At 62.5% G+C, this 55,368-nt stretch carries 59 protein-coding genes (2 of these 59 only partly in view); 44 read left to right on the forward strand and 15 right to left on the reverse strand.

Going from position 1 to position 55,368, the window contains the following annotated elements:
• From fliG to CXP40_RS14485, 30 genes are all read left to right on the forward strand, one after another.
• Positions 1-70, forward strand: partial view of a flagellar motor switch protein FliG gene (fliG, locus tag CXP40_RS14340; protein ID WP_106734298.1) — the 3' portion only. Its footprint begins 947 nt before the window's first position; the window shows 70 of its 1,017 coding nt (coding positions 948-1,017); its start codon lies beyond the left edge, outside the window; its stop codon occupies positions 68-70.
• Positions 71-73: 3 nt separating this feature from the next.
• Positions 74-871 (forward strand): flagellar assembly protein FliH, encoded by a 798-nt coding sequence (fliH, locus tag CXP40_RS14345; RefSeq protein WP_106734299.1) that lies wholly within the window; start codon positions 74-76, stop codon positions 869-871.
• Complete coding sequence (gene fliI / locus CXP40_RS14350; RefSeq protein ID WP_017679162.1) at positions 861-2,207, forward strand: flagellar protein export ATPase FliI; 1,347 nt, start codon at positions 861-863, stop codon at positions 2,205-2,207. The genes fliH and fliI overlap by 11 nt, the downstream gene beginning before the upstream one ends.
• Positions 2,208-2,253: 46 nt before the next feature.
• The gene (gene fliJ / locus CXP40_RS14355; protein WP_021489636.1) at positions 2,254-2,703 is read left to right on the forward strand and encodes a flagellar export protein FliJ; all 450 of its coding nucleotides are present in this window, start codon (positions 2,254-2,256) and stop codon (positions 2,701-2,703) included.
• An 85-nt stretch (positions 2,704-2,788) separates the two neighbouring features.
• A complete protein-coding gene (locus CXP40_RS14360) occupies positions 2,789-3,094 on the forward strand; it encodes an STAS domain-containing protein (RefSeq protein WP_003460737.1) in 306 nt (101 codons plus the stop codon).
• 2 nt (positions 3,095-3,096) lie between these two features.
• Positions 3,097-4,785 carry a fused response regulator/phosphatase gene (locus CXP40_RS14365; protein ID WP_106734300.1) on the forward strand — a complete coding sequence of 563 codons (1,689 nt, stop codon included), beginning with the start codon at positions 3,097-3,099 and terminating at the stop codon, positions 4,783-4,785.
• 29 nt (positions 4,786-4,814) lie between these two features.
• Positions 4,815-5,168 (forward strand): Hpt domain-containing protein, encoded by a 354-nt coding sequence (locus tag CXP40_RS14370; RefSeq protein ID WP_106734301.1) that lies wholly within the window; start codon positions 4,815-4,817, stop codon positions 5,166-5,168.
• A gap of 67 nt (positions 5,169-5,235) precedes the next feature.
• Positions 5,236-6,462, forward strand: a complete 1,227-nt coding sequence (locus CXP40_RS14375; protein ID WP_106734302.1) for a flagellar hook-length control protein FliK — start codon at positions 5,236-5,238, stop codon at positions 6,460-6,462.
• Positions 6,463-6,690: 228 nt separating this feature from the next.
• Complete coding sequence (gene fliL, locus CXP40_RS14380; protein WP_106734303.1) at positions 6,691-7,212, forward strand: flagellar basal body-associated protein FliL; 522 nt, start codon at positions 6,691-6,693, stop codon at positions 7,210-7,212.
• 12 nt (positions 7,213-7,224) lie between these two features.
• Entirely contained in the window at positions 7,225-8,196 is a 972-nt protein-coding gene (gene fliM / locus CXP40_RS14385; RefSeq protein WP_017679168.1) for a flagellar motor switch protein FliM, read from the forward strand.
• A gap of 71 nt (positions 8,197-8,267) precedes the next feature.
• Positions 8,268-8,744, forward strand: coding sequence for a flagellar motor switch protein FliN (fliN, locus tag CXP40_RS14390; RefSeq protein ID WP_106734304.1), 477 nt, complete (start codon positions 8,268-8,270; stop codon positions 8,742-8,744).
• A gap of 2 nt (positions 8,745-8,746) precedes the next feature.
• Positions 8,747-9,178, forward strand: coding sequence for a flagellar biosynthetic protein FliO (fliO, locus tag CXP40_RS14395; protein WP_106734305.1), 432 nt, complete (start codon positions 8,747-8,749; stop codon positions 9,176-9,178).
• Entirely contained in the window at positions 9,178-9,963 is a 786-nt protein-coding gene (gene fliP, locus CXP40_RS14400; protein ID WP_099523125.1) for a flagellar type III secretion system pore protein FliP, read from the forward strand. Before fliO ends, fliP begins: the two co-directional genes overlap by 1 nt.
• Before the next feature lie 11 nt (positions 9,964-9,974).
• Complete coding sequence (gene fliQ / locus CXP40_RS14405) at positions 9,975-10,244, forward strand: flagellar biosynthesis protein FliQ (protein ID WP_096826229.1); 270 nt, start codon at positions 9,975-9,977, stop codon at positions 10,242-10,244.
• 13 nt (positions 10,245-10,257) lie between these two features.
• On the forward strand, positions 10,258-11,034 hold the full coding sequence (gene fliR / locus CXP40_RS14410; protein WP_106734306.1) for a flagellar biosynthetic protein FliR: 777 nt from the start codon (positions 10,258-10,260) through the stop codon (positions 11,032-11,034).
• A gap of 2 nt (positions 11,035-11,036) precedes the next feature.
• On the forward strand, positions 11,037-12,173 hold the full coding sequence (flhB, locus tag CXP40_RS14415; RefSeq protein ID WP_106734307.1) for a flagellar biosynthesis protein FlhB: 1,137 nt from the start codon (positions 11,037-11,039) through the stop codon (positions 12,171-12,173).
• An 83-nt stretch (positions 12,174-12,256) separates the two neighbouring features.
• Complete coding sequence (gene flhA / locus CXP40_RS14420) at positions 12,257-14,404, forward strand: flagellar biosynthesis protein FlhA (protein ID WP_106734308.1); 2,148 nt, start codon at positions 12,257-12,259, stop codon at positions 14,402-14,404.
• 11 nt (positions 14,405-14,415) lie between these two features.
• Complete coding sequence (flhF, locus tag CXP40_RS14425) at positions 14,416-15,726, forward strand: flagellar biosynthesis protein FlhF (RefSeq protein WP_106734309.1); 1,311 nt, start codon at positions 14,416-14,418, stop codon at positions 15,724-15,726.
• 114 nt (positions 15,727-15,840) lie between these two features.
• Positions 15,841-16,671 (forward strand): flagellar synthesis regulator FleN, encoded by an 831-nt coding sequence (gene fleN / locus CXP40_RS14430; protein WP_162843938.1) that lies wholly within the window; start codon positions 15,841-15,843, stop codon positions 16,669-16,671.
• Positions 16,668-17,414, forward strand: a complete 747-nt coding sequence (gene fliA, locus CXP40_RS14435; RefSeq protein ID WP_166432387.1) for an RNA polymerase sigma factor FliA — start codon at positions 16,668-16,670, stop codon at positions 17,412-17,414. The genes fleN and fliA overlap by 4 nt, the downstream gene beginning before the upstream one ends.
• Positions 17,415-17,513: 99 nt before the next feature.
• Positions 17,514-17,888 (forward strand): chemotaxis response regulator CheY, encoded by a 375-nt coding sequence (locus tag CXP40_RS14440; protein WP_169968482.1) that lies wholly within the window; start codon positions 17,514-17,516, stop codon positions 17,886-17,888.
• Between the two features lie 19 nt (positions 17,889-17,907).
• A complete protein-coding gene (locus tag CXP40_RS14445) occupies positions 17,908-18,696 on the forward strand; it encodes a protein phosphatase CheZ (protein ID WP_106734310.1) in 789 nt (262 codons plus the stop codon).
• Between the two features lie 12 nt (positions 18,697-18,708).
• On the forward strand, positions 18,709-20,922 hold the full coding sequence (locus tag CXP40_RS14450) for a chemotaxis protein CheA (RefSeq protein WP_106734311.1): 2,214 nt from the start codon (positions 18,709-18,711) through the stop codon (positions 20,920-20,922).
• Between the two features lie 45 nt (positions 20,923-20,967).
• Positions 20,968-22,104 (forward strand): chemotaxis response regulator protein-glutamate methylesterase, encoded by a 1,137-nt coding sequence (locus CXP40_RS14455; RefSeq protein WP_106734312.1) that lies wholly within the window; start codon positions 20,968-20,970, stop codon positions 22,102-22,104.
• 25 nt (positions 22,105-22,129) lie between these two features.
• Positions 22,130-22,870 (forward strand): flagellar motor protein, encoded by a 741-nt coding sequence (locus CXP40_RS14460; RefSeq protein ID WP_099523116.1) that lies wholly within the window; start codon positions 22,130-22,132, stop codon positions 22,868-22,870.
• Between the two features lie 12 nt (positions 22,871-22,882).
• On the forward strand, positions 22,883-23,692 hold the full coding sequence (gene motD, locus CXP40_RS14465) for a flagellar motor protein MotD (RefSeq protein ID WP_106734313.1): 810 nt from the start codon (positions 22,883-22,885) through the stop codon (positions 23,690-23,692).
• Between the two features lie 82 nt (positions 23,693-23,774).
• Positions 23,775-24,563, forward strand: a complete 789-nt coding sequence (locus CXP40_RS14470) for a ParA family protein (RefSeq protein WP_099523114.1) — start codon at positions 23,775-23,777, stop codon at positions 24,561-24,563.
• An 86-nt stretch (positions 24,564-24,649) separates the two neighbouring features.
• On the forward strand, positions 24,650-25,453 hold the full coding sequence (locus tag CXP40_RS14475) for a CheW domain-containing protein (protein ID WP_106734314.1): 804 nt from the start codon (positions 24,650-24,652) through the stop codon (positions 25,451-25,453).
• Between the two features lie 95 nt (positions 25,454-25,548).
• On the forward strand, positions 25,549-26,028 hold the full coding sequence (locus CXP40_RS14480) for a chemotaxis protein CheW (protein ID WP_003243242.1): 480 nt from the start codon (positions 25,549-25,551) through the stop codon (positions 26,026-26,028).
• 3 nt (positions 26,029-26,031) lie between these two features.
• A complete protein-coding gene (locus tag CXP40_RS14485) occupies positions 26,032-26,445 on the forward strand; it encodes a DUF2802 domain-containing protein (protein WP_099523112.1) in 414 nt (137 codons plus the stop codon).
• Between the two features lie 58 nt (positions 26,446-26,503).
• Here CXP40_RS14485 and CXP40_RS14490 read toward each other — a convergent pair whose 3' ends face one another.
• Together CXP40_RS14490 and CXP40_RS14495 are read right to left on the reverse strand one after the other, a co-directional pair.
• The gene (locus CXP40_RS14490) at positions 26,504-26,854 is read right to left on the reverse strand and encodes an EscU/YscU/HrcU family type III secretion system export apparatus switch protein (RefSeq protein ID WP_106734315.1); all 351 of its coding nucleotides are present in this window, start codon (positions 26,852-26,854) and stop codon (positions 26,504-26,506) included.
• Positions 26,851-28,380: a flagellar hook-length control protein FliK gene (locus CXP40_RS14495; RefSeq protein WP_106734316.1), complete on the reverse strand. Its 1,530-nt coding sequence runs from the start codon at positions 28,378-28,380 to the stop codon at positions 26,851-26,853. The genes CXP40_RS14490 and CXP40_RS14495 overlap by 4 nt, the downstream gene beginning before the upstream one ends.
• A gap of 204 nt (positions 28,381-28,584) precedes the next feature.
• On the opposite strand from CXP40_RS14495, the gene ccmA reads away from it, so the two are divergent.
• From ccmA to CXP40_RS14545, 10 genes are all read left to right on the forward strand, one after another.
• Entirely contained in the window at positions 28,585-29,229 is a 645-nt protein-coding gene (ccmA, locus tag CXP40_RS14500; protein WP_106734317.1) for a cytochrome c biogenesis heme-transporting ATPase CcmA, read from the forward strand.
• Positions 29,226-29,897 carry a heme exporter protein CcmB gene (ccmB, locus tag CXP40_RS14505; protein WP_037002833.1) on the forward strand — a complete coding sequence of 224 codons (672 nt, stop codon included), beginning with the start codon at positions 29,226-29,228 and terminating at the stop codon, positions 29,895-29,897. The genes ccmA and ccmB overlap by 4 nt, the downstream gene beginning before the upstream one ends.
• Positions 29,898-29,962: 65 nt before the next feature.
• Positions 29,963-30,718: a heme ABC transporter permease gene (locus tag CXP40_RS14510; RefSeq protein WP_106734318.1), complete on the forward strand. Its 756-nt coding sequence runs from the start codon at positions 29,963-29,965 to the stop codon at positions 30,716-30,718.
• A complete protein-coding gene (gene ccmD, locus CXP40_RS14515; RefSeq protein WP_079783423.1) occupies positions 30,715-30,891 on the forward strand; it encodes a heme exporter protein CcmD in 177 nt (58 codons plus the stop codon). The genes CXP40_RS14510 and ccmD overlap by 4 nt, the downstream gene beginning before the upstream one ends.
• Positions 30,888-31,376 carry a cytochrome c maturation protein CcmE gene (ccmE, locus tag CXP40_RS14520; RefSeq protein WP_106734319.1) on the forward strand — a complete coding sequence of 163 codons (489 nt, stop codon included), beginning with the start codon at positions 30,888-30,890 and terminating at the stop codon, positions 31,374-31,376. The genes ccmD and ccmE overlap by 4 nt, the downstream gene beginning before the upstream one ends.
• Positions 31,373-33,346: a heme lyase CcmF/NrfE family subunit gene (locus CXP40_RS14525; RefSeq protein WP_106734320.1), complete on the forward strand. Its 1,974-nt coding sequence runs from the start codon at positions 31,373-31,375 to the stop codon at positions 33,344-33,346. Before ccmE ends, CXP40_RS14525 begins: the two co-directional genes overlap by 4 nt.
• On the forward strand, positions 33,343-33,882 hold the full coding sequence (locus tag CXP40_RS14530; RefSeq protein WP_106734321.1) for a DsbE family thiol:disulfide interchange protein: 540 nt from the start codon (positions 33,343-33,345) through the stop codon (positions 33,880-33,882). The genes CXP40_RS14525 and CXP40_RS14530 overlap by 4 nt, the downstream gene beginning before the upstream one ends.
• A complete protein-coding gene (locus CXP40_RS14535; protein WP_106734322.1) occupies positions 33,879-34,367 on the forward strand; it encodes a cytochrome c-type biogenesis protein in 489 nt (162 codons plus the stop codon). The genes CXP40_RS14530 and CXP40_RS14535 overlap by 4 nt, the downstream gene beginning before the upstream one ends.
• Entirely contained in the window at positions 34,364-35,575 is a 1,212-nt protein-coding gene (gene ccmI, locus CXP40_RS14540) for a c-type cytochrome biogenesis protein CcmI (protein ID WP_106734323.1), read from the forward strand. The genes CXP40_RS14535 and ccmI overlap by 4 nt, the downstream gene beginning before the upstream one ends.
• Positions 35,572-35,898, forward strand: a complete 327-nt coding sequence (locus CXP40_RS14545; RefSeq protein ID WP_106734324.1) for a hypothetical protein — start codon at positions 35,572-35,574, stop codon at positions 35,896-35,898. The genes ccmI and CXP40_RS14545 overlap by 4 nt, the downstream gene beginning before the upstream one ends.
• 84 nt (positions 35,899-35,982) lie before the next feature.
• On the opposite strand, the gene CXP40_RS14550 is transcribed toward CXP40_RS14545, so the two are convergent.
• The 10 genes from CXP40_RS14550 to gcl form a co-directional block, all read right to left on the reverse strand.
• Positions 35,983-37,440 (reverse strand): DASS family sodium-coupled anion symporter, encoded by a 1,458-nt coding sequence (locus CXP40_RS14550; protein ID WP_099523101.1) that lies wholly within the window; start codon positions 37,438-37,440, stop codon positions 35,983-35,985.
• 83 nt (positions 37,441-37,523) lie between these two features.
• Positions 37,524-38,390, reverse strand: coding sequence for an ion transporter (locus CXP40_RS14555; protein WP_106734325.1), 867 nt, complete (start codon positions 38,388-38,390; stop codon positions 37,524-37,526).
• A 64-nt stretch (positions 38,391-38,454) separates the two neighbouring features.
• Positions 38,455-38,844: a hypothetical protein gene (locus CXP40_RS14560; RefSeq protein WP_106734326.1), complete on the reverse strand. Its 390-nt coding sequence runs from the start codon at positions 38,842-38,844 to the stop codon at positions 38,455-38,457.
• Positions 38,845-38,903: 59 nt separating this feature from the next.
• A complete protein-coding gene (locus CXP40_RS14565) occupies positions 38,904-39,929 on the reverse strand; it encodes a DNA topoisomerase IB (protein ID WP_106734327.1) in 1,026 nt (341 codons plus the stop codon).
• 171 nt (positions 39,930-40,100) lie between these two features.
• Complete coding sequence (locus CXP40_RS14570) at positions 40,101-41,012, reverse strand: urea transporter (protein WP_106734328.1); 912 nt, start codon at positions 41,010-41,012, stop codon at positions 40,101-40,103.
• 263 nt (positions 41,013-41,275) lie between these two features.
• Positions 41,276-42,691 (reverse strand): pyruvate kinase, encoded by a 1,416-nt coding sequence (gene pyk / locus CXP40_RS14575; protein ID WP_106734329.1) that lies wholly within the window; start codon positions 42,689-42,691, stop codon positions 41,276-41,278.
• Positions 42,688-43,959 (reverse strand): glycerate kinase, encoded by a 1,272-nt coding sequence (locus CXP40_RS14580; protein ID WP_106734330.1) that lies wholly within the window; start codon positions 43,957-43,959, stop codon positions 42,688-42,690. The genes pyk and CXP40_RS14580 overlap by 4 nt, the downstream gene beginning before the upstream one ends.
• 411 nt (positions 43,960-44,370) lie before the next feature.
• Positions 44,371-45,261 (reverse strand): 2-hydroxy-3-oxopropionate reductase, encoded by an 891-nt coding sequence (locus tag CXP40_RS14585; RefSeq protein WP_106734331.1) that lies wholly within the window; start codon positions 45,259-45,261, stop codon positions 44,371-44,373.
• 26 nt (positions 45,262-45,287) lie between these two features.
• The gene (gene hyi, locus CXP40_RS14590) at positions 45,288-46,070 is read right to left on the reverse strand and encodes a hydroxypyruvate isomerase (RefSeq protein WP_106734332.1); all 783 of its coding nucleotides are present in this window, start codon (positions 46,068-46,070) and stop codon (positions 45,288-45,290) included.
• A gap of 95 nt (positions 46,071-46,165) precedes the next feature.
• Positions 46,166-47,941 carry a glyoxylate carboligase gene (gene gcl / locus CXP40_RS14595; RefSeq protein WP_106734333.1) on the reverse strand — a complete coding sequence of 592 codons (1,776 nt, stop codon included), beginning with the start codon at positions 47,939-47,941 and terminating at the stop codon, positions 46,166-46,168.
• Between the two features lie 109 nt (positions 47,942-48,050).
• Between gcl and CXP40_RS14600 the strand changes: the two genes are divergently transcribed.
• Complete coding sequence (locus CXP40_RS14600) at positions 48,051-48,965, forward strand: LysR family transcriptional regulator (protein WP_106734334.1); 915 nt, start codon at positions 48,051-48,053, stop codon at positions 48,963-48,965.
• Between the two features lie 174 nt (positions 48,966-49,139).
• A complete protein-coding gene (locus tag CXP40_RS14605; protein ID WP_026088791.1) occupies positions 49,140-49,574 on the forward strand; it encodes a heme-binding protein in 435 nt (144 codons plus the stop codon).
• Positions 49,575-49,853: 279 nt separating this feature from the next.
• Here the strand turns inward: CXP40_RS14605 and CXP40_RS14610 are convergent, their stop codons facing one another.
• Positions 49,854-50,498 (reverse strand): TetR/AcrR family transcriptional regulator, encoded by a 645-nt coding sequence (locus CXP40_RS14610; RefSeq protein WP_003460821.1) that lies wholly within the window; start codon positions 50,496-50,498, stop codon positions 49,854-49,856.
• Positions 50,499-50,710: 212 nt separating this feature from the next.
• Between CXP40_RS14610 and moaA the strand changes: the two genes are divergently transcribed.
• Together moaA and CXP40_RS14620 are read left to right on the forward strand one after the other, a co-directional pair.
• Entirely contained in the window at positions 50,711-51,706 is a 996-nt protein-coding gene (gene moaA / locus CXP40_RS14615) for a GTP 3',8-cyclase MoaA (protein ID WP_106734335.1), read from the forward strand.
• Between the two features lie 41 nt (positions 51,707-51,747).
• Positions 51,748-52,587, forward strand: a complete 840-nt coding sequence (locus CXP40_RS14620) for an ABC transporter substrate-binding protein (RefSeq protein WP_106734336.1) — start codon at positions 51,748-51,750, stop codon at positions 52,585-52,587.
• A gap of 4 nt (positions 52,588-52,591) precedes the next feature.
• Here the strand turns inward: CXP40_RS14620 and CXP40_RS14625 are convergent, their stop codons facing one another.
• Positions 52,592-54,058, reverse strand: coding sequence for an NCS1 family nucleobase:cation symporter-1 (locus CXP40_RS14625; RefSeq protein WP_106734337.1), 1,467 nt, complete (start codon positions 54,056-54,058; stop codon positions 52,592-52,594).
• A 525-nt stretch (positions 54,059-54,583) separates the two neighbouring features.
• Positions 54,584-55,368: the 3' portion of an outer membrane protein OmpK gene (locus CXP40_RS14630; protein WP_106734338.1), read on the reverse strand. It continues 76 nt past the right edge of the window; the window shows 785 of its 861 coding nt (coding positions 77-861); its start codon lies off the right edge, out of view — the gene reads right to left on this strand; it ends in the stop codon at positions 54,584-54,586.

Below are 55,368 nucleotides of genomic sequence, written 5' to 3' on the forward strand. Positions count from 1 at the left end.
CATCGCCCGCCGCATGGCCGAAGCCGGCGAGATCGTGCTCGGCGGCAAGGGTGGCGAGGAAATGGTTTAAACCATGGCCGCCAAGGAGCCGGAAAGCGAGCTGATTCGCGCCAAGGATCTGGGCACGTTCGACCGCTGGGCCTTGCCCAGCTTCGACGAGCCGGGCGAGGAGCAGGCCGAAATCGATCCGCTCGTCGAGGAGCAGCCGGTACCGGTTGAGGCCGAGGCGGAGGAGGCGGTTCAGGTCGAAGAGGTCGCCCTCGAAGACGTCAAACCGCTGACGCTCGATGAGCTCGAGGCCATCCGCCAGGATGCCTATAACGAAGGCTTCGCCACGGGCGAGAAGGACGGTTTTCATGCCGGCCAGATCAAGGCCAAGCAGGAAGCCGACGCGGCCCTGGCGCTGAAGGTCGGCAGCCTGGAAAAACTCATGATGCAGTTGCTCGATCCGATTGCCGAGCAGGACCAGCAGATGGAAGTGGCCATGGTGCGCCTGGTCAGCCATATGGTGCGCGAGGTGATCCAGCGCGAGCTGAACAGCGATTCCAGCCAGATTCGCCAGGTCCTGCGCGAGGCGCTCAAGCTGCTGCCGATGGGGGCGGACAACGTGCGCATCCAGGTCAACCCGCAGGATTTCGAGACGATCAAGGCCCTGCGCGAGCGCCATGAGGAAAGCTGGCGCATTCTCGAGGACGAAAGCCTGCTGCCTGGCGGTTGCCGCATCGAGTCGGAGCATAGCCAGATCGACGCCAGCGTCGAGACGCGCATGGCGCAGGCACTCAAGCAATTGTTCGAGCAGCAGCGCGCGCAGAGCACTCAGCCGCCGGAAGCGGACATCAATCTGGATCTGGACCGCGACGATGCGCGTTGATCGCGTGAGCTTCGCCCGGCGTCTGGAGGGCTACAGCGATGCGATCAGCCTGCCCAGCCAGCCCATACTCGAAGGCCGCCTGCTGCGTATGGTCGGCCTCACCCTGGAGGCCGAAGGGCTGCGCGCGGCGATAGGCAGCCGCTGCCTGGTCATCAACGAAGACAGCTACCATCCGGTTCAGGTCGAGGCGGAGGTGATGGGCTTCTCCGGGGGCAAGATCTATCTGATGCCGGCGGGCAGTCTGGCGGGTATTGCGCCTGGCGCGCGCGTGGTGCCGTTGCCCGATGCCGGGCGCTTGCCCATGGGCATGTCCATGCTTGGCCGAGTGCTCGACGGCACCGGTCGCGCCCTGGATGGCAAGGGCGGGATGAAGGCCGAGGACTGGGTGCCGGTGGATGGCCCGACCATCAACCCGCTCAATCGCGACCCCATCAGTCAGCCCCTGGATGTTGGTATTCGTTCGATCAACGGTCTGCTCACCGTTGGCCGTGGTCAGCGTCTGGGCTTGTTCGCCGGCACCGGCGTGGGCAAGTCGGTGCTGCTGGGCATGATGACGCGTTTTACCGAGGCCGAGATCATCGTGGTCGGGTTGATCGGTGAGCGCGGGCGTGAGGTCAAGGAGTTCATTGACGAGATCCTCGGCGAAGAGGGTCTCAAGCGTTCCGTGGTCGTGGCTTCGCCGGCCGATGAAGCGCCGCTGATGCGTTTACGTGCGGCGCAGTACTGCACGCGCATCGCCGAGTACTTCCGTGACAAGGGCAAGAACGTTCTGCTGCTGATGGATTCGCTGACCCGCTATGCCCAGGCCCAGCGTGAAATCGCTCTGGCTATCGGTGAGCCACCAGCGACCAAGGGTTACCCGCCATCGGTGTTCGCCAAGTTGCCCAAGCTGGTCGAGCGTGCCGGCAATGCCGAAGCCGGCGGCGGTTCGATCACCGCGTTCTACACCGTGCTGAGTGAGGGTGATGACCAGCAGGACCCCATCGCCGATGCCGCGCGTGGTGTGCTCGACGGGCACTTTGTTTTGTCACGCCGTCTGGCCGAGGAGGGGCACTATCCCGCGATCGATATCGAATCCTCGATCAGTCGGGTCATGCCGCAAGTGGTGCCGCCCGAGCAGCTCAAGCAGGCGCAGCGATTCAAACAGTTGTGGTCGCGCTATCAACAGAGTCGCGATCTGATCAGTGTCGGTGCCTATGTTCCGGGCGGCGACGCGGATACCGATCAGGCCATCGCCCGCCAGCCGGTCATGGCTCAGTACCTGCGTCAGGGGTTGGATGAAAGTGTGGGCATGCCGCAGAGCCGTGAGCAACTGGCTGCCGTGCTGGGGCAATGATGGCGTTGATCAGGGTATTTTTCGTCATCGCTGAGGTCGGACATCGATGAGTCTCAGTCGCGCAAAGCGTCTGCAGCCGGTCGTCGAGATGGCAGAAAAGGCCGAGCGCGAGGCCGCGCGCCAGCTCGGGCATTGCCAGGGACTGGTCGGCCAGGCCGAAGCCAAGTTGGGTGAGCTGGAGCGTTTCCGTGGTGACTACCAGCAGCAGTGGATCAGCGAGGGCAGCAAGGGCGTTTCCGGCCAGTGGCTGATGAACTATCAGCGCTTTCTGTCGCAGCTGGAGACGGCGGTCGGCCAACAGCAGCAAAGTCTGGAGTGGCATCGCGCCAATCTGGAAAAAGTACGGGCCGTTTGGCAGCAACGCTATGCGCGTCTCGAGGGGCTGCGCAAACTGGTGCAGCGCTACATTGACGAAGCCCGATTGGCCGAGGACAAGCGCGAACAGAAACTGCTCGACGAGCTGGCGCAACGCCTGATCGACCGTGGTGAACCCTGAATAGAGGTTGTTTCGTCGCCGACCAGATGCTACACCTTCAAACGTGAATTGCCCTATCTGGCAAAGTCTCGACAAAGGAGTAGACATGGCCATTACCTCGCAGCCCTCGGCCGACGGGCAAGAGCTGACCATTGTGATTCGAGGACGCTTCGACTTCGCCTCCCACCAGGAATTTCGTGACGCCTACGAGCGCGTCAACCTGACGCCCAAGCGTTATCAGGTCGACCTGCGCGACACCAGCTATCTGGACAGTTCGGCATTGGGCATGCTGCTGCTGTTGCGTGACCATGCTGGCGGCGATTCGGCGCAGATCAGCCTGCTCAACTGCAGCAGTGACGTGCGCAAGATCCTCGCCATCTCCAACTTCGAGCAGTTGTTCAAGATCAGCTGAGCATGTCTGAGCGACTTGCCATTCTGATCGCCGAGGACAACGCGGCCGACCGCATGCTGTTGTCCACCATCGTCAACCGTCAGGGCCATCGTGTGCTTACAGCCAGTAATGGTCTGGAGGCGGTCGCCCTGTTCGAGCAGGAGCGCCCGCACTTGGTGCTGATGGATGCGCTGATGCCGGTGATGGATGGCTTCGAGGCGGCGCGTCGAATCAAGAAACAGGCCGGTGAAGCGCTGGTGCCGATCATCTTCCTCACGTCGTTGACCGAGGGCGAGGCGCTGGTGCGTTGTCTTGAGGCAGGCGGCGACGATTTTCTCGCCAAGCCCTATAACCGGGTGATACTCGAGGCCAAGATCGGGGCGATGGATCGTCTGCGCCGTCTGCACGACACGGTATTGCAACAGCGCGACCTGATCGCCCAGCACAACGAGCATCTGCTGCACGAGCAACGTGTGGCCAAGGCAGTATTCGACAAGGTGGCGCATTCCGGCTGCCTGGATGCGCCGAACATCCGCTACATGCAGTCGCCCTACGCGCTGTTCAATGGTGATTTGCTGCTGGCGGCGTACAAACCGTCTGGCGGCATGCACGTGATGCTGGGCGATTTCACCGGTCATGGTTTGCCTGCGGCTATTGGCGCTATGCCGCTGGCCGAGGTGTTCTATGGCATGACCGCCAAAGGCCATGCGCTCGCCGAGATCCTTCGCGAGATCAACGCCAAGCTAAAGCGCATCCTGCCGGTTGGGGTTTTCTGCTGTGCCACCTTGCTCAACATCAGCAGCAAGCGTGGGCTGCTCGAAGTGTGGAATGGCGGGCTGCCAGATGGCTACCTGCTGCATGGCGATGGCCGCCCGCGCCAGCCATTGGTATCCCGTCATCTGCCGCTGGGGATTCTGGAGCCAGCTGCGTTCAGTGACCGTTGCGAGGTCTATCCGCTAGCGCCAGGGGATCGCATCTTTCTGCTTAGCGACGGTGTGCTTGAGGCCAGTGATCAGCACGGCCAGCTGTTCGGTGAGGAACGCCTGCTCCGGCTGTTGGAGGCCAATCGTCAACCGCAGGCATTGTTCGAGGAAATTCAGCTGGCGCTGGCGGCGTTCCGTGGCGAGCAACAGGATGACGTCAGCATGCTTCAGGTCGGCTTGGCCGAAGACGACGAGCATCCTCGCCCACTGGCCTTTGCCGACAGCGGTCAGGGCAGCGTGATGGACTGGTCGGCCAGTTTCGAGTTTCGAGCGCTGAGCCTGCGTCACTTCAACCCACTGCCATTTTTGCTGCAGCTGCTGCTGGACGTGCGGGCGTTGCGGCCGCGTGGTGGCGAGCTGTATACCGTGCTCGCCGAGCTCTATTCCAATGCCCTGGAGCATGGGGTAATGGGGCTGGACTCCTCGCTCAAGCAGGATGCCAGCGGCTTTGCCGAGTATTATCGGGAACGACGTCTGCGTCTGGCGTCCTTGCAGGATGGCTATGTACGATTTCATTTGCAGATGCTGCCGGAAGAAGGGGGAGGGCGACTGATCGTCCGGGTCGAGGACAGTGGTCCCGGATTCGATCCGGTCACCGTCATGGCGCTTGGTGACGAAGCCCTGTGTGGTCGCGGTCTTGCCCTGGTTCGTCAGCTCAGCGACGGTTTCCAGATTGCCCCGGTGGGCCAGGGAGTCAGCGTGGAGTTTTGCTGGTCCTCTGAGGCATAATGCGACGCTGTTGTTCAGGGAGTGACCCGGTGTCCGATATCCATCTCGACGAAGCCGTCTTGGCGGCCCTGCAGGACGTCATGGAGGACGAATACCCGATTCTGCTCGATACCTTCGTGGCCGATTCTGAGGAGCGTCTGCGTCTGCTGCATGTGGCTGCGACCGAGGGGGATGCGCAGGGCCTGCGTCTGGCTGCGCACAGCTTCAAGGGCAGTTGCAGCAACATGGGCGCGGTACTGTTGGCCAGCCTGTGCAAGGAACTCGAGGACGCCGGTCGGCGCGAGGCACTGGACCTGGCCCCGGCGCTGATCGAGCAGGTCGAGCGTGAGTTCGCCATCGTGCGCATCCTGTTCAAATCCGAGCGCCAGCGTTATCGCCTCTGATGCCTTTTCACGAGTTGGCCCGTCCTTTGCTCTGATCCCGTCACGACCCATCAGACGGAGAGCGTCCATGTCCGCGTTGCCCGACCTACGCCTGCAGGCTACGCCTGAGGTGAAGAGCAAAGCGAAGCAACCGGCCAAAGCGCCGGAACCCAGCAAGAACGGTGCTTCCAGCTTTGCCGATATGTATGCCAGGGAGCGTCAGGCCAAGCCTGGCGAGCGTACTGGCAGTACCGATAAATCCAGCCAGGAGCAGAAGCCTGCTGCTTCTTCAGGAGCGGCTGACACTGCTTCTTCTGCCGCCGAGCAGCCCTCGGTTGCCGCCCCCGGCAATTCCTTGCCGACCCAGGAGGGCGTTGAAGAAGAGCTCGACCCGTTGCTGGCGATGGCACTGGGCGGTATCCAGGTGCCAGTAGAGGATGCTGCGGTCACCCAGGACTCGCCGGAGTTGCCGGCGCTGGTGATCACCGGTGCCAATGCCAGTGCTGCGGATACTGCTGAGCCAGTGCTGGAGGAAGATGTTCTCGATCCGCTGGCGCAGCTCAAGCAGCCGGCAGAAGAAGCGGGCAAGGCGCAGTTGTCGCAAGACGCTGCGATCAAGAGCACGCGGGTGGCGACCAGCACGGACTTCGCTGCGGCCATGTCCGCTATGGGCAAGGGCGAGGAGGCGGCCGAGAGCTCTGACGAGTCGGTGCTGGACCTGCCGCTGGAAAGCCTGGCCAAGGATGCCCTGGAAAGTCTCAAGGACAGCGTTCAGCCCAATCGCCCGGATCAGTTCGTCAGCAAGCTCAATGCGCTGACGCAGGCGCTCAATCATCAGGTCGGTGCCGCCCAGCGCACGCCGCTGGTGCCTGGCCAGCCGGTGGCCATGCATCAGGGGGGCTGGAGCGAGGCGGTTGTCGATCGCGTCATGTGGTTGTCCAGTCAGAACCTCAAGTCGGCTGAAATTCAACTGGACCCGGCGGAGTTGGGGCGTCTTGAGGTGCGGGTGAACCTGTCCCAGGATCAGGCCCAGGTGACGTTCGCCAGCCCCAATGCCGGGGTGCGCGAAGCGCTGGAAGGGCAGATGCATCGCTTGCGTGAGCTGTTCGCGCAGCAAGGCATGAATCTGGCCGATGCCAATGTTTCCGATCAGTCGCTTAACCGCGGCTGGCAGGGGCAGGGCGAGGGCGGTCGTGGTGGTTCTGGCTCGCGTGATGATCTGCTAGCCAGTGACGAGCTGCAGCCGGGCGTCCATCAGGAAGTGCGCAGTGAGCGTTTGACTTCTGGCCGCGGGCTGGTCGACTACTACGCATAAGTAGGGCTCAAACGCTGAGCAATGCCCGATTATCGGTGTTCCTCCGCTAGACTTGTATTCGCCCGGGTTGCCGAAAGGTGCCCGGGCGAATGCATTTTGGGTGACAGCAAGTAGCTGGCGCTGTTAAATCCGCGCCCAGAGTTAGACAAGCCTGCTCATATGCTGGCATAACACTTGCTCTTAACCCTTTGAATGCGGAAAGAACTCCGATAGTGACGGATTATTGGCATGGCTAAGAAAGAAGCGGTACCGGCTGCCGACGGACAACCCGCCGGCAAGAGCAAGCTCAAACTCATCATCCTGATTGTGGTGGGTCTGCTGCTGGCCGTTGGCCTTTCCGCGGGCGGTACCTGGTTCATTCTCAGCAAGGGTGACAAGAGCGAGGAGGCCAAACCGGCAGAGGCCGCCGCACCAGCAGCGCCAGTGCGCCAGCCGGCCATCTACCAGGATCTGATGCCTGCCTTCGTGGTCAACTTCAATTACCAGAACCGTACCCGCTACCTGCAGGTCAGCATGGCCTTGATGAGCCGTGATACCACCGGCATGGAGAAGCTCAAGGTGCATATGCCGGTATTGCGTAACCGTCTGGTGATGTTGCTGTCCGGTCAGGATTTTGCCGCGCTGCAAACGCCGTTGGGCAAGGAAATGCTTCTGCAGCAGGCGCTGGCCAGCGTGCAGGAACTGGCGCAGAAGGAAACCGGCAGCACTGTGGTCGAGCAGGTGCTGTTCACCAATTTCGTGTTGCAGTAGCGGGAGCCGAAGATGGCCGTGCAAGACCTGCTTTCCCAGGACGAGATCGATGCGCTGTTGCATGGCGTCGATGACGGCCTGGTGGAAACCGAGGACGCAGCGGAGCCGGGGAGCGTCAAACAGTACGACCTGACCAGTCAGGATCGTATCGTCCGTGGGCGCATGCCGACGCTGGAGATGATCAACGAGCGCTTTGCCCGTTATACCCGCATCAGCATGTTCAACCTGTTGCGCCGCTCGGCTGACGTCGCCGTTGGTGGTGTGCAAGTGATGAAGTTCGGCGAATACGTGCACTCGTTGTACGTGCCTACCAGCCTTAACTTGGTGAAGATGAAGCCGCTACGCGGCACCGGTCTGTTCATCCTCGACGCCAAGCTGGTGTTCAAACTGGTGGACAACTTCTTCGGCGGCGATGGGCGCCATGCCAAGATCGAAGGCCGTGAGTTCACTCCAACCGAACTGCGTGTCGTGCGTATGGTGCTCGACCAGGCGTTCGTCGACCTGCGCGAAGCCTGGCACGCGGTCATGGATATCAACTTCGAGTACGTCAACTCCGAGGTCAACCCGGCGCTGGCCAACATCGTCAGCCCCAGCGAAGTGGTGGTGGTGTCCACCTTCCATATCGAGCTCGACGGTGGTGGTGGCGATCTGCACATCACCATGCCGTACTCGATGATCGAGCCGATCCGCGAAATGCTCGATGCCGGTTTCCAATCCGATGTCGACGATCAGGACGAGCGTTGGATCAAGGCCCTGCGCGAGGACATCCTCGATGTCAGCGTGCCGCTGGCCGCCACCGTCGCCCGTCGCCAGTTGAAGCTGCGCGACATCCTGCATATGCAGCCGGGTGATGTGATCCCCGTGGAATTGCCGGACAACGTGGTCATGCGCGCCAATGGCGTGCCGACCTTCAAGGTGAAGCTGGGAGCGCACAAGGGCAATCTGGCCCTGCAGGTGCTGGAACCAATCGAACGCCAACGCTGAGGCGTTGGTAACTCTCCAGGGCTGACAAAGCCCGACGTGAACGAATAGCAGAAGCCAGGCGAGGAATCACGATGGCAGACGAAGAAAACACCTCCCCCGAGGAACAGGCACTGGCCGATGAATGGGCCGCAGCGCTGGCCGAGGCAGGTGATGCCGATCAGGACGATATCGATGCCATGCTCGCAGGGCAGGGGGCCGCTCAGGCAGCGCAACCGGCCGCACCGCGTGCACCGATGGAAGAGTTCGGCAGCGCACCGCCTCCCGGTAATCTGCCGGTCAATCTGGATGGCCCCAATCTGGATGTGATCCTGGATATTCCAGTGTCCATCTCCATGGAAGTAGGCAACACCGATATCACTATCCGTAATCTGCTGCAGCTCAATCAGGGCTCGGTGATCGAGCTGGATCGTCTGGCTGGTGAGCCGCTCGATGTGCTGGTCAACGGCACGTTGATCGCTCATGGCGAAGTGGTGGTGGTCAACGAGAAGTTCGGCATTCGCCTGACCGACGTGATCAGCCCCAGCGAACGTATCAAGAAGCTGCGCTGACCATGGCTCGTCTTCTCGCTCTGTTTCTCAGCATGCCTCTGGCGGCCATGGCTGCCGAGCCTGCCGGCAAGGCAGCGACTCCCATGGCTGGCAGCGACATAGCCGGTCAGCTCGGCCAGTTGCTGCTCGGCTTGTTGCTGGTGATCGGTTTGATCTTCCTGCTCGCCTGGCTGTTGCGCCGTGTGCAGCAACTGAACCCGAAGGGCGGGCAGGTGATCAAGCTGTTGTCGAGCCAGGCGCTCGGCCCGCGTGATCGCCTGGTGCTGGTGCAGGTAGGCAACGAGCAGATTTTGCTGGGGCTGTCCGCTGGGCGCATTACCCCGCTGCACGTGCTCAAGGAGCCAGTGCATCTGGCCGATGCCGAGCAGGCCACGCCAGAGTTCGCCCAGCGCCTGATGGAGCTGATGGGCAAGGATCAGAAGGACAAATCCTGATGCTGCGTTTGTTGCTGGTGCTGGTGCTGAGCCTCGCCGCTTCTCTGGCGTTCGCCGAGGACCCTCCTGCAGGCAATTCGCTGATCCAGACGGGCAGCAGCCCGTTGTCGATCCCCGCCATCACCCTGTCCACCGACGCCCAGGGGCAGCAGGAATACTCGGTCAGCCTGCAGATCCTGCTGATCATGACGGCGCTGAGTTTCATCCCGGCGTTCGTCATGCTGATGACCAGCTTCACGCGGATCATCATCGTCTTCTCCATCCTGCGTCAGGCGCTGGGTCTGCAGCAGACACCGTCCAACCAGATCCTGGTCGGCCTGGCGCTGTTTCTGACGATGTTCATCATGGCGCCGATTTTCGACCGGATTAACACCGATGCGCTGCAGCCTTATCTGAACGAGGAGATCGTCGCTCAGGAGGCGCTGACACGGGCAGAGGTACCAATCCGCGACTTCATGCTGGCGCAGACTCGTGAGAGTGACCTGGCACTGTTCGTTCGTTTGTCCAAGCGTACCGATCTGGCTGGTGTCGAAGACGTGCCGTTGACCATTCTGGTGCCGGCGTTCGTCACTTCCGAGTTGAAGACCGCTTTCCAGATCGGCTTCATGATCTTCATTCCGTTTTTGATCATCGACATGGTGGTCGCCAGTATCCTCATGGCGATGGGGATGATGATGCTGTCGCCACTGATCATCTCATTGCCATTCAAGATCATGCTGTTCGTCCTGGTTGACGGCTGGGCGCTGATCATGGGCACCTTGGCCGCCAGTTTCGGCACCATATAGCGAGGCCTTTGATGACTCCCGAGGTAGCGGTTGACCTGTTTCGCGAAGCGCTCTGGCTGATCGTGCTGATCGTCGGTCTGGCGGTGGTGCCAAGCCTGATTGTCGGTCTGATGGTCGCCATGTTCCAGGCTGCCACGCAGATCAACGAACAGACGCTGAGCTTTTTGCCGCGCCTGATGGTGATGCTGATCACGCTGATATGGGCCGGCCCCTGGCTGGTGAGTCAGCTGATGGAGTACACCCAGACGCTGATCCAGAACATTCCGTACCTCATCGGTTGAGGGGCTGGGCGCGATGCTGGAGTTGAGCAACGAGCAGATCAGCGGCTGGGTAGGCCAGTTTCTGCTGCCGTTGTTTCGCATCGCGGCGATGTTGATGGTGATGCCCATCATCGGTACCCAGCTGGTGCCGAACCGCGTACGCCTCTATCTGGCGCTGGCCATCAGTGTGGTGCTGGTACCGACGCTACCACCGATGCCGCAGGTCGATGCCTTGAGCCTGCGTAGTCTGCTGCTGATCCTTGAGCAGGTGCTGATCGGCGCCATGTTCGGTTTTATTCTGCAGTTGTTCTTTCATCTGTTCGCCGTCGCTGGGCAGATCATCGCCATGCAGATGGGCCTGGGGTTCGCCTCCATGGTCGACCCTACCAATGGTGTGTCGGTGCCGGTGCTTGGCCAGTTCATGCTGATGCTGGTGACCATGCTGTTTCTGGCCATCAATGGCCATCTGGTGGTGCTGGAAATTCTGGCGGAAAGCTTCGTCACGCTGCCGTCCGGGCAAGGGTTGATGGTCAATCATTACTGGGAGCTGGCTGGCAAACTGGGCTGGGTGATCGGCGCCGGCCTGTTGTTGACGCTGCCCATGGTCACCGCGCTGCTGGTGATCAACCTGGCGTTTGGCGTGATGACGCGCGCCGCGCCGCAACTGAACATCTTTTCCATCGGCTTCCCCCTGACCCTGGCCATGGGCCTGGTGATTTTCTGGGTGGGGCTTTCCGATTTCGGCAACCTGTTCCAGGCGCTGGCCAGCGAAGCCCTGCAACAGCTGAGCGAATTCGCTCTTGTGAGGTAGCGATGGCCGAAAGCGAAAGCGGCGCCGACAAGAGCGAGGAACCCACAGGCAAGCGACTTGAAGAGTCGCGCAAGAAAGGCCAGATCGCTCGCTCCAAGGAGCTCAACACGGTGGCGGTGACGCTCACCGGCACTGTCGCCCTGATCATTTTTGGCGCCTACATGGGCAATGTGTTGATGGATGTGATGCGCGGTAATTTCAGCTTGCCGCGCGATGTGCTGATGAGCGAGCGCAGCATGGCGCTTTATCTGCTGGCTTCTGGCAAGCATGCATTGCTGGCGGTTCAACCCTTTTTCATTGCGTTATTGATTGCCTCCATTGCTGGTCCCATCGCGCTCGGGGGGTGGTTGTTCTCTGCCGAGGCGCTGCAACCCAAAGCCAGCCGGATGAACCCATTGGCGGGTCTCAAGCGCATGTTCTCGGTTCAGGCACTGGTCGAGCTGATCAAGGCGCTGGCCAAGTTTCTGGTAATCCTGGCGGTGGCGCTGGTGGTGCTTTCGGTGGACCAGGACGATCTGCTGGCCATTGCCAACGAGCCCGTCGAGCCCGCCATCCTGCACAGCCTGAAGGTTGTCGGCTGGAGTGCGTTCTGGCTGTCCTGCGGGCTTATCCTGATTGCTGCCGTGGATGTGCCGTTCCAGCTTTGGAGTCACAAGCAGAAGCTGATGATGACCAAGCAGGAGGTGCGCGACGAGTACAAGGACACTGAGGGCAAGCCCGAAGTCAAAGGACGTATTCGCCAGTTGCAGCGGGAAATGGCCGAACGGCGGATGATGCAAGCCGTGCCGCAGGCTGACGTGGTCATCACCAACCCGACGCACTTCGCTGTAGCGCTCAAGTACGACCCGGAGAAGGGGAGCGCACCGGTGTTGCTGGCAAAGGGCGGCGACTTCCTGGCGCTGAAGATTCGCGAGATCGCCCAGGAGCACAAGGTGATGGTGCTGGAGTCCCCGGCATTGGCCCGTGCGGTGTATTACTCCACCGAGCTGGACCAGGAAATTCCTGCTGGCCTGTATCTGGCCGTGGCGCAGGTGCTGGCCTACGTCTATCAGCTTCGTCAGTACCAGGCCGGCAAGGGCAAGCGCCCAGGCCCGCTGCCGGACTTCCCGATCCCGGCGGATCTACGCCGCGACTCTTAGGGCGTGTAGCGCGCTGTCGTGTCACTTTTGGAACGCTTCTTGCCATGACCTCTCTAGGACGCACTTTCGCGTCAAAAGATTGAATGGCTCGGGGTAGGGACGTGGCAGTAGATCGCGCACAGTTAATCGGTGACGTACGCAGCAACCTTGCAGGTTTGCGCCATGGCAACCTGGGCATTCCGCTGCTGCTGCTGGTCATGCTCGGCATGGTCATGTTGCCGGTGCCGCCGTTTCTGCTCGATACCCTGTTCACCTTCAGTATCGCGCTTTCCATCGTCGTGTTGCTGGTCAGTATCTACGCGCTGCGCCCGCTGGATTTCGCTGTATTCCCCACCATCCTGCTGGCCGCCACGCTGCTGCGTCTGGCGCTTAACGTGGCTTCGACCCGTGTGGTGCTGCTCAATGGTCACGAAGGGCATGGCGCGGCTGGTCAGGTGATCCAGGCATTCGGTGAGGTGGTGATCGGCGGCAACTACGTGGTTGGTATCGTGGTATTCGCCATCCTCATGATCATCAACTTCGTGGTGGTCACCAAGGGCGCTGGGCGTATCTCCGAGGTGAGCGCGCGCTTCACCCTCGACGCCATGCCTGGCAAGCAGATGGCTATCGACGCCGACCTCAACGCCGGCCTGATCGATCAGAACGAAGCCAAGAAACGCCGCAGCGAGGTGGCCCAGGAGGCAGACTTCTACGGTTCGATGGACGGTGCCAGCAAGTTCGTCCGTGGCGATGCCATCGCCGGCCTGCTGATCCTGTTCATCAACCTCATCGGTGGTATAGCCATCGGCGTGCTACAGCACAGCCTGGCCTTCGCCGACGCCGGTAAGGTCTACACCCTGCTGACCATCGGTGATGGCCTGGTCGCGCAGATTCCTTCGCTGCTGCTGTCCACCGCCGCGGCGGTGATGGTGACCCGTGTTTCCAGCTCCGAAGACATGGGCGCGCAGGTCAATCGGCAGATGTTCGCGTCGCCGCGGGCGCTGGCGGTGGCGGCGGCGATCCTCATCGCCATGGGGCTGGTGCCGGGCATGCCGCACTTTTCCTTCATCAGCCTTGGTCTGGTGGCGGCCGGTGGCGCCTACTGGATCGCGCACAAGAACCGCAAGGTCAAGGAAGAAGAGGTCAAGGAGGTGCAGCGCCAGCAGGAGCTGCTGCCGGCGCAGAAGGCTCAGGAGGTCAAGGAACTGGGCTGGGACGATGTCACTCCGGTGGACATGGTCGGCCTGGAGGTAGGCTACCGCCTGATTCCTCTGGTAGACCGCAACCAGGGGGGGCAGCTGCTTGCGCGGATCAAGGGGGTGCGCAAGAAGCTGTCGCAGGAAATGGGTTTTCTCATGCCCTCGGTGCATATCCGCGACAACCTCGACTTGGCGCCCAACGCTTATCGCCTGACGCTGATGGGTGTCAGCGTGGCCGAGGCCGAGGTGTATCCGGATCGTGAATTGGCGATCAACCCCGGTCAGGTGTTCGGTCCGCTCAACGGCATCGCCGCCAAGGATCCGGCATTCGGTCTGGAGGCCGTGTGGATCGACCCCACTCAGCGCGATCAGGCGCAGTCGCTGGGCTACACCGTGGTCGACGCCAGTACCGTGGTGGCCACTCACCTCAACCAGGTCCTGCACAAGCATGCTCATGAGCTGTTGGGCCATGAGGAAGTGCAGCAACTGATGCAGTTGCTGGCCAAGAGCTCGCCGAAGCTGGCCGAAGAGTTGGTGCCTGGGCTGGTATCGCTGTCGACCCTGCTTAAGGTGCTGCAGGCGCTGTTGCAGGAGCAGGTACCGGTGCGGGACATCCGCACCATCGCCGAGGCCATCGCCAACGTCGCGCCGAAGAGTCAAGATCCCGCCGCGATGGTCGCTGCGGTACGCGTCTCGTTGGCCCGCGCCATCGTGCAAGGCATCGTGGGACTAGAGCCGGAGCTGCCTGTGATAACCCTCGAGCCAAGGTTGGAACAGATCTTGCTCAACAGTCTGCAGAAGGCCGGTCAAGGCGGTGAGGATGGCATCCTCCTCGAACCTGGCATGGCCGAGAAGCTGCAGCGTTCCCTGGTGGAAGCGGCGCAGCGCCAGGAGATGCTCGGCAAACCGGTGATTCTGCTGGTGGCCGGACCGGTCCGGGCGATGTTGTCGCGCTTCGCGCGGCTGGCGGTACCCAGCATGCACGTGCTGGCGTACCAGGAAATTCCGGACAACAAGCAGGTCACCATAGTCGCTACGGTTGGCCAGAACTGAGGTAAAGGGTCATGCAGGTCAAACGCTTCTTCGCCGCCGATATGCGGACCGCCATGAAACTGGTGCGTGATGAATTGGGCGCCGACGCCTCGATCATCGGCAATCGCCGCGTTGCCGGTGGTGTCGAGCTGACTGCTGCGCTGGATTATCAGGCGCCGACGCCGGTACGTCCGAACCCGGCGTTGGAAGCCGAGCTGCGCAAGACCCAGGCGCGCATCGCCAGCGCCCAGGCTGAGCTGAGCACGCGTGCCGAGCAGGATGCCGGCAAGGACCGTCAATTATTCGCCAATGAATCCTTGCTGGCGCCTGAGCTGCCAGCGACTCCGGTCAAACCACAGCGCCCGGTCGAGACCGCTGCGCCTGCCACGCCGGCGGTCGACCCGCGCGCGCTGGATGCCATGCGCTTCGAGCTGCATGGCTTGCGTGAGCTGATCGAAGTACAGCTGGGCTCCATTGCCTGGGGCCAGCTGCAGAATCGTCGTCCGCAGCAAGCCAATCTGTGGCGCCGCCTGCAGCGTATGGGGTTGTCTGCCGAACTGTCGCAGGCGCTGCTGAGCAAGGTGGCCGGCGTTGCCGAACCGCGTCAGGCCTGGCGTATGCTGCTGGCACATCTGGCCCATGCGATCGCTACGCCCAAGGTCGAGCCGCTGGAAGAGGGGGGCGTGATCGCCCTGGTCGGTCCGGCCGGCATGGGCAAGACCACTACGCTGGCCAAGCTGGCAGCGCGTTATGTGCTTAAGTACGGCGCGCAGCAGGTCGCTCTGGTGAGCATGGACAGCTTCCGTATTGGCGCGCAGGAACAGCTCAAGACTCTGGGGCGCATCCTCGGTGTGTCGGTGACCCAGATCGATCCGGGCCAGTCCCTGTTGCAGGCGCTTGCACCGCTGGCCAAGAAGCGCGTGGTGCTGGTCGATACCGCTGGCCTGCCGGGTAACGATCCGGCGTTGCGTCTGCAGTTGGAAAGTCTGGCCTCGGCACGCATCAAGGCGAAGAATTATCTGGTATTGGCCGCAACAAGTCAGAGCCAAGTGCTCAAGGCGGCCTACCATAGTTACAAGCGTTGTGGCCTTTCTGGCTGCATACTGACGAAGCTGGACGAAGCGGCGAGCCTGGGCGAGGTTTTAGGCCTGGCTATAGGCCAGCAACTGCCGGTAGCCTATGTGACGGACGGGCCGCGGATTCCGGATGATCTGCAGGTGCCACGCAGTCACCAGCTGGTCAGCCGGGCGGTGGGCCTGCAGGCTGCCGAGGAACCGAGTGAAGATGCCATGGCGCAGATGTTCGCCGGTCTCTATCACAATCCGGCCAAGCGGGCCGGCTGAAGCAGCGAGAATGTTGCACCCTCTCGCCACGTGGTGCGGGAGTGAACGGCCTCAATAGGTGCTTTTCAACGACCTGTAGGGCCAAGTCGAAGTTAGACAAGGTGTAGAAAGAACATGGGTATGCATCCCGTACAGGTGATTGCGGTGACTGGCGGCAAGGGTGGCGTCGGCAAGACCAATGTATCGGTCAATCTGTCCATGGCCCTGGCCGATCTCGGCCGTCGGGTAATGCTGATGGACGCTGACCTTGGCTTGGCCAACGTCGACGTTCTGTTGGGCCTGACGCCCAAACGCACCCTGGCCGATGTCATCGCGGGTGAATGCGATCTGCGTGACGTCCTGCTGCAGGGGCCGGGCGGCGTGCGTATCGTGCCGGCTGCGTCCGGTACGCAGAGCATGGTCAGCCTCACGCCGATGCAGCACGCCGGCTTGATCCAGGCGTTCAGCGACATCAGCGAAAATCTTGACGTGCTGGTGATCGACACCGCCGCTGGCATCGGTGATGCGGTGGTCAGCTTCGTGCGTGCCGCGCAGGAGATCCTCGTGGTGGTCTGCGATGAGCCGACCTCGATTACCGACGCCTACGCGCTGATCAAGCTGCTCAACCGTGACCATGGCATCAGCCGCTTCCGCGTGCTGGCCAATATGGCCCACAGCCCGCAGGAAGGACGCAATCTCTTTGCTAAGCTGACCAAGGTGACGGATCGTTTCCTCGATGTCGCCCTGCAGTATGTCGGTGCCGTGCCCTACGACGAATGTGTGCGCAAGGCCGTGCAGAAACAGCGCGCTGTCTATGAAGCCTTCCCTCGCTCCAAGTGCGCCCTGGCGTTCAAGGCGATAGCTCAGAAGGTAGATACCTGGCCGTTACCGGCCAATCCCCGTGGTCATCTGGAGTTTTTCGTCGAGCGTCTGGTGCAACAACCGACCGCAGACTCGGCCGTATGACAGCAGCCTCTGGACTTCGTATGTACAACAAGGCTCAGGCGCAGGACTCCCAGCACCAACTGATCGAGCGCTATGCGCCGCTGGTCAAACGCATCGCCTACCACCTGTTGGCCCGTCTACCGGCCAGCGTGCAGGTCGATGATCTGATCCAGGCCGGCATGATCGGTTTGCTCGAAGCCTCGCGCAAATACGACTCCAGCAAGGGCGCCAGTTTCGAGACCTTCGCCGGTATCCGCATTCGCGGCTCCATGCTCGATGAGGTGCGCAAGGGCGATTGGGCGCCGCGTTCGGTGCACCGCAACAGCCGCATGGTCAGCGATGCCATTCGTGTGGTTGAGGCAAGAACCGGGCGTGACGCTAAAGATCACGAGGTTGCGGCCGAACTCCAATTGAGTCTGGAGGATTACTACGGCATTCTTGGCGACACTTTGGGCAGCCGCCTGTTCAGTTTCGACGACCTGTTGCAGGACGGCGAGCACGGCGGGTTGCACGAAGACGCCGGGCACAACCACCTCGAACCTTCGCGGGACCTCGAAGACGAACGCTTCCAGGCGGCTTTGGCCGATGCCATCGCCGGTTTGCCGGAGCGTGAACGTCTGGTGCTGGCGCTGTATTACGATGAAGAACTGAACTTGAAGGAAATCGGTGAAGTGCTGGGGGTTAGCGAGTCACGCGTGAGCCAGTTGCACAGCCAGTGCGCGGCGCGTTTGCGCTCGCGGCTGAGTGAATGGCGCGCAGGCTGAACGCGGCGTGCTCGCAGGCGCAAACGGTTTCACGATTAAAGGACGTAGTTGCAAGCGCAATACGTTTGGGACTGTACGGAGGTCGACTTGGACAAGAACATGAAAATCCTCATCGTTGACGATTTCTCGACGATGCGACGGATCATCAAGAACCTCTTGCGGGACTTGGGTTTCACCAATACCGCAGAAGCCGATGACGGCACCTCGGCGCTGCCGATGCTGCAAAGCGGCAGCTTCGACTTTCTGGTGACCGACTGGAACATGCCCGGAATGACTGGCATCGACCTGCTACGTGCCGTGCGTGCCGACGAGCGTCTCAAGCACCTGCCGGTGCTGATGGTGACTGCTGAAGCCAAACGCGATCAGATCATCGAGGCGGCTCAGGCCGGTGTGAATGGTTACGTGGTCAAACCCTTCACCGCTCAGGTGCTGAAGGAAAAGATCGAGAAGATCTTCGAGCGAGTCAACGGCTGATGCCAGCCGCGAGGGTGCTATGGAACACGATGACTCCACGCTGGGTGACCTCGAGTCGACCCTGAAAAACAACGCCCGCGATCTGGTCGATAGCCTTGAACAAGGTAACTTCGGCGCCGCGGTGCAACTGATCAACGAGCTCAACAAGGTCCGTGATCGCGGGCTGTATCACGAGGTCGGCAAACTGACCCGTGAACTGCATAACGCCATTGTCAATTTCCAACTCGATCCGCGTATGCCGCATGCCCAGGAGTTGTCGCAGATCGCCGACGCTACCGAGCGTCTGAACTACGTCGTGACCATGACCGAGAAGGCCGCCAACCGGACCATGGATCTGGTCGAGCAGAGCGCGCCGCTGGTCAATGATCTGAGCGATGAAGCGCAGAGCCTGAGCGTCGAATGGGGCCGCTTCATGCGCCGCGAGATCGGTGCCGACGGCTTCCGTGAGCTGGCCAAGCGGGTCGAGCTGTTCCTCGCCCGTAGCGAGCGAGATGGCGCCAAACTTTCCGGTCACCTCAATGACATTCTGCTGGCGCAGGACTATCAGGACCTTACCGGTCAGGTGATCAAGCGTGTCACCCAGCTGGTGACCGAAGTGGAAAGCAATCTGCTGAAATTGATGCTCATGGCCAGCCAGGTCGACCGTTTTGCGGGTATCCGGCACGACCACGAAGAGCTGCGTAGCGAACAAGAAAAATCAAAAGAGCCATCGCGGGGTGAAGGTCCGCAGATTCATGCCGATAAGCGTGATGACGTTGCCTCCAACCAAGACGATGTCGACGACCTGCTGTCCAGCCTAGGGTTCTAAGGAGCACACAATATGAGCTTCGGCGCCGATGAAGAGATCCTCCAGGATTTCCTGGTAGAGGCCGGCGAGATTCTCGAACAGTTGTCCGAACAATTAGTCGAGCTGGAAAGCCGACCGGACGACATGAACCTGCTCAACGCCATCTTCCGCGGTTTCCACACCGTCAAGGGCGGAGCGGGTTTCCTCCAGCTCAACGAGCTGGTGGAGTGCTGCCATATCGCCGAAAACGTCTTCGACATCCTGCGCAAGGGTGAGCGTCGCGTCGATTCGGAGCTGATGGATGTGGTGCTCGAGGCTCTTGATGCAGTAAACGGCATGTTCGGCGAGGTGCGTGAGCGCCGCGAGCCGACACCCGCGTCGCCTGAGCTTCTGGCGGCACTGTCACGCCTGGCCGAACCGGGCGGCGCCGAAGCGGCTCCTGCGCCGGTGCAGCAGGCCGAACCAGAACCCGCACCAGAGCCTCAGCCAGCTGCGCCGTCGGCCTCCGCGGGCGACATCACTGACAGCGAATTCGAGCAACTGCTCGATGCGCTGGGTGACGCGCCGGCTACAGCTCCGAGCGCCGAAGTCAGTACCAGCGATGAGATCACCGATGACGAGTTCGAGTCGCTGCTCGATCAGTTGCACGGCAAAGGGCAGTTTGCCGGCGCTGTCGAGGCGCCTGCCTCCACGGTAGTCGCTTCTGTGCCTGCTGGTGCAGCGGCAGGCGATGACATTACCGACGACGAATTCGAAGCACTGCTTGATCAACTGCATGGCAAGGGTCAGTTCTCTGCGACGACCGAAGCCGCGGCGCCAGTCGCTGCCGCTGCGCCAGCCCCGGCTGGCGACGAGATTACCGATGACGAGTTCGAGTCCTTGCTCGACCAGTTGCACGGCAAGGGCAAGTTCGTCCCGCCCAGCGAGCCTGCACCTGTAGTCGCTGAGAAACCGGCTGCTGCGCCCAAGGCCGCGGCACCAGCAGCCAAGCCAGCTGCGGCCAAGGCTGAAGCTGCCGCACCGCGTGCCGCGGCGCCGGCCCCAACCCCGGCAGCGGCGGAGAAGGCCCCTGCCAGCGAAGCCGAAACCACCGTACGGGTCGATACCGCACGCCTCGACGAGATCATGAACATGGTCGGCGAGCTGGTGCTGGTGCGTAACCGTCTGGTGCGTCTGGGCCTCAACAGCGGCGACGAGGCCATGTCCAAGGCGGTGTCGAACCTCGACGTGGTCACCGCGGATCTGCAGACCTCGGTGATGAAGACCCGCATGCAGCCGATCAAGAAGGTCTTCGGCCGCTTCCCGCGCCTGGTTCGCGACCTTGCGCGCAACCTGAAGAAAGAGATCAACCTCGAACTGGTGGGCGAGGAAACCGACCTCGACAAGAACCTGGTCGAGGCGCTGGCCGACCCGCTGGTGCACTTGGTGCGCAACGCCGTCGACCACGGCGTGGAAACCCCGGAAGAGCGCGAGAAAGCCGGCAAGGCACGCGCTGGCCGCGTGGTGCTGTCCGCTGAGCAGGAAGGTGACCACATCCTGTTGTCGATCACCGATGACGGCAAGGGTATGGACGCTGATGTGCTGCGTGCCAAGGCCGTGGAGAAAGGCCTGCTGGACAAGGACGCGGCTGATCGCCTCAACGAGTTCGAATGCTACAACCTGATCTTCGCCCCGGGCTTCTCGACCAAGACCGAGATCTCCGATGTGTCCGGCCGCGGTGTTGGCATGGACGTGGTGAAGACCAAGATTTCCCAGCTCAATGGCACGGTCAACGTGTTCTCGCAGAAGGGGCAGGGCTCGAAGATCATCATCAAGGTGCCGCTGACCCTGGCGATCATGCCGACCCTGATGGTGATGCTGGAGAACCAGGCCTTCGCCTTCCCGCTGGTCAACGTCAACGAGATCTTCCACCTCGACCTGTCGCGCACCAATGTGGTTGATGGCCAGGAAGTGGTGATCGTGCGCGACAAGGCGCTGCCGCTGTTCTATCTCAAACGTTGGCTGGTGCCGCAGGCCTTCCACGAAGGTCAGCGCGAGGGCCATGTGGTGATCCTCACCGTCGGTAGCCAGCGCATCGGCTTTGTCGTCGATCAATTGGTCGGGCAGGAGGAAGTGGTAATCAAACCGCTGGGCAAGATGCTGCAAGGCACGCCCGGGATGTCCGGCGCCACGATCACTGGCGATGGACGCATCGCGTTGATTCTCGACGTACCGAGCATGCTCAAGCGCTACGCTCGACGTTTCTGATGTTTCGCGGCGCGGGTCATGGCTTCGCGCCGTCTAGGAGTGTGTATGGCTGTTAAGGTTCTGGTGGTGGACGACTCCGGTTTCTTCCGCCGGCGCGTTTCAGAAATTCTGTCTGCTGACCCCAGTATTCAGGTTGTGGGCACGGCCACCAATGGGCGGGAAGCCATCGATCAGGCGTTGGCGCTCAAGCCCGACGTGATCACCATGGATTACGAGATGCCGATGATGGACGGCATCACTGCGGTTCGAAACATCATGCAGCGGTGCCCGACGCCAGTGTTGATGTTCTCTTCGCTGACCCACGAAGGCGCCCGCGTGACGCTCGATGCGTTGGACGCCGGTGCGGTGGATTTTCTGCCGAAGAACTTCGAAGACATCTCGCGTAACCCTGAGAAGGTCAAGCAGATGCTCTGTGAGAAGGTGCATAGCATCGCGCGCAGCAACCGTCGTTTCAGCTCGGCTGCGGTGGCTCCGGCGCCGACTGCGGCGAGTCCGAGTGCGGCGCCGATTAGTCGTCCGGCCGTTTCAACGCGGCCTGCTGTGCCGGCTCCCGCTGCTCCTGCGCGTCCCGCAGCATCGTCTGCTGGCGCAGCGCCTTCGTCATCAGCGCCCAAGCGCAAAGCTTACAAACTGGTGGCCATTGGTACCTCTACCGGTGGCCCGGTGGCGCTGCAACGTGTGTTGACCCAATTGCCAGCCAACTTCCCGGCACCGCTGGTGCTGATCCAGCACATGCCAGCGGCCTTCACCAAGGCCTTCGCCGAGCGCCTGGACAAGCTGTGTCGCATTCAGGTCAAGGAGGCTGAGGACGGCGATATTCTGCGCCCTGGCCTGGCGCTGCTGGCGCCTGGGGGCAAGCAGATGATGGTTGATGCGCGCGGCGCGATAAAGATCCTGCCGGGTGACGAGCGTCTCAACTACAAACCCTGCGTCGATATCACCTTCGGCTCGGCCGCCAAGTCCTATGGCGACAAGGTGCTGGCGGTGGTGCTGACCGGCATGGGCGCCGACGGCCGCGAGGGCGCGCGCCTGCTCAAGCAGGGCGGTAGTCAGGTGTGGGCGCAGGACGAGGCCAGTTGCGTGATCTATGGCATGCCCATGGCCGTGGTCAAGGCCAACCTGGCGGATGCTGTCTATGGCCTGGATGACATCGGCCGGCACCTGACCGAGGCTTGCCAGTGACCCAGGCTAAGTGTGGAACCTTCGCATGGATGTACTGAGCCTAATCGGCGTCATCCTGGCGTTCGTCGCCATTCTGGGCGGCAATTACCTGGAGGGGGGTAATGCCGGGGCGTTGCTCAACGGTCCGGCGGCACTGATCGTCATCGGTGGCACGCTGGGCGCGGCTTTTCTGCAGGCGCCGGTGCAGGTGTTCAAGCGTGCCATGAGCATCATGCGCTGGATATTTTTCCCGCCGCGTATCGATCTGGTCGGTGGCATCAATCGTGTGACCGGCTGGAGCATGGTGGCGCGCAAGGAAGGCCTGCTCGGCCTCGAGGCGGTGGCCGATGCTGAGCCTGACCCTTATGCGCGCAAAGGCCTGCAGTTGCTGGTCGATGGCGCCGAGCCGGAGTCCATTCGCAGCATTCTCGAGGTCGATCTCTACACTCAGGAGGCCCGTGATATCCAGGCTGCCAAGGTGTTCGAGAGCATGGGCGGCTATGCCCCGACCATTGGCATCATCGGCGCGGTAATGGGCCTTATCCATGTGATGGGCAACCTGGCTGATCCCAGCATGCTCGGCAGTGGCATTGCCGTGGCGTTCGTCGCCACCATCTACGGTGTCGGTTTTGCCAACCTGCTGCTGCTACCGATGGGCAACAAGCTCAAGTCCATCGCGCTGCGCCAGTCGCGTTACCGCGAGATGCTCCTCGAAGGCATCCTGTCCATCGCCGAGGGTGAGAACCCGCGTTCCATCGAACTGAAGCTGCAAGGCTTCATGGACTGATGGAGGTATGGCATGGCGCGCAGGCGGCATCATGAAGAGCACGAGAATCACGAGCGTTGGTTGGTCTCCTATGCCGACTTCATCACCTTGCTGTTCGCCTTTTTCGTGGTGATGTACTCGATTTCCTCGATCAACGAAGGCAAGTACAAGATTCTCTCGGAGTCACTGACGGGCGTGTTCAACCAGCCTGATCGCTCGATCAAGCCTATTCCGGTCGGCGAGGAGCGGCCGCGTACCAGCGAGCCTGATAACACCTCGATGGACGACCCCGGCTCGGATTCGACCCTGCAGAGCATTGCCTCCAGTGTGCGCGAAGCATTTGGCGAGCTGATTCAGAGCGAGCAGTTGACTGTGCGTGGCAACGAGATGTGGATCGAGATCGAGCTCAGCTCCAGTCTGTTGTTTCCCAGTGGTGATGCCATTCCGAACAATCAGGCGTTCGACATCATCGAGAAAGTCGCCAAGATTCTGGCGCCGTATCAGAATCCGGTTAAGGTGGAGGGGTTCACCGACAACCTGCCGATCCAGACCGCCCTTTACCCGACCAACTGGGAGTTGTCTTCGGCGCGTGCGGCGAGCATCGTGCGTATGCTGGCCATGGATGGCGTCAACCCTTCACGTCTGGCGGCCGTCGGTTACGGTGAATTCCAACCGGTGGCAGACAATGCCACCGCCGAGGGCAGGGGACGTAATCGCCGCGTCGTGCTGGTGATTTCGCGCAACCTCGACACGCGACGTGGCGCTGGCAGTACCGCGACTCAGCAGTCAGAGGCTGGCACGCAACCTGCACCAGCGTCTGCGTCGGGGGTTCCACAGTCGTGAGCCGTCAAATCCCAGTCGCCTGCTGTGTGCGTGCGACAGCCATTCTCGGCCTGAGCGCCTCTTGCCGGGAGGATGAGAGAAAATGAAAGTTTGGGCAGTAGCCAACCAAAAGGGCGGGGTCGGCAAGACCACCACCTCCATCGCCCTGGCAGGCCTGTTGGCCGATGCCGGCAAGCGTGTGGTCGTGGTCGATCTCGATCCGCATGGGTCGATGACCAGTTACTTCGGTCATGATCCCGATGCGCTGGAGCACAGTTGCTTCGATCTGTTCCTGCACCAGGGCAACGTGCCGCAGGGCCTGCCCAAGCAACTGCTGCACAGCACCAGTCACGAGAATATCTCCCTGTTGCCGTCGAGCACCGCGCTGGCCACGCTCGAGCGCCAGTCGCCGGGGCAGAATGGTCTGGGTCTGGTGATAGCCAAGAGCCTGGCGCAACTGTGGGAAGATTTCGATCACGCCATCATCGACAGCCCGCCCTTGCTCGGCGTGCTGATGGTCAATGCCCTGGCCGCCAGCCAGCAACTGGTGATTCCGGTGCAGACCGAGTTCCTCGCAGTGAAAGGCCTGGAGCGCATGATCACCACGCTGGCGATGATCAATCGTTCGCGCAAGCAGGCCTTGCCTTACACCATCGTGCCGACGCTGTTCGACCGCCGCACCCAGGCGTCCATGAGTACGCTGCGGGTACTGCGCAATACGTACCCTGAGCACCTGTGGCCGGCTTACATTCCGGTCGACACGCGCTTGCGTGATGCCAGCCGGGCAGGGCGCACGCCCTCGCAGTTCGATGCCGGCAGCCGTGGTGTGATCGCCTATCGTGCGCTGCTCAAGCATCTGTTGAGTCATCAGCCGGCGGCGCAGGTGGCTTGAAATGAGCGTCTGTGTTGAACTGCGACACTCAAGTCGGAGCATGCCGCGGCCGATAGGCTGTCAAGATCTTATTCCGGGTTCCAGTCATGAGTCGTAACCTCGCCACCGCTACGCGTTCCCAGCTGGCTCTGCAGTCCTACCTCGATGGGCTGCTGCAGGAAGCTGCCGCCGAACTGGAGATGTCCGTCAGCCTCGACGAATTCGAGGCTGCAGTGCTCGAGGAGCAAGTGCGCGATGCGCGGCTGGTCGAGCCAGTGGTACTCGCTAGCGTGATCGAACCGCAGGTACAGGCGGACGTTACGCCGGTCGAGTTACTCGCGCCGATACAGGCTCCGGTCATCGATGAGGCACTGCCAGTAGTTGCTCCCGCTGCCGAGCTGGCGCCGCAGTCGGCTGCGCTCCTGGCCGATGGTCGTCCTGCCTGGGCCGAGGAGCCGTTCGAATGCCTGCTGTTCGACGTTGCCGGGTTGACCCTGGCCGTGCCGCTGATTTGCCTGGGCTCGATCTATCCGCTCGAAGGCCAGGAGCTGACTCCGCTGTTTGGTCAGCCGGACTGGTTTCTCGGCATCCTGCCGAGCCAGGCCGGTAACCTGAAGGTATTGGATACCGCCCGTTGGGTGATGCCAGACCGTTACCGAGAGGACTTCCGCGAGGGTCTGCAGTACGTGATTTCGGTGCAGGGCTACGAGTGGGGGTTGTCGGTGCATCAGGTCAGCCGTTCGATTCGCCTGGACCCGAGCGAGGTCAAGTGGCGCAGCCAGCGTACCCAGCGTCCCTGGTTGGCTGGCACGGTGATCGAGCACATGTGCGCGCTGCTCGACGTGGCGGCATTGGCTGAACTGATCGCCAGCGGTGGGGCGAAGCGCCTGAATGGCGGAAAACTGCATTGAGAATTGGTGGGCCTGTGCCAACGGGCTCTATAGTTGATGACAAGCGGGTCGACCCGCGCATGCCGCACTGAGCGGTTTTTGACGAGGCTAGGGACATGAAGAAAAGTTCTGCACAAGGTGCCGAAGATCCGATTCTGCAGTGGGTGACCTTTCGCCTGGACAACGAGACCTACGGCATCAACGTGATGCAGGTGCAGGAAGTCCTGCGTTACACCGAGATCGCTCCGGTGCCGGGTGCACCGAGCTACGTGCTGGGCATCATCAACCTGCGCGGCAATGTGGTCACCGTGATCGATACCCGCCAGCGTTTCGGCCTGGGTTCGGCGCCGGTCACCGATAACACCCGTATCGTCATCATCGAAGCGGACAAGCAAGTGGTCGGCATTCTGGTCGATAGCGTGGCCGAAGTGGTCTACCTGCGTCAGTCCGAGATCGAGACTGCACCGAACGTCGGCAATGACGAGTCGGCCAAGTTCATTCAGGGCGTGTGCAACAAGAACGGCGAACTGCTGATTCTGGTCGAGCTGGACAAGATGATGTCCGAGGAAGAGTGGTCGGAGCTGGAGAGCATCTGAGCCATGTCCGAATTCGCCATGCTTGCCGCGGCCCTGGCCTTCGTGGCGCTGCTATGCGTGGCCTTGGGCATCGTCTGCAAAGGCCTGTACCGCAACCAGCAACGCCTGCTGGACGAACAGGCCAAGCGTGACGCCGTGCGCGATGCGCGGATCAGGGAGCTGAGTAAACGTCTCGACGCCTACCTGACCGGCAGCATTCGCATGGGCGAAGAGCTGCATGAGCTGCGCCGTGTGGTGGCGCCGCTGCCGGACAAGGTCAGCCAGATCGAGCAGCGCGATCCCAACAGTCTGTCCTTCACCCAGGCCGCTCGCCTGGTTGGCATGGGCGCCAGCGTCGACGATCTCACCCAGTCCTGCGGCCTCAGCACGGCCGAGGCCGAGCTGATCAGCCGGCTGCATCGACCCAAGAAAGCCTAAGCGCTGCGGCCGCGAAGCTCTTTCTGCCGGTCACTCAACGCGTTCTGGCGGGTTCCCATTAATCGGCAGCCGGCCCACTCAGGCGGGGGAGTGGCGGGGTGACGTCGCGCTCGCTTTCCTGTGCCGGAGTGAAACCCTCCGGTGTCTTGCCCTGCAGGTGCCAGGCGAAGGCGATGATCTCGGCAATGCAGCGATACAGCGCGTCAGGAATGGCATCGCCCAGTTCGAGGCGCGCCAGCAGACGCACCAACTCGGCATTTTCATAGATCGGTACTTCGTATTCGCGAGCGATGGCGAGGATGGCTTCGGCCAGTTCGTCATCACCCTTGGCGCTGAGTATCGGTGCGTTGTGCCTGTCATAGTTGAGGGCGATGGCCTGACGCGCTTCGGACTGCGGCTTGCGGCTCATGCGGTTTCGTCCACCCAGCGTTGTTCCAGCGAGGTTTTCGGTCCTTGCGGCGGCATGCCCTGGCTGCAGGCCAGTTCGCCAACCTCCAGTCCTGCGGCTAGCAGGCGCTCACGCAGGTTGCCCAGCTCGGCGGTGATCAGCGATGCGGTAGCGGCGTGTTCGGCCCACAGTTGGCTGGAGAGGCTGCCGCGCAGTAGTTGGGCGCGAACCTGCAGCGGGCCAAGATGATCAAGGTCGAAGGCCAGTTCCACGCGCCAGAGCGTTTCTTTCTGCTCCGCTTTCTCCGCTTTGCCACTGTCTTCGCGCTGCAGTTTGATCTGCAGTGGAATCACTTCCTGCTGGTGGCGCATGGGCAGCTCCAGCTGCCAGGTGGTCAGCAGGTTGCCGTTGGCATCCACCTGGGTTTGCGCCAGGCTCGATAGCTGATGGGTCTGCAGCCGTGAGACGGCTGCAGCGGCGAGCTTCAGCAGGGTTTCCAGGTCGGCTTCGCCGTCCATGTTCTGCAGCAAGCGCGAGGGCAGGGGAAAGGTCAGCGCCTGTTGGCGTGCCGCCCCGGTAGCGCCTGCGCCGAGCAGTTGCCGAGCCAGGTTGGGCAGGTTCTGGTTGAGGGCGTTCTGCAGGCCGGCAAGGGGGCCGGAGACACCTGGCAGTTGCGGCATCAGCTGGGCGATCAGGCGCAGCAGGTTGGCCTTCAGGTCCTGCGGCAATGAGCCGGTCTGGCCCTGCAGCAGTTTGGCTTCGAGCAGCACACCGCTGCCTTCGAGTGCCTGCGCCAGGCCTTTGGCGGTACTCAGCTGGGTGCTATCGGGGAGGGCTGCAAGCAGCTTGTCGATACTGCCGCGTAGCGCCTCATCGCCACCGCTCAGGTTCTGCAGGCCCTTGAACAAGCCCTCCAGCGAGGCCTGACGATTCTGCTGGGCGGCCAGTTGCTGGCCCAGCACCAACTGATCCAGGCGGCCGCTGAGCGGCAGAAAGGCGAGGCTCTGGCTGCCTTGTACCTGCGCGCTGAGCAGGCTGCCGAGCGGCAGATTCAAGGGGCTGTCGATGGCCAGCTTGTTGCCCGCCAGCGGAGTGTTGAGCAGGTTGACCACCAGGCGATAGATCGTCTGCGCATTCTGTGTCGGCAGCGGAGCGTTGCTGACGACCTTGCCCTGCACCAGTGTGCCGGGCGGCAGTTGCTGCAGGTCGAGGCTGGTCAGCGGCTTGTCACCGCCAGCCTGCAAGGCCAGCGCCAGGCGAGTCTCGGACAGTGCGGTGACCACCAGCGCGCTGCCCTGGGCCAGTGGCCTGGGGCTTTCGGCTTGCAGAGTCGCCTGTTTGCCACCGGCGAGGGTCAGTTTGAGCAGCAGCTGGAAGCTGTGCGCTTGTTCGCGAATTGCCACGACTTCGGCCTTGGCGCTTTCGCCGGCCGCCAGCATGCCTTCCAGTGGTTGCAACAGGCGCACAGCCATGTCTGCGGCGGTCGCAGTGTTGCGAATCACCGGCGCGGAAGGGGGAAGTGGGCGTGGGCTGCTGATTTCGCTCATGGGCTCTCACGTGTCTGATGGCGCACTGCTTCACGAGTACAGCCTACGGCCGATTTGCTTGCGACAGATTAACACCCTGTCGAAAATGCTGACTGCGGGGACAGTGGCGCGCCATGTATAATGCCGCCCCGCTGCGCATAGTAGTTCCGGCACGCGTCAGTATAGCGGCCGGAGCACCGTCGACTTTAACCCTGCCAGGTATCGATGACCCGTCCCGTTCCCCTTCTCGAAGCCGTGGCGCTCAGCTGTGAGCGGGACTGGCGCATGCTCTTCGAGCAGTTGCACTTCGCCCTGCAGCCGGGCGACATGTTGCAGATCAGCGGCCCCAACGGCAGCGGCAAGACCAGCTTGCTACGGCTGATCGCGGGCCTGCGTCAGCCGACCTCCGGTGACATCCTCCTGCAGGGCCGGACTCTGGCCGAGCAGCGCAGCGAGTTGGCGCGCAACCTGTTGTGGATTGGCCATGCCGCCGGCATCAAGGGCCTGCTAAGCGCCGAAGAGAACCTGGCCTGGCTCTGCGCGCTGCATCGCCCGGCCAGTCGCGAGGCGATCTGGCAGGCGCTGGAAGCGGTCGGTTTGCGCGGTTTCGAGGACGTTCCCTGTCATACCCTGTCGGCCGGCCAACAGCGCCGCGTCGCGCTGGCGCGTCTTTATCTGGCCGATACGCCGCCGTTGTGGGTGCTCGATGAACCTTTCACCGCACTGGACAAGAGTGGCGTGGCGCAACTCGAAGCGCACCTGGCCGGCCATTGCGAACGTGGTGGCGTCGTGGTGCTGACCACTCACCACAGTCTGCAGCGCACACCGGCGACCTATCGCGACCTGGATCTGGGGCAATACGCCGCATGAGCAACGTTTTCACACAGCTGCTGTCGCGCGAAATGCGCCTGCTCGCTCGCCGCCCATCCGATCTGGCCAACCCCCTGGTGTTCTTCGCCATCGTCATCGCGCTGTTCCCGCTGGCGGTGGGACCAGAGACGCAATTGTTGCAAACCCTTTCCCCTGGCCTGGTCTGGGTTGCGGCGCTTTTGGCCGTGCTGCTCTCGCTGGACGGGCTTTTCCGCAGTGATTTCGAGGACGGCTCGCTCGAACAGTGGGTCCTTTCGTCGCACCCCCTGCCTCTTCTGGTGTTGGCCAAGGTGCTGGCACACTGGCTGTTCAGTGGGTTGGCGCTGGTGCTGCTGGCGCCCTTGCTGGCGCTGATGCTCGGCTTGCCTGGGCGTTGTCTGCCGGTGCTGCTGATTTCCCTGCTGCTCGGCACCCCGGTGCTGAGCCTGCTCGGTGCGGTGGGCGCGGCGCTCACCGTCGGTCTCAAGCGCGGCGGTCTGCTGCTGGCGCTGTTGATTCTGCCGCTGTACATCCCGGTGCTGATTCTTGGCAGCGGGGCGTTGCAGGCGGCCCTGCAAGGACTGCCGGCGACCGGCCATCTGTTATGGCTGGCCAGCCTCACTGCATTGGCGGTGACCCTGACACCTTTTGCGATTGCCGCCGGTCTGACCATCAGCGTCGGCGAATAACAACGAACCGTGATTGACCTCTGAACCGGGCAACCGCCGGATCAGGCCTGAATAATGAGTCGAGCATGAACTGGACGTGGTTTCACAAATGGGGTTCGCCCAAGTGGTTCTATGAGATGAGCGGCCGCTGGCTGCCCTGGCTCAGCATCGCTGCCGTGTTGCTGATCGCCGCTGGCCTGATCTGGGGCCTGGCGTTCGCGCCGCCTGATTACCAGCAGGGCAACAGCTTTCGCATCATCTACATCCACGTTCCTGCCGCCTTTCTCGCTCAGTCCATCTACGTGACCCTGGCTATTGCTGGCCTGGTCGGCCTGGTCTGGAAGATGAAGCTGGCCGACGTCGCCGTGCAACAGGCTGCCCCCATCGGCGCCTGGATGACCGCTATTGCGCTGCTTACCGGCGCCATCTGGGGCAAACCGACCTGGGGCACCTATTGGGTGTGGGATGCGCGCCTGACCTCGATGCTGATCCTGCTGTTCCTCTACTTCGGCGTGATCGCCCTGGGCAACGCCATCAGCAACCGCGACAGCGCCGCCAAGGCCTGCGCCGTGCTGGCCATCGTCGGTGTGGTCAACATTCCGATCATCAAGTACTCGGTGGAGTGGTGGAACTCGCTGCACCAGACCGCCACCTTCAAGATCACCGAAAAGCCGGCGATGCCGGTGGAAATGTGGCTGCCGCTGCTGCTGGCGGTGTTGGGTTTCTACTGTTTCTTCGGTGCCGTGCTGCTCTATCGCATGCGCCTGGAAGTGCTCAAGCGCGAAGCGCGCAGCAGCTGGGTGAAAGCCGAAGTACAGGCGCTGGTGGAGGGCAAGGCATGAGCTTTTCTTCCTTTTCCGAATTCCTTGCCATGGGTACCCATGGCCCCTACGTCTGGAGCGCCTACGGCATCAGCCTGGCGATCCTGGCGTTGAATGTGGTGCTGCCGATCCTGGCGCGCCGCCGTTACCTGCAAGACGAGGCGCGCCGTTTGCGCCGGGAGAAGTCGAAGTGAATCCGGTTCGCAAGAAACGCCTGTATATCGTTCTGGCCATCCTCTGCGGCGTCAGCATCGCCGTTGCGCTGGCGCTGACCGCGCTGCAGGAGAACATCAACCTGTTCTACACCCCGAGCCAGATCGCCAATGGCGAGGCGCCGGTCGATACCCGCATCCGTGCCGGCGGCCTGGTGGAAGAGGGCTCGGTGAAGCGTTCCGCCGATACTCTGGAAGTCGACTTCGTCGTCACCGACGGCGCTCACGGCGTGACCATTCGCTACCACGGCATCCTCCCGGATCTGTTCCGTGAAGGGCAGGGCATCGTCGCCCTGGGCCGGGTCAATGAAGAGGGCGTGCTGGTAGCCGACGAGGTGCTGGCCAAGCACGACGAGAATTACATGCCGCCTGAAGTCATGCAGGCGCTGGAAAAGAGCGGAATGATGCAGAAGCACAATGAGGCCAAAGCCGCCAAACAGGGCTATCAGCAGGAGAGTGCACAATGATCCCCGAGCTCGGCCATCTGGCGATGATCCTGGCGCTGTGCCTGTGTCTGGTACAGGCGACGCTGCCGCTGATCGGTGCCTGGCGTGGTGACCACCAGTGGATGAGCCTGGCGCAGCCGGCAGCCTGGGGTCAGTTCGCCTTTTTGCTGTTCTCCTTCATCTGCCTGACCTATGCCTTCATGGTCGACGATTTTTCCGTCGCCTACGTGGCCAACAACTCCAACAGCGCGCTGCCCTGGTACTACAAGTTCAGCGCGGTGTGGGGTGCACACGAAGGCTCCTTGCTGCTGTGGGCCTTGATCCTGGCCGGCTGGACCTTCGCCGTGGCGATCTTCTCGCGCCACCTGCCGGAAGAGATGCTTGCACGCGTGCTGGCGGTGATGGGCATGATCAGTGTCGGCTTCCTGTTGTTCCTGATCGTTACCTCCAACCCCTTCGAGCGCCTGCTGCCGAACTCGCCGGTTGATGGCCGCGACCTCAACCCGCTGCTGCAGGACTTCGGCCTGATCGTGCATCCGCCGATGCTGTACATGGGCTATGTCGGCTTCTCGGTGGCCTTCGCCTTCGCCATTGCCGCCTTGCTTGGCGGCAAGCTGGACGCCGCCTGGGCGCGCTGGTCGCGTCCGTGGACCATCATCGCCTGGGCCTTCCTCGGCATCGGTATCGCCCTGGGCTCCTGGTGGGCCTACTACGAGCTTGGCTGGGGTGGCTGGTGGTTCTGGGACCCGGTAGAGAACGCGTCCTTCATGCCCTGGTTGGTGGGCACCGCGTTGATTCACTCCCTCGCCGTGACCGAGAAGCGCGGGGTATTCAAGAGCTGGACCGTATTGCTGGCAATCGCCGCCTTCTCCCTGAGCTTGCTGGGTACCTTCCTGGTTCGCTCCGGCGTACTGACTTCGGTACACGCCTTTGCCACCGATCCGGAGCGCGGCGTGTTCATCCTCGCCTTCCTGCTGGTGGTGGTGGGCGGTTCGCTGGCGTTGTTCGCCGTGCGCGCGCCGGTGGTCAAGAGCCAGGTCGGCTTCGGCCTGTGGTCGCGTGAGACGCTGCTGCTGGTCAACAACATCGTGCTGGTGGTGTCGGCCGCGATGATTCTGCTCGGCACCCTCTACCCGTTGGTGCTCGATGCGCTGACCGGCGCCAAGCTGTCGGTTGGCCCGCCATACTTCAACGCGTTGTTCCTGCCGCTGATGGCACTGCTGATGGCGGTGATCAGCGTCGGCGTGCTGGTGCGCTGGAAGGACACCCCGCTGAAATGGCTGGGCAGCATGCTGGCGCCGGTGCTGGTGGCCAGCGTGGTGTTGGCGGTCATCGCGACCTTCCTGCACGGCGATTTCCACTGGGCCGTTCTGGCCGTTTGCTTGCTGGCCTTCTGGGTGATCCTGGCAGGCGTGCGTGACATCCTCGACAAGACGCGCCACAAGGGCCTGATCAAGGGGCTGCCGAGCCTGAGCCGAAGCTACTGGGGCATGCAGATGGCGCACTTCGGTTTCGCCGTATGCGCCTTGGGTGTGGTGCTCACCAGCCTTGGCAGCTACGAGCGCGACCTGCGTATGGCGCCGGGTGATTCCGTGGAGCTGGCCGGCTATCGCTTCCAGTTCGACGGCGCCGTGCATCACGAGGGCCCCAATTTCATTTCCGATAAAGGCACGGTGCGTGTGTTCGATGGCGAGCGGCAGATCAAGGTGCTGCACCCGGAAAAGCGCCTGTACACCGTGCAGCAAGCGACCATGACCGAGGCGGGCATCGATGCTGGCTTCACTCGCGACCTGTTCGTCGCCCTCGGTGAGCCACTGGAGCAGGGCGCCTGGGCCGTACGCATTCACATCAAGCCGTTCGTCCGCTGGATCTGGCTGGGTGCGTTGCTAATGGGCTTCGGTGGCTTCCTCGCCGCGGCCGACAAGCGCTACCGGATCAAGGTCAGAACCCGCGTGCGTGAAGCCCTTGGCATGCAGGAGGCCAGCGCATGAGACGCCTGCTCCTGCTGTTGCCGCTGCTGGCTTTTCTGGCGATCGCCGTATTCCTCTATCGCGGCCTGTTCCTTGATCCATCCGAACTGCCGTCGGCGCTGATCGGCAAGCCGTTCCCGGCTTTCAGCCTGCCGTCGCTGGACGATCCTGAGCGTACCCTCAGCGAGGCCGACATCAAGGGCCGGCCTGCACTGGTCAACGTCTGGGCCACCTGGTGCCCGGCCTGCCGTCACGAACATCCGGTGCTGAACAAGCTGGCCGAGGCTGGCGTGGTGATCCATGGGGTCAACTACAAGGATCAGCGCGAGCCGGCGCAGAAGTGGCTGCGCGACCTGCATAACCCCTACCAGCTCAATATCGAAGATGCCAAGGGCAGCCTCGGTCTGGATCTGGGCGTGTACGGCGCGCCGGAGACCTTCTTCGTCGATGCCAAGGGCATCATTCGCCACAAATTCGTCGGCACCATCGACGAGCGCGTCTGGCGCGAGCAGCTGGCGCCGATCTACCAGCAACTGGTCGACGAGGCACAGCCATGAAGCGCCTGTTGATTTCTGCCGGTTTGGCGCTTGGTCTACTGGCCAGCGCGCATGCCGCCATCGATACCTTCGAGTTCGCCAACGAGGCCGAGCGCCAGCGTTATCGCAATCTGGTCGAAGAGCTGCGTTGCCCGAAGTGCCAGAACCAGAACATCGCCGATTCCGATGCGCCGATCGCCATGGACCTGCGCAATGAGATCTTCCGCATGCTCGAAGAAGGCAAGAGCAACGACGAGATCATCGATTTCCTGGTCTCGCGCTATGGCGATTTTGTGCTCTACAAACCGCCGCTGACCAGCCGCACGCTGCTGCTTTGGTATGGCCCGGCCGGCCTGCTGGTACTGGGGTTCGGCGTGCTCGGAGTGATCGTTCTGCGTCGCCGCAGCGAGCAGAAGAATCACCCAGCCGCTGGCCTCTCCGCCAATGAGCAGGCGCGCCTCGCCGCGTTGCTCGAACAAGCCTCTCAGGACAAGAAAGACCGATGATTGATTTCTGGTTGCCCGCCGGGCTGCTGTTGCTGACTGCCCTGGCGTTTCTTCTGATTCCGGTTCTGCGTATTCGCAAGCTGCAGGCCGAAGAAGACCGTACTGCACTCAACGTCACCCTCTATCAGGAGCGCTTGCAGGAGCTGGAAACCCAGCGCCAGGCCGGCGTGCTCGATGACGCGCAAATGGAGACCGGTCGCGCCGAGGCGGCACGCGAGCTGCTCGATGACACCGAAGGCGTGCAGCGCCGCAGCAGCGTGCTCGGCGGCAAGATTCCGCTGGTTTCGGCGCTGTTGGTACCTGTGCTGGGCGTGGCCCTGTACCTGCATTGGGGTGCGGTCGATGAGGTTGTACAGACTCGCCAAATGGCCGCTGCGCAGCCGCAGAGCATCGAGGAAATGACTGCGCGCCTGGAACAGACTGTCCAGCAGCAGCCAGACTCCGCCGAGGCCTGGTACTTCCTCGGTCGCACCTACATGGCGCAGGAGCGCGCTGGCGATGCCGCCAAGGCGTTCGAGCGTGCCGTGGAGATTGCCGGACGCGCTCCGGAGCTGCTCGGCCAGTGGGCGCAGGCGTTGTACTTCGCTGAAGGCAAGCAGTGGAGCGAGCAGATGCAGACGCTCACCGATGAAGCGCTGAAGGCTGACCCGCAAGAGGTCACCAGCCTGGGCCTGCTTGGTATCGCCGCCTATGAAAACCAGCGCTATGCTGATGCCGTGCGCTACTGGGAGCGTCTGGTCGCCGTGCTGCCGGAGCAGGACCCGTCGCGCGCGGCCATCGCCGGTGGTATCGAGCGCGCCCGTCAGCAGATGGGCGAGGGCGAGCAGCCCAGTGCGGCAGCAGCGCCGAGTGCCAAGGTGCATGCGCTCGAGGTCAGCGTGTCGCTGTCGCCCGACGTGCAGCAGAACGTGCAGCCGGACGATGCCGTATTCGTCTTCGCCCGAGCACTCAGTGGCCCGCCGATGCCGCTGGCAGTCAAACGCCTTAAGGTCTCCGACCTGCCAGTGCAGATCAGCCTCTCCGACGTGGATGCAATGATGCCCGAACTGAAGATTTCCCGATTCGACCAGGTACAGCTGGTGGCGCGTGTGTCCCGCGCGGGTAACGCTACCCAGGGCGAATGGACCGGCCAGACTGGCCCGGTTTCCAACACCGCCCGTGACGTTCAGGCGCTGCTGATCGACAGCCGCGACGGGCAGACCCAGTGAAGCGCCTGGCGCTGGCCTGCGCACTCGGGCTCGGCCTGAGTGGCTGCGTACTGCAGCAACCGAGCGCGCCGGTGGGTGACTTGCCACCAGTACAGCAGCCATCGCACCCGCGCTACGCACCGCCGCCTGGGGTGAAGAGCCACTGGAATCCGGGCTTGGGTGTCTACGTCGTCGAAGGCGCGCGGGATCTCTACTACCGCGAGCGTGTGTTCTATCGCTGGGACGGCGGCTGGAGCTGGTCGTCGCAAGCTGGCGGGCCGTGGAAGGACACCGACAGCTCGGGCATTCCGCCAGGGTTGTTTCGCCAGTACCAGAACCGCTGATCCCGTAGGACGGGTTTCACCCGCTTTGCATTTCTAACGAAAACGGCGCCCGAAGGCGCCGTTTTCGTTGGCTGTGATTCGTGCTCAATGCGCCCAGATCATGCCTACCAGCAGATAGCAGATCAGCGTCACCAGCACCACGCCGAACAGGTTGAGAACGAAGCCCGCCTTGATCATCGACTGTATCTTCATGTGCCCGGTGCCGAACACGATGGCATTGGGCGGCGTTGCCACCGGCATCATGAAGGCGCAACTGGCGGCGATGGCGGCAGGAATCGCTAGCAGTTCGGCCGGCATACCCTGCGCTACGGCTAGCGCCCCCAGCAGCGGCAGGAAGGCGGCAGCGGTGGCGGTGTTGGAGGTGACTTCGGTCAGGAAGATGATCACCAGTACCACCACGCCGATCATCGCGATCACCGGCAGGGCGCTCAGTGCGCCGAGGCTTTGCGCGATCCACTCGGCCAGGCCGGTGCTGCGAATCACACCCGCCAGCGAGAGGCCGCCGCCGAATAGCAGCAGCACGCCCCAGGGCAGTTTGCTGGCGCTTTCCCAGTTCATCAGGAACACGCGTTGCTTGGTGTCCACCGGGATGATGAACAGCGCCAGCGCCGCGGCGATGGCGATGCTGGTGTCGTTGACGCCCGATACCCATTCGCCGATCAGCGGCTGAAACACCCAGGCCAGTGCCGTGGCCACGAACACCAGCGCCACCAGCTTCTCGCCGCGGCTCAGTGGGCCGAGTTCGGCCAGTTCGCTGCGGATCAGTTGCGTGCTGTCATGTCCGGCCAGGTTGAAGCCGCCACGGGTCAGCCACCACCAGATGAACGCCAGCATGATCACGGCTACTGGCACGCCGAGCAGCATCCACTGGCCGAAGCCGATCTGTACGTCATAGTTGTCGGCGAGGAAGGCGGCCAGCAAGGCATTCGGCGGGGTGCCGATCAGCGTGGCGATGCCACCGACACTGGCGGCGTAAGCAATCGCCAGCAGCAAGGCAGTGGCGAAACGCTCACGATCGGCTTCGCCGGTGCTCTTCTCGCTGGTGAGCATGCCGATCACCGAAAGGCCGATAGGCAGCATCATGATGGTGGTGGCAGTGTTGCTCACCCACATGCTGAGGAAAGCAGTTGCCATCATGAACCCAGCGATTTGCCGGCTCGGCTTGCTGCCCATGGCCAGCAGCGTCATCAGCGCGATGCGCTTGTGCAGGTTCCAGCGCTCCATCGCCAGGCCCAAAACAAAACCACCGAGGAACAGGTAGATGGTCGGATTGGCGTAGGGTGCGGTGGCGGCATTGAGGCTGTCGATGCCCAGTGCCGGGATCAAAAGGATCGGCAGCAGCGAAGTGGCCGGGATCGGAATGGCTTCGGTCGACCACCAGGTGGCCATCAGCAGGGTCAGGCCGATGGTGGCCCAGGCGGTGCTGGAGAGGCCGGCTGGCGGCTCGGTGACCAGGCAGACGAGCAGTAGCAAGGGGCCCAGAATCAGACCAATCCAGGCAGCCTTGGCAGGTGCCGTGGATTCATTGGTGGTAACGGCCATGGCGCGCTTCCTTAAACTAAAAAGGCGGGCTTTATAGCCCAGGGGGCGACTTTATGACCACGCGCTGGCCGATCGGTTTTGCCTCAGTCTGTTTCAGGTGTGTTTTGCGACGACGCTGACTGCTCGACTTGTCTGCTGAACAGCGGCCCACCGCAGCGGCTACAGAACGCCGCACTGTACTCGTGACGGTTCTTGCGACAATGCGGGCAGTCGTGCTCCATAAGACCGTCCTGGCGCATGGCGTTGGCCAGTTCGGCGGTGAAAATACCGGTAGGTACGGCGATGATCGAGTAGCCAGTGATCATCACCAGCGTAGCGAGCATCTGGCCTACGGGGGTTTGCGGAGTGATGTCGCCGAAACCTACCGTGGTCAACGTCACCACCGCCCAGTAAATACCGGTGGGAATGCTGGTGAAGCCATTGGCCGGGCCTTCGATGACATACATCAGCGCGCCATATACGGTGACCAGGGTCGAGACGGATACCAGAAACACCACGATCTTCTGTTTGCTGCCGCGCAGCGCTACCAGCAGGAAGTTGGCCTGAGTCAGGTACTGGCGCAGCTTGAGCACACGGAAGATACGGATCATGCGGATAACGCGGACGATCATCAGGTACTGCGCATCGGCGAACACCAACGCCAGGATCGCAGGCAGCACCGCGAGCAGATCCACCAGGCCGAAGAAACTGAAGGCATAGCGCATCGGCTTCGGCGAGCTGTACAGGCGCAAGCCGTACTCGATGGCGAACAGCGCGGTGAAAAACCACTCCAGCGCGCCGAACACAGCAGCGTGCTGGTTGTGGAAGTGCTCGATGCTGTCGAGCATCACCACCACGAGGCTGGCAAGGATGGTCACCAGCAGCCAGTTGTCGAAGCGCTGCGCCGTCGGTGTGCTGGTTTCGAAAATGATGATGTAAAGGCGTTGGCGCCAGCTCTGCCGGTTTTCCATGGCAAGGTCCAAATCAAGCGAAAGGGCACAGCCTAGGCAGGAAGGCGGAGCGAGGGCAAGGCTTCTAATCCCCCTCCAGCGACGACTCCTGCCTAGGATCACCGAGCACCAAGGTCTCGCCGGTGACCGCCGTCAGCCAGCCCGTGCCCATGTTACGTAGCAGCCAGTGCCACTGACCGTAACGGCTGGTCAACGTGCCGGTGGCGTAGCAGGGGCCGTAGAGGTACCAGTCGTGTTCCTGGCGATTGGTGATGACAATGGCGTGGCGCAGGAAGTCGGCGACTTCCTGCGCGCTCACTCTGTAGTCCTTGCAGCTGTCCACGGCCGTGTTGGGGCCTTGGCCGATCTCGAGGACTTCGACCTGCTGCACCGGCCCGATCACCGTCATCACTTCATCGGCCAGCAGTGGTGCGGCCAGCAGTTGCAGGCTCAGGCCGAGAATCCATCCTTTCATGCGTGCATCGTTCCTTGCTGACAGCTTTCAAGTAGTAGTCGCGACTATAGATGACGGCCTCAGGCGGGTGGCAGTTTTTCCAGAAAACGCATCAGCAGGCTTTCTTCGATGCGCAGGCCCTTGCGCGGTGTTGCCAGGCGGATGCCAGCCAGATCGCCAGCCTGGAAGGCTTCGATCAGAGCAGGATGGATGTAGCACTTGCGGCAGACAGCTGGCGTATTGCGCAATTGCTCAGCCACTTCCTTGACCATGGCCACCACATGTTTCTTAGCCGCACTTTCCGGCTGCCACTCGAGCTCGCGCAGCAGCGTCAGGGCCAGCGCGCTGCCGGCCCAGGTACGGTAGTGCTTGGCGGTGAAGTCGGCGCCGGTCAGTTCACGCAGATACTCGTTGATGTCGGTGGAGGTCACCGCGCGACGTTCGCCATCTTCGTCCAGATACTGGAACAGGTGTTGCCCGGGCAGTTCCAGGCACCGCTGGATGATGCGGGCCAGGCGGCGGTCACTGACCTGTACCTCGTGTTCGATACCGCTCTTGCCACGGAAGTGAAAGCGAATCGTGCTGCCTTGTACCTCGACGTGACGGTTGCGCAGGGTGGTCAGGCCATAGGAGCGATTTTCCCGTGCGTAGCGGGCGTTGCCGACCCGGATCAGGGTGTTGTCCAGCAGCATGATCACGGTGGCCAACACTTTCTCGCGGCGGTGCTCGCGTAGGCTCAGGTGCTGCTGCAGCGCTTCCCGCAGTGCTGGCAATGCCTTGCCGAATGCCAGCAGGCTGGCGTATTTATCGGCATCGCGGATTTCGCGCCAGCGTGCGTGATAGCGGTATTGCTTGCGTCCACGGGCATCGCGGCCGGTTGCTTGCAAATGGCCGTTGGCGAATGGGCAGATCCACACGTCGGTATAGGCGGGCGGCACTGCCAGGGCATCGATCCGGGCCACTTGTCGCTTGTCGCGGATGCGCTGGCCCTGGCCGTCGAAATAGCAGAACTTGCCACGCAGCTTGCGCCGGCTGATGCCCGGCATGCTGTCGTCGACATAGCGCAGGTCGGCGGGTAGATCGATGTCGTCAGGCGCTGTGCTCATCGCCAGGCATCCTGCAACGAGGCACTGAGCGCAGGCGACACGGCAGTAGCAGGACAGAAAATGATGTAGCGCATTGGCATCGCTCGGCGTGGCAGATATCCATTAGCCCACCGAGCGTAGCGGTAGTTCAGTTTTTACGAGCTGAAGAGCTGCCTCTGCTGCTGCCAGGCCTTAGGAGGGGGTGCTGCGCTTCACAGCCTGTTGCCAGCTCTGAGCGCTGGCTTTCACCAGCCAGCAGGCGAGTATGAATGGCATGGTCAGGGCTGGTAGACCCAGTGCGCTGAAACCCGGTTGCAGGACCAGGGCAAGGATAATTCCCACTGCGGGGACCAATGGGCAGCGATAAACCTGGGCCAGGGCGATGGCGGTGAGGGTGGCGTTGTAGCCGTAGAGCCCGGCCAGCGTGCCATCGCTGGGCCAACCGTAGAACAAGGCCAGTACCGAGCCGCTGCTGGAGCCCAATAACGCCCACAGCGCCGTGCGGCCATCGGCCAGGCGCAAGCCGATCAGCAGGCACAGGCCAGCCAGGGGCGAGTCGAGAAAGATGACCTGACCCAAGCCGCGCAGCACGCCGAGTAGCAGCTGCAGGAAACTCAGCTCCGGTGCAGCGGGCGTGCCGGCTGGCGTATCGAGTGGCAGTTGTAGCTGGATGACCAGTGCCAGCATCAGCCAACCTAGCAGCACGAAGGGAAAGGTGAAGGCGGGCAGCCAGTCATGTTTGCGCATGCGCTGCATCCAGCGCGCCAGCAGCAGGCTGGAAAAGGCTGCACTGGTGATGATCAGCACGGGTAGCAGCGGTGTCCATGGCAGTTTCAGGCTGAGTAGCAGGCCGAGCAGGATGCCGTTGTAGCCATACAGGCCGATGGCGATATCGGCGGGTGGGTAGCCGCGGCGTTGCGCGATCAGCATCGAGGTCAGGCCGCCGAGCAGGGCGCCGGGCAGCAGGTCAGGGGCGCCGATGAGGATGGCCATCATCACCAGCAGGCCGCAGCCGGGGTGCTGTTGCAGGAAGATCTGGGCGAAGCCATTGAGCAGGGCGCGCAGGCTTAGCAGGGCAGGGTGCGAGGTTGCTAGTGGAGACATGATGTCTGTGCCAAGAGAGCCCTCTCCCCCAGCCCCTCTCCCGCAAGCGGGAGAGGGGAGCCGTCCATGTCGCTTGGAGGAGCTACGTAGGGTGCGCCGTGCGCACCGCCAACGAGACGCAAGGTGCGCACGGACTAGGCGGCCCCGCGACAACCTACGAATCAATACAGCGCGTAGCCCGGATGAAATCCGGGAATCAGGAGTAGAGTATTCCCCGGATTTCATCCGGGCTACGGTTCTTTATTGCGTTGAGAGCCGCCGGTTCAGTGCAGCGTTTCGATCCTCAGACTGTTGGTGCTGCCGGGTTGGCCGAAGGGTTCACCGGCGGTGATCACCACGGTTTCGCCGCGTTGGGCCATGCCTTGGGCCTGGGCGATTTCCAGCGCGGTGCTGGTGACTTCCTCGACCTTGCGCAGGCGTTCGTTGACCACCGAGTAGATGCCCCAGGCCACGGTCAGGCGCCGTGCCGTGGTCAGGCTCGGGGTGAGGCTCAGGATTGGCGCCTTGGGCCGCTCGCGCGAGGCGCGCAGGCTGCTGGCACCGGACTCGGTGTAATTGACCAATGCGGCGACCGGCAGGATCGAGCTGATACGGCGAATGGCGCAACTGATGGCGTCGCTGGCGGTGGCCTCGGCCTGCGGACGGCCGACGTCGAGCTGGCTCTGGTAGTCCGGACCGTTTTCCACCTGGCGGATGATCTTGCTCATCATCTGCACGGTTTCCAGCGGGTAGTCGCCGGAGGCGGTTTCGGCTGACAGCATCACCGCATCGGCGCCTTCGGCCACGGCGTTGGCCACGTCGGTGACTTCGGCACGGGTCGGTGCCGGGGAGAAACGCATGGATTCGAGCATCTGCGTGGCCACGACCACCGGGCGGCCCAGTTGGCGGCAGGTGCGCACGATGTCCTTCTGGATACGCGGCACGTTCTCGGCCGGTACTTCCACGCCCAGGTCACCGCGCGCCACCATGATGGCGTCGCAAAGTTTGGCGATTTCTTCCAGGTGGATCACCGCCGACGGCTTCTCGATCTTGGCCATGAGGAAGGCTTTGCCGCTGATCAGATCGCGGGCTTCGACGATGTCCTCGGGGCGCTGCACGAAAGACAGCGCGACCCAGTCCACACCCAGCTCCAGGCCGAAGGTCAGGTCGCGGCGGTCCTTCTCGGTCAGCGGCGACAGCTGCAGCACGGCCTCGGGTACGTTGACGCCCTTGCGGTCGGACAGTTCGCCACCGGCGATGACTTCGGTGATCACGGCGTCATTCTGCTTGGCGGTCACTTTCAGGCGCAGGCGGCCGTCGTCCAGCAGCAGGCTCATGCCCGGCTGCAGGGCTTCGATGATTTCCGGGTGGGGCAGGTTGACCCGCTTTGCGTCACCGGGTGTCTTGTCCAGATCCAGGCGCAGGCTCTGGCCGTTGACCAGTTGCACCTTGCCTTCGGCAAAGCGGCCGACGCGCAGCTTCGGCCCCTGCAGGTCCATGAGGATGCCGATGGGCTGGTTCAGCTCGCGCTCCACTTCGCGCACCCACTGGTAGCGCTGGGCGTGATCGGCGTGTTCGCCGTGGCTGAAGTTGAGGCGAAACAGGTTGACCCCGGCTTCCACCAGTTGGCGGATGTGCGCGGCATCGCGGATGGCCGGGCCGAGGGTGGCGAGGATCTTTACTTTCTTGTCGGCGTTCATTGGTCGTTCTCGAGAATCAGAATGGCGCGGAAATCGTTGACGTTGGTACGGGTCGGGCCGGTGACGATCAGCTCGTCGAGGGCGGCGAAGTAGCCATAGCCGTTGTTGTCGTCCAGCTCGTCGCGGGCGCTCAGGCCCTTGATGCCGGCGCGGGCGTAGCTGTAGGGCGTCATGATGGCGCCGGCGTTGTCTTCGGAGCCGTCGATGCCGTCGGTATCACCGGCCAGCGCGTAGACGCCGGGCAGGCCCTTGAGGCTGTCGGTGAGGCTGAGGAGGAATTCGGCGTTGCGCCCGCCACGGCCGTTGCCGCGCACGGTGACCGTGGCTTCGCCGCCGGAGAGGATTACGCAGGGCGGTTTGATCGGCTGGCCGTGCAGCTGCACCTGGCGGGCGATGCCGGCATGCACCTTGGCCACGTCGCGCGACTCGCCTTCCAGGTCGCCGAGGATCAGTACCGGGAAACCGGCGGCTTCGGCCTTGGCCGCGGCGGCGTCGAGCGACTGCTGAGGGGTGGCGATCAATTGGAAGTGGCTACGAGCGAGCACCGGATCGCCCGGCTTGACCGTTTCCGAGCGTGGGTCCTGCAGCCAGCTGCGTACGTTGGCCGGGATGTCGATGGCGTAGCGGGCAAGAATCGCCAGGGCTTCGGCCGAGGTGGTCGGGTCGCCCACGGTGGGGCCGGAGGCAATCACCGTGGCTTCGTCACCGGGCACGTCGGAGATGGCGTAGGTGTACACGGTAGCCGGCCAGCAGGCCTTGGCCAGGCGGCCGCCCTTGATCGCCGAGAGGTGCTTGCGTACGCAGTTCATCTCACCGATGGTGGCGCCGGATTTGAGCAGGGCCTTGTTGATCGCCTGCTTGTCCTTGAGGCTGATGCCTTCGGCCGGCAACGCCAGCAGCGAGGAGCCGCCACCGGAGAGAAGGAAGATCACGCGGTCGTCTTCGCTGAGGTTCGACACCAGCTCCAGCACGCGACGCGCGACACGCTCGCCGGCATCATCCGGAACCGGGTGCGCGGCTTCCACCACTTCGATCTTCTTGCAGTCGGCGCCGTGCTCGTAGCGGGTCACCACCAGGCCGCTGACCTCGCCTTGCCATTCCTGCTCGATCACCTCGGCCATTGCCGCTGCGGCCTTGCCAGCGCCGATGACGATGACGCGGCCACTGCGGTCGGCGGGCAGATGATCGGCCAGCACCTGGCGCGGATGCGCGGCAGCGATGGCGGTGGCGAACAGGTCGCGCAGCAGGCGTTGCGGGTCGAAGGTCATGGCGATGTTCTCTTGTTCTGGGGGTGACGCTGGATGATCGTTCCCGCGTCCGCGTGGTAACGCCTGGCGAGACGCTCAGGCGTCTGCTGTTGTGTGACGCGGATCGTCACGAGATGCATGCCCACGCAGAGCGTGGGAATGATCGATGTTCTTTCGCTGGATCGATTCCAGTCCGCAGGCGCCGCGTGGCAGCGCCTGGGGAGTGGAATCGACCGACCTGGCAATCGGGCCGTGACACCTCCTGCCAGGAAGGTCGAAAGGGTGGGCCAGAAGCAAAGCCCCTCTCCCTAACCCTCTCCCATAAATGGGAGAGGGGACTGGTTTGGCGTACGCCGAAAATCGGTATAACGCCGAGCTGCTTGTCTCCCCTCTCCCGCATGCGGGAGAGGGGCCGAGGGAGAGGGCGCTCTGTTACTCGCCGCGGATATTGAAGTTGGCCATGTGCTCCAGACCCTTGATCAGGCCGGAGTGGTCCCAACCGCTGCCGCCGAGGGCCGCGCAGGTGCTGAACACTTGCTGGGCGTTGGCGGTGTTGGGCAGGTTCAGGCCCAGCTCGCGAGCGCCGGACAGCGCCAGGTTGAGGTCCTTCTGGTGCAGGCTGATGCGGAAGCCCGGATCGAAGGTGCCCTTGATCATGCGCTCGCCGTGTACTTCGAGGATTTTCGAGCCGGCGAAGCCCCCCATCAGCGCTTCACGCACCTTGGCAGGATCGGCGCCGTTCTTGGCGGCGAACAGCAGGGCTTCGGCCACTGCCTGGATGTTCAGTGCGACGATGATCTGGTTGGCCACCTTGGCGGTCTGGCCGTCGCCATTGCCACCGACGCGGGTGATGTTCTTGCCCATGGCCTGGAACAGCGGCAGGGCGCGTTCGAAGGCGTTCGGGCAGCCACCGACCATGATCGACAGGGTCGCGGCCTTGGCACCGACTTCACCGCCGGACACCGGGGCGTCCAGGTAAGCGGCGCCGGTGGCCTTGATCTTCTCGGCGAAGGTCTTGGTCGCGGTGGGGGAGATCGAGCTCATGTCGATCACTACCTTGCCAGCGCCAACGCCCGCCGCAACGCCATCGGCGCGGAACAGCACGTCTTCGACCTGCGGGGTGTCCGGGACCATGACGATGATGAATTCGGCTTCCTGGGCGACTTCCTTCGGGTTGGCCAGGGCGATGCCGTTGTCGCCAACCAGGTCGGCCGGGGCCTTGTCGAAGTGCTCGGAGAAGAACAGGGTGTGGCCGGCTTTCTGCAGGTTCTGCGCCATGGGTTTGCCCATGATGCCGGTGCCGATGAATCCGATTTTAGCCATGAGAGATTGCTCCTGAAGAGTGGGGCTCAGATTGCGTTGTGCGCTTTCATCCAGCCGAGGCCGGCAGCGGTGGTGGTTGCCGGCTTGTATTCACAGCCGATCCAGCCCTGGTAGCCGATGCGATCCAGGTGCTCGAAGAGGAAGCGGTAGTTGATCTCGCCAGTGCCCGGCTCGTTGCGCCCCGGGTTGTCGGCCAACTGCACGTGGTTGATGGCGGCCAGGTTGCTTTCAACCGTACGGGCCAGGTCACCTTCCATGATCTGCATGTGGTAGATGTCGTACTGCAGATACAGGTTGGTGCTGCCGACCTTGTCGCGGATGTCCAGCGCCTGCTTGGTGTTGTTCAGGTAGAAGCCAGGGATGTCGCGGGTGTTGATGGCTTCCATGACCAGGCGAATACCGGCGCCGGCCAGCTTGTCAGCGGCGTAGCGCAGGTTGTCGACGAAGGTCTTCTCGACGGTGGCGCAGTCCACGCCCTGCGGGCGGATGCCGGCCAGGCAGTTGATCTGCTTGTTGCCCAGCACCTTGGCGTAGGCGATGGCCTTGTCGACGCCAGCGCGGAATTCCTCGACGCGGTCCGGGTGGCAGGCGATGCCGCGCTCGCCCTTGGCCCAATCGCCGGCGGGCAGGTTGAACAGCACCTGTTCCAGCTTGTTGGCATCCAGGCGGGCCTTGATCTCTTCTACCGCGAAGTCATAGGGGAAGAGGTATTCCACGCCGCTGAAACCGGCTTCGGCGGCAGCGGCGAAACGGTCCAGAAAGTCCACTTCGGTGAACAGCATGGACAGGTTGGCAGCAAAACGGGGCATGGTTGGCTCCTTGTCGTGGTGCAATTTCGTAGGGTGCGCCGTGCGCACCTGGTGGTACGCGCTCATATGGCGGTGCGCGTGGCGCACCCTGCGGATCAGTCGAGCAGCGAGATGGCGGTCGGGGCGTCGACGCCGCGCTCGGCCAGTTCCTCGAACTCGTTGATGGCGTTGATCTCGGTGCCCATGGAGATATTGGTGACACGCTCCAGGATGATCTCCACCACCACCGGTACGCGGTGCTCGGCCATCAGGCGCTTGGCTTCGGCGAAGGCGTTCTGCAGCTCGTTCGGGTCGAACACGCGGATCGCCTTGCAGCCCAGGCCCTCGACTACCGCGACATGGTCGACGCCGTAACCGTTGAGCTCCGGCGCGTTGATGTTCTCGAACGCCAGTTGCACGCAGTAATCGATGTCGAAGCCGCGCTGCGCCTGACGGATCAGACCCAGGTAGGAGTTGTTCACCAGCACGTGGATGTAGGGCAGGTTGAACTGCGCACCGACGGCCAGCTCCTCGATCATGAACTGGAAGTCATAGTCGCCAGACAGCGCCACGACCTGACGCTGCGGGTCGGCCTTGACCACGCCCAGGGCCGCCGGAATGGTCCAGCCCAGCGGACCGGCCTGGCCGCAGTTGATCCAGTGACGCGGCTTGTACACGTGCAGGAACTGAGCACCGGCGATCTGTGACAGACCGATGGTGCTGACGTAGCAGGTGTCCTTGCCGAAGGCTTCGTTCATCTCTTCGTACACGCGCTGCGGTTTGGCCGGCACGTTGTCGAAGTGGGTCTTGCGCTGCAGGGTACGCTTGCGCTCACGGCAGGACTCGACCCAGGCGCTACGGTCTTTCAGCTTGCCGGCGGCTTTCCACTCGCGGGCCACTTCGAGGAAGGCGTCCAGTGCTTTGCCGGCGTCGGAGGCGATGCCCAGATCCGGGTTGAACACGCGGCCAATCTGCGTCGGTTCGATGTCGACGTGGATGAACTTGCGGCCTTCGGTGTAGACGTCGACCGAACCGGTGTGGCGGTTAGCCCAGCGGTTGCCGATGCCGAATACCAGGTCGGAAGCGAGCAGGGTAGCGTTGCCGTAACGGTGCGAGGTCTGCAGACCGACCATGCCGACCATCAGCTTGTGATCGTCAGGGATCGCGCCCCAGCCCATCAGCGTCGGCACTACCGGCACGCCGGTCAATTCGGCGAATTCGACCAGTTTGTCCGCCGCATCGGCATTGAAGATACCGCCACCAGCGACCAGCAGCGGGCGCTCGGCCTCGTTGAGCATCGCGATGGCTTTCTCGGCCTGGACGCGGCTGGTGCTCGGTTTGGCAACCGGCAGCGGCTCGTAGGCGTCGATGTCGAATTCGATCTCGGCCATCTGCACGTCGAACGGCAGGTCGATCAGCACCGGGCCAGGACGGCCACTGCGCATTTCATGGAAGGCACGCTGGAAGGCGCGCGGCACCTGGCCGGGCTCCATCACGGTGGTGGCCCACTTGGTCACCGGACCGACGATGCTGGTGATGTCGACTGCCTGGAAATCTTCCTTGTGCATACGAGCACGCGGCGCCTGGCCGGTGATGCACAAAATTGGAATGGAGTCGGCGGACGCCGAGTACAGGCCGGTGACCATGTCGGTGCCGGCGGGGCCGGAGGTGCCGATGCACACGCCGATGTTGCCGGCATTGGTGCGGGTGTAACCCTCGGCCATGTGCGAAGCGCCTTCGACGTGACGGGCCAGGACGTGATCGATGCCACCAAGTTTCTTCAGTGCGGCATACAGCGGGTTGATGGCAGCGCCGGGGACGCCGAACGCGATATCAACGCCTTCGCGACGCATCACCAGTACGGCTGCCTCGATTGCTCTCATTCTGGCCATGATCATTCCTCTTGAATCGGTTGTTTTTCTGTTGAGGGAGAGGATGACCGCTGGGCGAAAGAGGGGGAATTGATGGATACTTCAGTTCTGTCGATATCTGGAGTATCGAATGGACCGTCATACCCTTATCCGTAGTTTCGTTCTGGTTGCCGACAACGGCAGCTTCGCTTCGGCCGCCCTCAGTGAGGGCGTGACGCCCGTGGTGATGGGGCGGCGGCTGGATGCGCTGGAGCAACACCTGGGCGTCAAGCTGATGCACCGCTCCACGCGCGGGCTGCAACTGACCGACCTTGGCGAGCAGTACCTGGAGCGTGCCCGCAACCTGCTCAAGGACTTCGACGAGGCCGACGCCAGCGTCGCACGTGGTGGCAAGTCGGTGCGCGGGCATCTGGTGGTGTCCGCGCCAGCGGCGTTCGGCCGGCGTCATATCGCGCCCCATGCACCGGCGTTCCTGGCGCACTACCCAGACCTCAAGCTGTCGTTCAACTTCACTGACAGCGTGGTGGATCTGGTGCGTCAGGGCTACGACATGGGGATTCGCATCGGTGAGGTCACCGACCCCAACTATGTGGCGCTCAAGCTGTTTCCCAATCGCCGAGTGGTCTGCGGCGCGCCGCGTTATTTCGAGTTGTATGGTGTGCCGCGCACGCCGGATGACCTGGTGCGGCACAACTGCCTGGCGTTCAACATGCAGGGTGGCCAGCAACGCGGCTGGACCTTCCTGCGTGACGGCCGACAGGTGGCGGTGAAGGTGGCCGGCAACCTCGACTGCAACGATGGCGAGCTGCTCTATAGCTGGGTCAAGCAGGGGCTGGGGATCGGCTGGCGCTCCACCTGGGAGATCCAGGCCGAGCTGAAAGCGGGCGAGTTGGTGACGGTGCTCGACGAGTACGCCCTGCCAGCCTACGACATCCAGGCGGTGTTCCCGCAGCAGCGTTATCTGCCGGCCAAGGTGCGTTTCTTCATCGATTATCTGAAAGGCATCTACAACACGCCGGGCTACTGGGAAGCCCGTAATGGGTAAGGGTTATTCGATACTTTGATTGAGTTATTTGATTTTAATTTTTGTGCACAAAAATTATTTTAATTGTGCTCAGTGATTGTAATCGGTTTCTCCTTCGGCTATTTCATAGGGCGTTTTCTGATGCCGCTCACTTGTGTGTGGATGCCCGTATCTGCAGTTTTGGAGATTGCCTCTATGAGTAGCCTTAACCTGAATGTCGCTTTGAACATCACCCTCAATGCTCTCGCCGTGGGGCGAGAGATAAAGGCGGCGCCGCTGACAGTCGCGGTGCTGGATGCTGGTGGACACCTGATCAGCCTGCAGCGCGAGGACGGCGCCAGCCTGCTGCGCCCGCAGATCGCCATTGGCAAGGCCTGGGGTGCATTGGCCCTAGGCAAGGGCTCGCGGCTGATCGCTGCCGACGCGCAGCAACGTCCGGCGTTCATCGGTGCGGTCAACAATCTGGCGCAGGGCAGCCTGATCCCGGCCCCGGGTGGGGTTTTGATTCGTGACGAGCGCGGCGAGGTGATCGGCGCCGTCGGCATCACCGGCGACACCTCGGACATCGACGAGCAGTGCGCGGTGAGTGCGCTGGAGTCGCTCGGCCTGAAGGCGGATGCGGGGGCGTAGGGTTCCAGAGTAGCCGCAGGGCTGACCGGATCGCCGGCCGCTCGTAGCGACGCTAATAGTCGGTCATTGCAACGGCGTACTGCTGCGCGAGTACGCCCTACGGGATGTGGTCTGAAGGCCGAAGCTGGGCGTGAAATCTCAGGGCAGGCGTAGGGCGGACTCAGCGAGCGCCAGCGAGCAGTCCGCCATGCCCCTGCAACTGCGTGCTGCGCTCGAGCGCTCGGCGTATGCACGCCCTACAGTGACGGAGGTCGGAACGCCCTACGGTGGAACAGTCGCCTAGGCGCTGGTCACCAGTTCGGAGGCCATCGACGGCATCGGGCTGACGTCGCAACCCTTGAGCACCAGCCGAATGATGGTCTGCGCCGCAGCTTCGTAGTCGGCGTCGTCCAGGCTGGCCTTGCCGGTTACGGTGGAGATCTGCCAGTCGAAGTCGGCGTAGGTCTGGGTCGCTGCCCAGATGCTGAACAGCAGGTGATGCGGGTCGACCTGCGCCATCAGGCCCTGATCGATCCAGCGCTGGATGCAGGCGATGTTGTGCTTGGCCTGGGCGTTGAGCTGTTCGGTCTGTTCCGGCGACAGGTGCGGTGCACCGTGCATGATCTCGCTGGCGAATACCTTGGAGGCATGCGGCAGTTCACGGGAGATGCGGATCTTCGAGCGGATGTAGGCGGTCAGCACTTCGCTCGGATGGCCCGGCTGGTTGAAGGGGGCAGAGGCGGCCAGCAGTGGCTCGATGATGCTTTCCAGGACCTCGCGGTAGAGGTTTTCCTTGGACTTGAAGTAGTAGTAGACGTTGGGCTTGGGCAGGCCTGCCTTGGCCGCAATGTCACTGGTCTTGGTGGCGGCGAAGCCCTTGTCGGCGAACTCTTCGCTGGCTGCGCGCAGGATGAGCTCTTTGTTACGCTCGCGAATGCTGGTCATAAGGCCCTGTGGTTTGCTCTGCCGCCGGGCGGCGGTCGGGCATGGTAGCACCGGCTTTGCGCGAGGCTCAAGCCAGCGGCCACGGGCTGCTCAGCGCTTAACTGACTCTCGGGTCAAATTTCTGTATACAAGAATTCGCTTTTCTGTTTCTATCGCGCATAGCGTTATCCATGACAAAAAGTCTCGGCGCGTGACGCTGCAGGAGACCCACCGTGAATACCCATCAGCTCGTCGACCCCTTCGGTCGGCGCATCACCTACCTGCGTTTGTCGGTGACCGATCGCTGCGATTTTCGCTGCACCTACTGCATGAGCGAGGACATGGTCTTCGCCCCGCGCCAGCAGATTCTCAGCCTGGAAGAGCTGTATGCCGTGGCCGACGCCTTTATCGGGCTGGGTGTGCGGCGTATTCGCATCACCGGCGGCGAGCCATTGGTACGCAAGAATCTGCTGAGCCTGTTGCAGCGCCTGGGTGAGCGTGACGAGCTGGATGACCTGGCCATTACCACCAATGGCTCGCAACTGGCGGAGATGGCCGCGCCGTTGCGCGCGGCGGGTGTGCGGCGCTTGAACATCAGCCTGGACTCCCTGCAGCGCGAGCGCTTCGCCGCCTTCACCCGACGCGACAAGCTCGACCAGGTGCTGGCCGGTATCGACGCCGCGCGTGCCGCCGGCTTCGACAGGATCAAGCTCAACAGCGTGGTGCAGAGCGGGCGTAACGACGACGAGGTGCTGGATCTGGTCGAGTTCGCCATCGAGCGCGGCCTGGATATCAGCTTCATCGAGGAAATGCCGTTGGGCAGCGTGGTCAGCCACAGCCGCGAGCAGACCTTCTGCTCCAGCGACGAGGTGCGCCAGCGCATCGAACAGCGGCATGCGTTGGTGCGCAGCAGCAAGGTTACTGGCGGGCCATCGCGCTACTGGCAGGTGCTCGGTACGCAGACCCAGGTAGGGTTCATCTCGCCACACAGTCACAACTTCTGCGGCGACTGCAACCGTGTGCGGGTCACCGCCGAGGGCAAGTTGGTGCTGTGTCTCGGCCATGACAACGCGCTGGATCTCAAGCGCCTGTTGCGCGCGCATCCGGGTGACGGCGAGTGCCTGCGCCAGGCGTTGATCGAGGCGCTGCGGCTCAAACCCGAGCGGCACCATTTTGCTACCGACGAGCAGGTACAGGTGGTGCGCTTCATGAGCATGACCGGCGGCTAGGCCGTCACCGCAATCTCAAAACAACAATAAGGAGGCTCTTGATGCAGCCTGTACGACTGTGCCTGTTTTCCACCATTCTGCTGACGCCCGCTGTCCTGGCGCAGACCTACGTGGTCGGTGTCGAGGACCTGCCATTCGCGCCGCACTACAGCCTCGATGGCGAGGGACAGTACCGTGGTTTCGCCCGCGAGGTGCTGGATGCCTTCGCCGCCGATAGTGGCCTGAGCCTGAGCTACAAGGCGTTGCCGGTGGATCAGTTGCTGCCGGCCCTGCAGCGCGGCGAGATCGACTTCAAGTACCCGGACAGTCCGCACTGGGCCGGCGCGCAAAAGGCGGGCATGGCGCTGCACTACAGCCAGGCCGTGGTCGACTACGTCGATGGTGCGCTGGTCGCGCCGCAGCGCCAGGGGCAGCCGTTGGAAAACATTCATCGCCTGGCGATGGTGCAGGGCTGGACGCCGCGTGGATACGAGCAGCGTATCGACAGTGGGCAGATCCAGCTGAGTTACAGCGACGATCTGCGCCAGATGATTCGTCAGGCCTTGAAGCAGGAGACTGACGGCGCCTACTTCAATGTGGTGGTGGCCACCCATTATCTGGACAACATTCGCGCCCGGCTTGGTGCCTTGGTGTTCGACCCCAAGTTGCCGCACACCCGTGGCAGTTTTCATCTGTCGAGTCAGCGCCATCCGCAGCTGATCGCCCGTTTCGATCGTTTTCTCACGGAACACGCGGCCCAGGTGGCGGCGCTCAAGGCGAGCTATCGGGTAGAGGCCAATCTCGATAGTGAGTACATGGGGGTCGAGCAATGGAAGGTGGACTTTCTCGAGCGGCAGAAAGAAAAAGCCGGCGCACAGGCGCCGGCTTCCTCACGTCAGTGAGTGCTCAGAGGCTGGCGTCGGCGCGTTTCAGTGCCTGCGCCTGGCCATGCATCAGGCCATAGTGCAGTACGGCGCCGAGCAGGGCGCCAAGCAGCCAGGCGTAGCCAGACAGGTGGCTCAGAACGGGCGCCCATACCGAGGCGACGGAGAATACGGAACCGATGGCGAAGGCGAGCATCGCCTTGCGGTTCCAGCCGCCGTCGAAGTAATAGGCCGAACCGACCTCGGCGCTGAACAGCTGCTGCAGGTCGAGCTTGCGGCGACGCACCAGGTAGTAGTCGGCGACGATGATGCCGTATAGCGGAGCCAGCACCGCGCCCAAGGTGTCGACGAAGGCGGCGATACCGACGCTGCTGATGAAGGCCACCCACAGGGCGCCGATGAAGAAGGCGATGCCGGCGGTGATGAAGCCACCGGTGCGGGCGCTGATGTGTGCTGGTGCCAGGTTGGCCAGGTCGTAAGCTGGCGGGATGAAGTTGGCCACCAGGTTGATGCCCACGGTCGCGGCGAAGAAGGTCAGCGCGGCGATGATGGTCAGGGTCAGGTTGTCGACACGCGCAACGATATCGGTCGGGTTGGTTAGCGTTTCGCCGAACACCACCACGGTGCCGGCGGTGATCACCAGCGCGATCAGCGAGAAGATTGCCAGGCTCACCGGCAGGCCGAGGAAATTGCCGATGGTCATCTGCTTCTCGCTTTTGACGAAGCGGGCGAAGTCGCCGTAGTTGATCACCACCGCGGCGAAGTAGGCGACCATGGTACCGACTACCGCGAAGAACGCGGCCACCGGGCCAGCGGCATACTCACCGCTGCCGCTGAAGATGTTGCCTAGCTCACTGAGCAGGCTCGGGCCGGCCTGGTACCAGATCAGGCCCATCAGCACGATCATCACCACGTAGACCAGCGGCCCGGCCCAGTTGAGGAAGCGGGTGATCCAGCTCATGCCGCAGACAAAAAGGCTGACCTGGAACACGCAGACGATCACGTAGGACAGCCAGCCAATGGCGGTCAGCCCCATATAGACGGCCGGGTTCTGTGGCTCCAGCAGCGAGTTGAGTAGCAGGGCGACTGCGGTGGAAGCGAAGTAGGTCTGCACGCCGTACCAGAAGATGGCGACGATGCCACGTACCAGTGCGGGGAAGTTGGCGCCGCGTACGCCCATGCTGGCGCGGGCGAACACCGGGAAGGGGATGCCGTATTTGACGCTGGGTTTGCCGGTCAGTTGTACCAGGCCCATGACGATGCAGCCGGCGAGGACGATACCGGCCAGCACCGCCCAGCCATTGAGCCCGTAGGAGATGAACAGCGTCGCCGCCAGGGTGTAGCCGAACAGGCTTTGAATGTCGTTCGACCAGACGTTGAAAATCTCGAACCAGCCCCAGGTACGTTTTTCTGGGGCCAGTGGGGCGAGGTCCTCGTTGTGTAGCGAGGGATCGATGTGCTTGATGCGAAAGTCTTCGGTGGTGGACATGGACAGCTCCCAGTTTTGTTCTTGCGCCGCGGCGATCTATGAGGAGATTTGTCTGCAGGTTTCGTTCCGATTTTGTATTCGCGTCGTGACTGAATCGATGTATACAGCCATTTCGACAGTGTTTCGGTCGTAACCTGAATGTCTTGTACACAGAAAATACGTTGCTGAATATGGCTTTCGGATAAATTGCACACAAAAATCAGATATATTGTGATCAAAAACTTGACTTTACGGTCAGTTGTATGGCTGCAAGCTATTGATTGAAAAGCGCCTGGGAGTGCCAGGTTGTGCACCGGCGTGGTGCTGAGGTGTATTGGCTGGCGCTGGGTTGGTGCGGCGATACAGACCGCTTTGTCAAAGGCGGTGCGTACGGCGCATCCTGCGGATGGTGTCCTGCTGCGTAGTGTGTGTCGTACGCACCTGCCATTGATCGGTCAAAGAAAAAGGGGGAGGGCGCGAACGCCATCCCCCTTTTACCCGGCCGCCGTCCCTACCCGACGTCAGCCAAGTTCGTTGCGGCCGTGATCAGAAGTGATACTTGACCAATGCCTGCACGGCGGTCTGGTCGAAGCGATCATCCGACCCGTCCACCGGCTTCACGCCGTACTTGGCGCGCCACATGTTGATCTCGGTGCCCACGTAAAGCTGACGCTCCTTGCCGAACAGAGTCTTGCCCGCATCCCACTTGACCTGGATCGAAGAGCCCACCGAGGTCTGGGTGCCGGCATCACGCGACGGCGAACGCCAGTCGAGGAAGCCGTCGACGACGAAATCCTGGTCACCCAGGCTGAACGGGTATGCCGCGCTGACGGTCAGCTGGGTCGCGTAGCCGTTGCTATTACTGTCGGCGAAGAAGGTGTGGTTGTTGATCTTCACCTGATACAGGTTGGTCTTGAAGTAGGTGAAGCCGGGCACTTCCCAGTCCAGGCCAATGCCGTAGAGGTAGTTCTCCGGGCCAGGGCCGCCGTTGCCTTTCTCGTAGGTGAAGGCAGCGAAGACGTCCTTGATCGGGCCGGCGGCCAGCTTCTGCCCGGTCAGCCAGCTCAGGCTGACGCGCGGGGAGAACTCCATGTAGTAGAAGGAATCCTTGTCATGCTGACGGAAGCTGCCGTTGTCGAAGCTGCCGCGCGTCTGCACGTTGTCAGCGCGGATGTAGTCGAGAAAGTAGAAGATGTCGCCCCAGGCCCAGCCGCTGGCGTGCTCGAAGGTGAAGGTGGTCTGGGTGCGCTGTTCTTCGCCGTTGAAGTTCATGCGCTGGAAGTTCTCGCCGTACAGGTAGGACAGGCTGTTGTCCTGCCAGTAGAGCAGGT

Source organism: Pseudomonas sp. YY-1 (genome assembly GCF_002843095.1).
GTDB lineage: Bacteria > Pseudomonadota > Gammaproteobacteria > Pseudomonadales > Pseudomonadaceae > Aquipseudomonas > Aquipseudomonas sediminis_A.

Bases quoted from the DNA above. Each gene is read 5' to 3' on its own strand.
- fliH (WP_106734299.1), top strand. From the start codon at position 74: ATGGCCGCCAAGGAGCCGGAAAGCGAGCTGATTCGCGCCAAGGATCTG.
- fliI (WP_017679162.1), top strand. From the start codon at position 861: ATGCGCGTTGATCGCGTGAGCTTCGCCCGGCGTCTGGAGGGCTACAGC.
- fliJ (WP_021489636.1), top strand. From the start codon at position 2,254: ATGAGTCTCAGTCGCGCAAAGCGTCTGCAGCCGGTCGTCGAGATGGCA.
- CXP40_RS14360 (WP_003460737.1), top strand. From the start codon at position 2,789: ATGGCCATTACCTCGCAGCCCTCGGCCGACGGGCAAGAGCTGACCATT.
- CXP40_RS14365 (WP_106734300.1), top strand. From the start codon at position 3,097: ATGTCTGAGCGACTTGCCATTCTGATCGCCGAGGACAACGCGGCCGAC.
- CXP40_RS14375 (WP_106734302.1), top strand. From the start codon at position 5,236: ATGTCCGCGTTGCCCGACCTACGCCTGCAGGCTACGCCTGAGGTGAAG.
- fliL (WP_106734303.1), top strand. From the start codon at position 6,691: ATGGCTAAGAAAGAAGCGGTACCGGCTGCCGACGGACAACCCGCCGGC.
- fliM (WP_017679168.1), top strand. From the start codon at position 7,225: ATGGCCGTGCAAGACCTGCTTTCCCAGGACGAGATCGATGCGCTGTTG.
- fliN (WP_106734304.1), top strand. From the start codon at position 8,268: ATGGCAGACGAAGAAAACACCTCCCCCGAGGAACAGGCACTGGCCGAT.
- fliO (WP_106734305.1), top strand. From the start codon at position 8,747: ATGGCTCGTCTTCTCGCTCTGTTTCTCAGCATGCCTCTGGCGGCCATG.
- fliP (WP_099523125.1), top strand. From the start codon at position 9,178: ATGCTGCGTTTGTTGCTGGTGCTGGTGCTGAGCCTCGCCGCTTCTCTG.
- fliQ (WP_096826229.1), top strand. From the start codon at position 9,975: ATGACTCCCGAGGTAGCGGTTGACCTGTTTCGCGAAGCGCTCTGGCTG.
- fliR (WP_106734306.1), top strand. From the start codon at position 10,258: ATGCTGGAGTTGAGCAACGAGCAGATCAGCGGCTGGGTAGGCCAGTTT.
- flhB (WP_106734307.1), top strand. From the start codon at position 11,037: ATGGCCGAAAGCGAAAGCGGCGCCGACAAGAGCGAGGAACCCACAGGC.
- flhA (WP_106734308.1), top strand. From the start codon at position 12,257: ATGGCTCGGGGTAGGGACGTGGCAGTAGATCGCGCACAGTTAATCGGT.
- flhF (WP_106734309.1), top strand. From the start codon at position 14,416: ATGCAGGTCAAACGCTTCTTCGCCGCCGATATGCGGACCGCCATGAAA.
- fleN (WP_162843938.1), top strand. From the start codon at position 15,841: ATGGGTATGCATCCCGTACAGGTGATTGCGGTGACTGGCGGCAAGGGT.
- fliA (WP_166432387.1), top strand. From the start codon at position 16,668: ATGACAGCAGCCTCTGGACTTCGTATGTACAACAAGGCTCAGGCGCAG.
- CXP40_RS14440 (WP_169968482.1), top strand. From the start codon at position 17,514: ATGAAAATCCTCATCGTTGACGATTTCTCGACGATGCGACGGATCATC.
- CXP40_RS14445 (WP_106734310.1), top strand. From the start codon at position 17,908: ATGGAACACGATGACTCCACGCTGGGTGACCTCGAGTCGACCCTGAAA.
- CXP40_RS14450 (WP_106734311.1), top strand. From the start codon at position 18,709: ATGAGCTTCGGCGCCGATGAAGAGATCCTCCAGGATTTCCTGGTAGAG.
- CXP40_RS14455 (WP_106734312.1), top strand. From the start codon at position 20,968: ATGGCTGTTAAGGTTCTGGTGGTGGACGACTCCGGTTTCTTCCGCCGG.
- CXP40_RS14460 (WP_099523116.1), top strand. From the start codon at position 22,130: ATGGATGTACTGAGCCTAATCGGCGTCATCCTGGCGTTCGTCGCCATT.
- motD (WP_106734313.1), top strand. From the start codon at position 22,883: ATGGCGCGCAGGCGGCATCATGAAGAGCACGAGAATCACGAGCGTTGG.
- CXP40_RS14470 (WP_099523114.1), top strand. From the start codon at position 23,775: ATGAAAGTTTGGGCAGTAGCCAACCAAAAGGGCGGGGTCGGCAAGACC.
- CXP40_RS14475 (WP_106734314.1), top strand. From the start codon at position 24,650: ATGAGTCGTAACCTCGCCACCGCTACGCGTTCCCAGCTGGCTCTGCAG.
- CXP40_RS14480 (WP_003243242.1), top strand. From the start codon at position 25,549: ATGAAGAAAAGTTCTGCACAAGGTGCCGAAGATCCGATTCTGCAGTGG.
- CXP40_RS14485 (WP_099523112.1), top strand. From the start codon at position 26,032: ATGTCCGAATTCGCCATGCTTGCCGCGGCCCTGGCCTTCGTGGCGCTG.
- CXP40_RS14490 (WP_106734315.1), bottom strand. From the start codon at position 26,854: ATGAGCCGCAAGCCGCAGTCCGAAGCGCGTCAGGCCATCGCCCTCAAC.
- CXP40_RS14495 (WP_106734316.1), bottom strand. From the start codon at position 28,380: ATGAGCGAAATCAGCAGCCCACGCCCACTTCCCCCTTCCGCGCCGGTG.
- ccmA (WP_106734317.1), top strand. From the start codon at position 28,585: ATGACCCGTCCCGTTCCCCTTCTCGAAGCCGTGGCGCTCAGCTGTGAG.
- ccmB (WP_037002833.1), top strand. From the start codon at position 29,226: ATGAGCAACGTTTTCACACAGCTGCTGTCGCGCGAAATGCGCCTGCTC.
- CXP40_RS14510 (WP_106734318.1), top strand. From the start codon at position 29,963: ATGAACTGGACGTGGTTTCACAAATGGGGTTCGCCCAAGTGGTTCTAT.
- ccmD (WP_079783423.1), top strand. From the start codon at position 30,715: ATGAGCTTTTCTTCCTTTTCCGAATTCCTTGCCATGGGTACCCATGGC.
- CXP40_RS14525 (WP_106734320.1), top strand. From the start codon at position 31,373: ATGATCCCCGAGCTCGGCCATCTGGCGATGATCCTGGCGCTGTGCCTG.
- CXP40_RS14530 (WP_106734321.1), top strand. From the start codon at position 33,343: ATGAGACGCCTGCTCCTGCTGTTGCCGCTGCTGGCTTTTCTGGCGATC.
- CXP40_RS14535 (WP_106734322.1), top strand. From the start codon at position 33,879: ATGAAGCGCCTGTTGATTTCTGCCGGTTTGGCGCTTGGTCTACTGGCC.
- ccmI (WP_106734323.1), top strand. From the start codon at position 34,364: ATGATTGATTTCTGGTTGCCCGCCGGGCTGCTGTTGCTGACTGCCCTG.
- CXP40_RS14550 (WP_099523101.1), bottom strand. From the start codon at position 37,440: ATGGCCGTTACCACCAATGAATCCACGGCACCTGCCAAGGCTGCCTGG.
- CXP40_RS14555 (WP_106734325.1), bottom strand. From the start codon at position 38,390: ATGGAAAACCGGCAGAGCTGGCGCCAACGCCTTTACATCATCATTTTC.
- CXP40_RS14560 (WP_106734326.1), bottom strand. From the start codon at position 38,844: ATGAAAGGATGGATTCTCGGCCTGAGCCTGCAACTGCTGGCCGCACCA.
- CXP40_RS14565 (WP_106734327.1), bottom strand. From the start codon at position 39,929: ATGAGCACAGCGCCTGACGACATCGATCTACCCGCCGACCTGCGCTAT.
- CXP40_RS14570 (WP_106734328.1), bottom strand. From the start codon at position 41,012: ATGTCTCCACTAGCAACCTCGCACCCTGCCCTGCTAAGCCTGCGCGCC.
- pyk (WP_106734329.1), bottom strand. From the start codon at position 42,691: ATGAACGCCGACAAGAAAGTAAAGATCCTCGCCACCCTCGGCCCGGCC.
- CXP40_RS14580 (WP_106734330.1), bottom strand. From the start codon at position 43,959: ATGACCTTCGACCCGCAACGCCTGCTGCGCGACCTGTTCGCCACCGCC.
- CXP40_RS14585 (WP_106734331.1), bottom strand. From the start codon at position 45,261: ATGGCTAAAATCGGATTCATCGGCACCGGCATCATGGGCAAACCCATG.
- hyi (WP_106734332.1), bottom strand. From the start codon at position 46,070: ATGCCCCGTTTTGCTGCCAACCTGTCCATGCTGTTCACCGAAGTGGAC.
- gcl (WP_106734333.1), bottom strand. From the start codon at position 47,941: ATGGCCAGAATGAGAGCAATCGAGGCAGCCGTACTGGTGATGCGTCGC.
- CXP40_RS14600 (WP_106734334.1), top strand. From the start codon at position 48,051: ATGGACCGTCATACCCTTATCCGTAGTTTCGTTCTGGTTGCCGACAAC.
- CXP40_RS14605 (WP_026088791.1), top strand. From the start codon at position 49,140: ATGAGTAGCCTTAACCTGAATGTCGCTTTGAACATCACCCTCAATGCT.
- CXP40_RS14610 (WP_003460821.1), bottom strand. From the start codon at position 50,498: ATGACCAGCATTCGCGAGCGTAACAAAGAGCTCATCCTGCGCGCAGCC.
- CXP40_RS14620 (WP_106734336.1), top strand. From the start codon at position 51,748: ATGCAGCCTGTACGACTGTGCCTGTTTTCCACCATTCTGCTGACGCCC.
- CXP40_RS14625 (WP_106734337.1), bottom strand. From the start codon at position 54,058: ATGTCCACCACCGAAGACTTTCGCATCAAGCACATCGATCCCTCGCTA.